37 protein-coding genes and 1 pseudogene (1 of these 38 running past the window's edge) are annotated in these 55,030 nt (G+C 39.6%); 32 read left to right on the top strand and 6 right to left on the bottom strand.

The annotated features are described in order from the left end of the window. The first annotated feature begins 754 nt into the window (after positions 1-754). From RMY00_RS12510 to RMY00_RS12445, 14 genes are all read left to right on the top strand, one after another. Entirely contained in the window at positions 755-2,617 is a 1,863-nt protein-coding gene (locus tag RMY00_RS12510) for a GMC family oxidoreductase (protein WP_322647845.1), read from the top strand. 171 nt (positions 2,618-2,788) lie between these two features. Continuing rightward, a complete protein-coding gene (locus RMY00_RS12505) occupies positions 2,789-3,880 on the top strand; it encodes a ferritin-like protein (protein ID WP_322647844.1) in 1,092 nt (363 codons plus the stop codon). Positions 3,881-3,933: 53 nt separating this feature from the next. Beyond that, positions 3,934-4,410 carry a hypothetical protein gene (locus tag RMY00_RS12500; RefSeq protein WP_322647843.1) on the top strand — a complete coding sequence of 159 codons (477 nt, stop codon included), beginning with the start codon at positions 3,934-3,936 and terminating at the stop codon, positions 4,408-4,410. Positions 4,411-4,504: 94 nt separating this feature from the next. Beyond that, positions 4,505-5,173: a pentapeptide repeat-containing protein gene (locus tag RMY00_RS12495; RefSeq protein WP_322647842.1), complete on the top strand. Its 669-nt coding sequence runs from the start codon at positions 4,505-4,507 to the stop codon at positions 5,171-5,173. Positions 5,174-5,981: 808 nt separating this feature from the next. Further along, positions 5,982-7,094, top strand: coding sequence for a myo-inosose-2 dehydratase (gene iolE, locus RMY00_RS12490; protein ID WP_322647841.1), 1,113 nt, complete (start codon positions 5,982-5,984; stop codon positions 7,092-7,094). A 221-nt stretch (positions 7,095-7,315) separates the two neighbouring features. After that, positions 7,316-7,708, top strand: a complete 393-nt coding sequence (locus tag RMY00_RS12485; protein WP_322647840.1) for a YybH family protein — start codon at positions 7,316-7,318, stop codon at positions 7,706-7,708. Positions 7,709-7,742: 34 nt separating this feature from the next. Further along, positions 7,743-8,147 (top strand): DUF4904 domain-containing protein, encoded by a 405-nt coding sequence (locus RMY00_RS12480; protein ID WP_322647839.1) that lies wholly within the window; start codon positions 7,743-7,745, stop codon positions 8,145-8,147. Positions 8,148-8,243: 96 nt separating this feature from the next. After that, the gene (locus tag RMY00_RS12475; RefSeq protein WP_322647838.1) at positions 8,244-9,251 is read left to right on the top strand and encodes a sugar phosphate isomerase/epimerase family protein; all 1,008 of its coding nucleotides are present in this window, start codon (positions 8,244-8,246) and stop codon (positions 9,249-9,251) included. A 231-nt stretch (positions 9,252-9,482) separates the two neighbouring features. After that, positions 9,483-11,456: a galactose oxidase early set domain-containing protein gene (locus tag RMY00_RS12470; RefSeq protein WP_322647837.1), complete on the top strand. Its 1,974-nt coding sequence runs from the start codon at positions 9,483-9,485 to the stop codon at positions 11,454-11,456. A 117-nt stretch (positions 11,457-11,573) separates the two neighbouring features. Next, complete coding sequence (locus RMY00_RS12465) at positions 11,574-12,593, top strand: L-dopachrome tautomerase-related protein (protein ID WP_322647836.1); 1,020 nt, start codon at positions 11,574-11,576, stop codon at positions 12,591-12,593. Between the two features lie 92 nt (positions 12,594-12,685). After that, the gene (locus tag RMY00_RS12460) at positions 12,686-14,110 is read left to right on the top strand and encodes a peroxidase (RefSeq protein ID WP_322647835.1); all 1,425 of its coding nucleotides are present in this window, start codon (positions 12,686-12,688) and stop codon (positions 14,108-14,110) included. 236 nt (positions 14,111-14,346) lie between these two features. After that, positions 14,347-16,335 (top strand): amylo-alpha-1,6-glucosidase, encoded by a 1,989-nt coding sequence (locus RMY00_RS12455; RefSeq protein ID WP_322647834.1) that lies wholly within the window; start codon positions 14,347-14,349, stop codon positions 16,333-16,335. A 171-nt stretch (positions 16,336-16,506) separates the two neighbouring features. Then, positions 16,507-19,293 (top strand): MGH1-like glycoside hydrolase domain-containing protein, encoded by a 2,787-nt coding sequence (locus tag RMY00_RS12450; protein ID WP_322647833.1) that lies wholly within the window; start codon positions 16,507-16,509, stop codon positions 19,291-19,293. Positions 19,294-19,920: 627 nt separating this feature from the next. Beyond that, positions 19,921-20,781 (top strand): sulfurtransferase, encoded by an 861-nt coding sequence (locus tag RMY00_RS12445; protein ID WP_322647832.1) that lies wholly within the window; start codon positions 19,921-19,923, stop codon positions 20,779-20,781. A gap of 324 nt (positions 20,782-21,105) precedes the next feature. Here the strand turns inward: RMY00_RS12445 and RMY00_RS12440 are convergent, their stop codons facing one another. Next, positions 21,106-21,297, bottom strand: a complete 192-nt coding sequence (locus tag RMY00_RS12440) for a hypothetical protein (protein ID WP_109009697.1) — start codon at positions 21,295-21,297, stop codon at positions 21,106-21,108. Positions 21,298-21,975: 678 nt separating this feature from the next. Between RMY00_RS12440 and RMY00_RS12435 the strand changes: the two genes are divergently transcribed. The 4 genes from RMY00_RS12435 (at position 21,976) to RMY00_RS12420 (ending at position 25,596) form a co-directional block, all read left to right on the top strand. Further along, complete coding sequence (locus tag RMY00_RS12435) at positions 21,976-22,512, top strand: methanogen output domain 1-containing protein (protein ID WP_322647831.1); 537 nt, start codon at positions 21,976-21,978, stop codon at positions 22,510-22,512. Between the two features lie 252 nt (positions 22,513-22,764). Beyond that, on the top strand, positions 22,765-24,099 hold the full coding sequence (locus RMY00_RS12430; RefSeq protein WP_322647830.1) for an ATP-binding protein: 1,335 nt from the start codon (positions 22,765-22,767) through the stop codon (positions 24,097-24,099). A gap of 49 nt (positions 24,100-24,148) precedes the next feature. Next, complete coding sequence (locus tag RMY00_RS12425; RefSeq protein ID WP_322647829.1) at positions 24,149-24,319, top strand: hypothetical protein; 171 nt, start codon at positions 24,149-24,151, stop codon at positions 24,317-24,319. A 461-nt stretch (positions 24,320-24,780) separates the two neighbouring features. After that, entirely contained in the window at positions 24,781-25,596 is an 816-nt protein-coding gene (locus RMY00_RS12420; RefSeq protein ID WP_322647828.1) for a peptidoglycan-binding protein, read from the top strand. 185 nt (positions 25,597-25,781) lie between these two features. Here RMY00_RS12420 and RMY00_RS12415 read toward each other — a convergent pair whose 3' ends face one another. Next, positions 25,782-26,486 (bottom strand): mobilization protein, encoded by a 705-nt coding sequence (locus tag RMY00_RS12415; RefSeq protein WP_322647827.1) that lies wholly within the window; start codon positions 26,484-26,486, stop codon positions 25,782-25,784. Between the two features lie 11 nt (positions 26,487-26,497). After that, positions 26,498-27,043: a hypothetical protein gene (locus RMY00_RS12410; RefSeq protein WP_322647826.1), complete on the bottom strand. Its 546-nt coding sequence runs from the start codon at positions 27,041-27,043 to the stop codon at positions 26,498-26,500. 257 nt (positions 27,044-27,300) lie between these two features. On the opposite strand from RMY00_RS12410, the pseudogene RMY00_RS12405 reads away from it, so the two are divergent. The 8 genes and pseudogenes from RMY00_RS12405 to RMY00_RS12370 all read left to right on the top strand — a co-directional run. Continuing rightward, positions 27,301-27,514, top strand: a pseudogene (locus RMY00_RS12405) (IS1 family transposase); the annotation flags it as partial. A gap of 479 nt (positions 27,515-27,993) precedes the next feature. Next, the gene (locus tag RMY00_RS12400; RefSeq protein WP_322647825.1) at positions 27,994-29,784 is read left to right on the top strand and encodes a ShlB/FhaC/HecB family hemolysin secretion/activation protein; all 1,791 of its coding nucleotides are present in this window, start codon (positions 27,994-27,996) and stop codon (positions 29,782-29,784) included. A 196-nt stretch (positions 29,785-29,980) separates the two neighbouring features. Next, positions 29,981-30,154 carry a hypothetical protein gene (locus RMY00_RS12395; protein WP_322647824.1) on the top strand — a complete coding sequence of 58 codons (174 nt, stop codon included), beginning with the start codon at positions 29,981-29,983 and terminating at the stop codon, positions 30,152-30,154. Positions 30,155-30,287: 133 nt separating this feature from the next. Continuing rightward, positions 30,288-32,834, top strand: coding sequence for a CHAT domain-containing protein (locus RMY00_RS12390; RefSeq protein WP_322647823.1), 2,547 nt, complete (start codon positions 30,288-30,290; stop codon positions 32,832-32,834). 187 nt (positions 32,835-33,021) lie between these two features. Continuing rightward, entirely contained in the window at positions 33,022-33,936 is a 915-nt protein-coding gene (locus RMY00_RS12385; RefSeq protein WP_322647822.1) for a DUF928 domain-containing protein, read from the top strand. Between the two features lie 159 nt (positions 33,937-34,095). Then, positions 34,096-36,975 carry a CHASE2 domain-containing protein gene (locus RMY00_RS12380; protein ID WP_322647821.1) on the top strand — a complete coding sequence of 960 codons (2,880 nt, stop codon included), beginning with the start codon at positions 34,096-34,098 and terminating at the stop codon, positions 36,973-36,975. Further along, complete coding sequence (locus tag RMY00_RS12375) at positions 36,972-38,273, top strand: response regulator (protein WP_322647820.1); 1,302 nt, start codon at positions 36,972-36,974, stop codon at positions 38,271-38,273. Before RMY00_RS12380 ends, RMY00_RS12375 begins: the two co-directional genes overlap by 4 nt. A gap of 201 nt (positions 38,274-38,474) precedes the next feature. After that, complete coding sequence (locus RMY00_RS12370) at positions 38,475-38,777, top strand: hypothetical protein (RefSeq protein WP_322647819.1); 303 nt, start codon at positions 38,475-38,477, stop codon at positions 38,775-38,777. 94 nt (positions 38,778-38,871) lie between these two features. Here RMY00_RS12370 and RMY00_RS12365 read toward each other — a convergent pair whose 3' ends face one another. Further along, entirely contained in the window at positions 38,872-39,561 is a 690-nt protein-coding gene (locus RMY00_RS12365) for a hypothetical protein (RefSeq protein WP_322647818.1), read from the bottom strand. 1,060 nt (positions 39,562-40,621) lie between these two features. Between RMY00_RS12365 and RMY00_RS12360 the strand changes: the two genes are divergently transcribed. From RMY00_RS12360 to RMY00_RS12335, 6 genes are all read left to right on the top strand, one after another. Continuing rightward, the gene (locus RMY00_RS12360; RefSeq protein WP_322647817.1) at positions 40,622-41,269 is read left to right on the top strand and encodes a sigma-70 family RNA polymerase sigma factor; all 648 of its coding nucleotides are present in this window, start codon (positions 40,622-40,624) and stop codon (positions 41,267-41,269) included. 55 nt (positions 41,270-41,324) lie between these two features. Further along, the gene (locus tag RMY00_RS12355) at positions 41,325-42,242 is read left to right on the top strand and encodes a DUF1822 family protein (RefSeq protein ID WP_322647816.1); all 918 of its coding nucleotides are present in this window, start codon (positions 41,325-41,327) and stop codon (positions 42,240-42,242) included. 22 nt (positions 42,243-42,264) lie between these two features. After that, positions 42,265-44,637, top strand: coding sequence for a CHASE2 domain-containing protein (locus RMY00_RS12350; protein WP_322647815.1), 2,373 nt, complete (start codon positions 42,265-42,267; stop codon positions 44,635-44,637). A 389-nt stretch (positions 44,638-45,026) separates the two neighbouring features. Beyond that, positions 45,027-45,263 carry a hypothetical protein gene (locus RMY00_RS12345; RefSeq protein ID WP_322647814.1) on the top strand — a complete coding sequence of 79 codons (237 nt, stop codon included), beginning with the start codon at positions 45,027-45,029 and terminating at the stop codon, positions 45,261-45,263. Positions 45,264-45,930: 667 nt separating this feature from the next. Continuing rightward, entirely contained in the window at positions 45,931-46,728 is a 798-nt protein-coding gene (locus tag RMY00_RS12340) for a DUF928 domain-containing protein (protein WP_322647813.1), read from the top strand. 10 nt (positions 46,729-46,738) lie between these two features. Further along, positions 46,739-49,444, top strand: coding sequence for a CHAT domain-containing protein (locus RMY00_RS12335; RefSeq protein WP_322647812.1), 2,706 nt, complete (start codon positions 46,739-46,741; stop codon positions 49,442-49,444). A gap of 19 nt (positions 49,445-49,463) precedes the next feature. Here the strand turns inward: RMY00_RS12335 and RMY00_RS12330 are convergent, their stop codons facing one another. Further along, entirely contained in the window at positions 49,464-53,762 is a 4,299-nt protein-coding gene (locus RMY00_RS12330; protein ID WP_322647811.1) for a filamentous hemagglutinin N-terminal domain-containing protein, read from the bottom strand. A gap of 176 nt (positions 53,763-53,938) precedes the next feature. After that, positions 53,939-55,030 carry the final stretch of an eIF2A-related protein gene (locus RMY00_RS12325; RefSeq protein ID WP_322647810.1) on the bottom strand. Its footprint extends 5,019 nt past the window's final position, so 1,092 of the gene's 6,111 nt are visible here — the last part of the coding sequence; its start codon lies off the right edge, out of view — the gene reads right to left on this strand; the stop codon is at positions 53,939-53,941.

Here is a 55,030-nt window from a genome sequence, read left to right as displayed (position 1 = left end):
TTAAGCTTTCAAAGATTTACCCAACCCAGCAGAATTAATGCGACAGACCACTAGTTCTATCATGTCCGCCTAATTAGTTATAATTCCGGCATCTATGCAAAAACTAGAAAAACTTCTTTCACCCTGCTCCCAGCACGAACTGCTCCCTTGCGGTCTTAATGATAAGTCTTTCACCGAACATGATATTCGCTGTTAGTTCGCTAATATATAAAACTCCTATTTTATTTCTGAAAAAACTCCTTATAACTGGAAAAGGCTGATTCCCAGCTATCTACTCCCTTAAATACTACAAGACTATAACAATAAACGAATTGAGTTAATGAGGCAGCTTGAACTTGTGAATGTAGTTACGTAATATTACTGATTGACACCGCGTATTTGCGGTGATCATAATATGATGTTGTTTCCAATACATAACTGATAAAGTCTATAAATTAAACACAAAATTCATCAATAAATTTAGAGGTTGACAGATTGAACCGTCTTCATTCTGGCAAAGTGCGTTTGCCTTTCTATTTAGTGGAATTAGAGTTCGCAAACAAGTATGTTACTAAACTTTATAACAAGTATACAATACGTAATTTTGTTGAGGAAGTTGATGACAGTCCAAAAAGAAATCCGTCAGTGTTGACTCCCTTAAATCAGTAATGGAACCTTCAATAAAAATATTACTGAAGCAAAACTCATCTCATTAAATATCTAGAGATATTGCCGAATAGATTCATGTCAAAGAGTAACTTTTAAGGAGTAACCGATGAGCCTAGATCAGACAATTACAAATGTCGATTCTGAGACTGTCTTTAACACGTTGTATGATGTCGTCATCGTAGGAACGGGGGTAGCTGGAGCCATTGTTGCGAAAGAATTGAGTCAACAGGGCAAGAGGGTTTTAATCCTGGAAGCTACAGTAGAAAAGGATTTCACCCTTGCAGGCTTTCAAAGTTACGTCGAGACTTTCTACAAAGCGGTGGAGAAAAATCCTAACTCTCCCTATCCTGCTAATGCCAATGTTCAAAGCCCCACTGATTACAAAGACTATTTTATAGAACAAGGCCCCATGCCCCTTTCGGGTTCCTATACACGGGTTCTGGGTGGGACAACAATGCACTGGGAAGCAAAAACCCCACGCATGTTACCGGAAGATTTTAAGTTATACAGTAACTACGGCCAAGGTCTTGACTGGCCGATTAAGTATCAAGACCTTGAGCCGTACTACCGCAAAGCCGAGTACGAAATGGGGGTTTGTGGGGACGTAGATGAGCAAAAACAACTAGGCATCGAATTTCCAGATGGCTATGTTTTCCCTATGGAAAAGCTTCCCCCCTCTTACTTGGATCAAAAAGTTATTGAGAAAGTTAATGGGACTAAAGTTGAACTGTATGGCACAACCCATACATTAAGCTTTTCTACTTTTCCTCAAGCTCGCAATGGAGTACCCAATCCTAAATACGATGCAGGTAACCGCTTTGTTCCTAACGGCATAACCAGTTTCCCTCCTGTTCAGTATGGGGAACGTTGCCAAGGAAATGCTAACTGTGTTCCTATCTGTCCGGTTCAAGCGAAATATGATGCTCGCAGAACCTTAGGTAAAGCCTTTGAAACCGGTCGAGTTCATGTACTCTACCAAGCGGTAGCTTATCGGGTAGAATATAACCGCGAAAACGGTCACATCAGTGCCATTCACTATAAACATTATGAGAATTCCAATTCTAGTGAGTACACTACAGGAATCGCTAGAGGAACATTATTTGTCTTAGCGACTAATGCGGTCGAAAACGCTCGCCTATTGCTCGGCTCTGAGTTGCCTAATACTAGTGGAATGATTGGGCGGCATTTAATGGATCACCCTTTCACTTTAGCTTGGGCTTTGATGCCTGAAGTAACCGGCACGATGCGAGGGCCTCTTGTTACATCAGGAATTGGAACATTTCGTAAAGGGGAGTTTCGTAAATTACAATCTGCCTTCGCAGTAGATATTCACAATGATGGTTGGGGATGGGCAACAGGATCGCCCAAAGGTGAAGTCGAAGATGCGATCGACAACAAAAACAAATATGGCCAAGAACTGCGCCAGACATTGATTAGTAGGATTTCACGCCAACTGCTGCTGGCTTTCATGTGTGAATTACTCCCCGAGTACGGTAATCGAGTAACCATCGATCCAAGGCATAAGGATAAACTGGGTAATTATCGTCCCGTTATTAACTTCAACCTACCTGACTACAGTCGCAGAACCCTTGCCTACACTAGAAAAGTCTCTCGTGTAATCTTCGGGCGTTTAGGAGCAGAAGATTTTACCAACTACGATCCTAAAGACCCCGCATATTTTGAGTTTGAGGGTGAAGGTTACGTATACAAAGGCGGAAACCACTTTTCGGGAACTCATATCATGGGAACGGCGGCATCCAATTCAGTTGTTGATAGTCATCTGCGTTCTTGGGATCATCAAAATCTTTACCTAGTCGGCGCAGGAAGTATGCCAACCATTGGTAGTTCAAATACAACATTGACTGTTGCCGCGCTGAGTTTTAGAGCTGCCGAGCAGATGCTTAAAGAATTAAATTCTTATAATTTGCAAACCAGTAATTTGCAAACAAGTAATTTGCAAGCTATCTAAGGGCGTGTTATCAATTAAAATTACGCTCATTAAAGAAAGAAAGGCTTTGGGCGCGGTTTTAATGCAAAATTTATGAGGGCTGAATTTCAGCCCTAAATAGTGTTTTACGGCTATTTGATGATACGCCCTAGTACCCCTTACACAGTTTAAAAAACATTGCGAGTAGACATTATGACTACAGTCTCCGATAGCTTAAAGTTGATTACAACGGTCGATCAATTAAAGTACTATCTCATACAGGCAATGAAGATAGAACATGCAACCATTCCCCCTTATATGACAGCGCTTTATTCCATTAAACCCGGAACGAATTTAGAAGCTTTCCATATTATCCGGGCGGTTGCTGTAGAAGAAATGCTACACCTAACTCTTGTTGCTAATGTTTATAATGCAGTGGGAGGAACGTTTGATTCAGGAGTCCTGACGGCATCTGATTTTGTTCCAAGATATCCTAGCTATCTACCTACAGGCTCTACAGATTTTAAAGTAGGTTTAAGCAAGTTTTCCGAAGAAACGATAAAGACCTTTCGTCAAATTGAACGGTCTCAACACGTTCCAGAAAGTCAAGCATTAGTTGCATCTCGAAGCTTAGAAGAATATTTGTTGGAAGTTATAGGCTTCGATCCGACTAAGGCTTTCTACAGCATTGGCTTATTTTATGCAGAGATAATTCGTGGTCTGAATGCACTCTATAGAGATAATCCCAATCTATTTTGTGGTGATCCTAAGCGACAAATTACCCCCGAATACTACTACAACGGTGGTGGAGACATCATCCCAGTAACCGATCTGCGTTCAGCCATACGAGCCTTAAAAGTGATTCAAGATCAGGGTGAGGGGTCAAGAAGCGAAACGATCTATGATGCAGAGCGAGAACTAGCCCATGACTATCGTTTTCAGCAAATACTATTAAAGCAATATTATGTAATAGACAAGGAAGATCCTACAAAATCTGATCTGCCCGATAAGCCTACAGGTAAAGACTTTACCGTAGATTGGGGCGAAGTTTATCCAATTAAGGATAATGCCAAACTGAGTGATTATCCAGAAGGATCGGAAGTGCGTGCAGCAGCCTTAGAGTTTCACTCTGCTTATAGTGACTTCTTAGCCAAGATTCAATACGCTTTTGACGGACATCCCGAGCATTTAATTCCCGCAGTTGGGGGAATGTTCCGCCTTAAAGAACAGGCTAATAGTTTAATGCGTAACCCCATTCCAGGCAAACCAGGGGTCAATGCAGCTCCTCTTTTTCGGTTGGACTAGCCTTAGTTAACTTTAGCTTAAGGATCTAAACTTTTTGTGGAGGTAAATAATTAATGGATATTAATGCACCTGAGTTTTTGGACTATTTCCTCAATTTCTCAGTGGTTCTTACAGGTTTTTCTAAGTTTCATTTGCAGGGAACAGGTCTGGCTACTCTTTATTTTGAAACCATTCGAGACATCATTGGTGGAGATATATTTGCAGAACTATTAACAAGTTTTCATCAGTTGGAGCTTGAAAAACAAGAAAACAACCACGAATCAATCACACAGATTTTAGCGTCTCAAAAATTTGGCCCGATCGCCCGTAATATCATCAAGGTTTGGTATGTAGCTACTTGGTATACACTGCCACAATCCTGGCGGGATGTTTATGGAACCAAAGAGAAAGATGGAACCTTTATTATCAGTCCACATGCCTATCCAGAAGGACTTTTATGGGTTGCGATCGGTGTTAACCCACCTGGCGCGAAAGGTCAGGGATACGGGACTTGGAGCGAACCCCCTTTAGTCAGTCTGGCTAAAAGCTAACATCTCTTCTGGGTATCACCTTACTCAATCTCTAAAATAAGATTCATCTTTTAGCCTGACAAAATTGCAATAATTCCTAGTTTTAAGACCAAACATGAGTATTACATCTTGGTTTCGTAGGCTCTCTACTATTGCCTTCTCTATCTTCCTTAGTTTAGCCATCTTTACTTTACCCGCTAACGCTTTCGTTACGACGGATTACCAAAAGTTGCTTTTGACAAACGCCTGTGTTAATTGCGATCTATCAAAAGCCGATTTATCAGGTAAAGATTTGTATGCCAGCGCACTCGATGGAGCAAATCTATCAGAAGCCAATCTCTCTGGTTCCCTACTTAATGACGCAAAACTCAAAGGAGCTAATCTAAAAAAAGCCAATTTATCGGGAGCCATCCTCATGGGGGTAACCTTGTCAGATGCCGATCTAACGGAGGCCAATCTTTCTCAGGCAGATTTATATAATGCGCTTCTGAGTAATACAAAATTGTTAAACGCAGATTTAACCGGTGCAGATTTCACAGAGGCCATTATCTCTGATGCAGATTTGTCTAATGCTGTGGGGAAAAATGCCAAATTAAAGGGAGCAATTTTCTCTCGAGCTATTCTATCGGGAGCAGATTTGTCCAATACCTTCATGAGAAATACAAGATTATCAGCAGCCACGCTTAAGGGAACTAAGCTATCTGGGGCAGATTTGTCTAATTCTGTGATGCCTGACGGGACTACCTATAATGGAGATGTCACTAAGTTTGGTGCTTTGCAGTAAGACCTGAGTCCTGCTTCAGCATGACTTGAAAAGCTGAAAATCAAAAAAATGTAGAGTGGGTTATTACAATTTTATAACCCACCATCCCCTAAAATTGCTGTAAAGCATTGGCAAAATTTCTTCTTATAGGCAGATTTGAGGAAATTTGACTCAAAAAAACGAATTCTCGTCATTCCAAAGAGAATCTTGATAAGGGATTAAAAATAGGAAGACAATCATAAAGTAAAAAAGCGCAGCGATCGCCAAAATCCTTCTGCAATTTTTTCCAAAATAAAATTTTGTTAATCCTCAGTATTGCTAGGCAAGAATTATCCCAATTTATTCATCTTTTTGAGCCAATGCGATTATTCATGTCTATATGGTTAATAAATATATCTTTGGATTTATGAAAAATTAAGATCAAATCTATAATGTGAATCTCAATTAAAGATATGTTTTTATTACCAAGAAGTTTAGTTAAGAAATACTAATTCTCAGCTATATATATTCTTTTTTGGTAATTAAATATGGGGAAATAGTAATCAGTTTTATAACAATTATAAAAAATTTCTTAAGCTATTAGCTGATTACTAAAGTATTAATTAAAATGATTTAAAATATCTAGATAATTTTAGTATTTTCAGCAGTAGTAGTTAAATGTACTCGTTGGATTTTTTCTAAAATTAAGAGCTAGTTAATACTTTCCTTCACTTTAAAGAATGATAATCAGTCTTTCTCTTTTTTAGTTGATTACTGCTTTTTAAAAGCACACTATTGACTAATTTGGCAAAATTTGAACAAAGTTACATATATTTGGGATAACCAAACTATGTTAAAACAACAAGGTAAGTATAAGATGAATAACTCTAGAGGTTGTAACCAATTCAAATCTATTGGTCGCTTATTGATTGTGTTAGTGGCATTAATATTTTTCGGGATAACTTATTTTAATTATCCCGCCACTGCCGCTACAAATAACGACAAAAACTCATATTTAGTGTCTCTGATTCCGCCTTCAAAGACAACACCTATATTCGATCCAGCAAAAGTTTCTTTGGGCATTACACCCACAGGTTGGAGCAATGGTGACGATCCTAGTATTGATCTCTATCCTCGTATCTCTTATCAGCAGATTCTGAGTGAAATGGCACTAGCTGGCTTCAAAGGCTCGCAAACCTCAGGTAAGTATCCGGAAGATATCGGAGTTTTGAAAAGAGAGTTAAAACTTCGTAATTTGACTATTTCTGAACCTTGGGTGGGGACTGAATTCACAGTAGGAAAGACAGATGAAACCTGGGCTGAATTCAAGAAACAGGTGCAATTTATGAAACAAATTGGTGGCAGCAAAAGTATTGTGGTAGCGGAATTGGGTAACGCAGTTCATCAACAGCCAGTTGCACCTTTGCCTAATAGACCAAAGTTTACTGACGAGCAATGGAATGCTCTGACTCAAGGGTTGAATCAACTTGGTAAAAAAGCAAAGGAGGAAGGTATGCAGATATCGTACCATCCCCATATTGGTACAGGAGTGGAAAACTTGGCTGATATAGATCGCTTGATGGCAAATACTAATCCCGAATATGTTAATTTGCTACTCGATACTGGTCATTTATACTACGCAGGAGTCGATCCTCTGGAAGTGACCAAGAAATATGGCGATCGCATCAAGCACGTTCACTTAAAAAATATTCGTAAGCCTGTTTTAGATGAGTCCATCAAAAAAGGTTGGAGCTTTTTAGGTTCGATTAAAAATGGTATATTTACTGTTCCAGGAGACACCAAAGAAGGTGCAATTGAATTTAAACCGATTTTAAATGAGCTTGCTAATGCCAACTATGAAGGATGGCTCATAGTGGAAGCAGAACAAGATCCTAACAAAACAAATCCTTTGAAAAACGCGCTAATAGCTCGTAGTTATCTACGTGATGTGACTGGTTTATAAGCTATTTCAGCAACTGTCAGTAGGTCAATTCAAAATTCATAATCTTTATCTTTTGAATTTTGAATTGATTTACCACATCCTTAGGGCTTTTATAGTTATTTCATCAGCAAATTCGTTTTGCAGTGTCATATTCTTTATTTTGAAGAGCGAAATATGATGTAATTTGCCCAATTGTTAGATGCAAATAAGATAATTAAACATTATTTCAATGGAGAATAGCAATGAAATCGAGTGATAAAGAAAAGATCAGAACCGTTTTTGAAGAAGTATATGCCGCTAATGTTAAATCTGAAGATTTGTGTGGTTACGGGGAGATGTATACAGAAGATGCTCTTTGGATGGCGCCGAATGTCCCCGATCGCGTCGGCATTAATGACATTGTTGAAGGCTTTAGCGAGCAGATTGCTAGCAACAAGATCGATCCAATTTTCACTGCCGAAGAAATCGAAGTCATTGGCGATTTTGGTTATGTCTTAGGAATTTCTCTTGCTACAATTTACCCAAAAGATGGTAGTCCATCAAAACTGGTTAAATTTCGCGCATTATGGTTAATGAAAAAACAGGATAACAACTGGAAAATTAGTCGTCAAATTTGGAATAATAAACCCTTGTAATACTTCGATTTTACAACTTTTGGAGAATTGTAAAATGAACAAATGTAAAAAGGGCAAAGAAGAATATCGTGAGATTATTGACTATTATTTCCGCTCCTTTGGAACAGGCGATTTTTTAAAGGTACAGTTTTCTTCTGAGATTCAATTTCTTAGCCCGATTAGTGAAAGGACTATCAATGGGCGTGAAGAAGTTGTGCGTTTTGTTAGCGGTGTTGCAAGTCGTGTTTCTGAGGTGAACGTATTATCTATTACTATTCAATATCCGAGAGCAAGCGGTGTATGGCAGATGAAGACAACAAAAGGAACTTTATATACTCTGCACAACTTCTTCCGTCTTGATGAGGAAGGGATTGTGTATATATGGCCTATGTTCGATCCTAAAGCTATCATAGATAATCCTCAGGGTTTGCTTCAGTGGCTTACAGGCAATGGATACTAACTTTGACGAGAGTTAATAGGTAGATAAATTGGTTGAAATTATCAATTTAAAGTTCATAATTTTTGGATTTAGCCAGCAATCAACGCAAATTTTAATATGAGCAACTTCTCATCTTTACCTGATATTTACCTGAGCTTCTTCCTGTTTACCGTCAATTTGAATCCTGGTGATTCAGAATATCGGCAAACAATTCTAACGCATATAAAAGAGCTTCAAAAGTTTGGTTACACTGGCTTTGAATTTCCTATTGCGCTTAACGAAGATAAAAATTACGAAAAAGACATTGAAGATTATGCTAGTTTGCGATATAGTCTGGACTCAGAAGGGTTAGAAGATGTAAAAATTGCTACTAATGTCGGGGCTACCCGTTCCCTCGATCTAAGTTCTCCCTACTATGAACAAAGACAAGCAGCACTAGAGTACCTTAAGTCAAGAATTGACATAACAGCTGCACTTAGGGGTGAAATTATGATGGGGCCGATTGTCATCCCTTATGGTGTATTTCCAACTACTGACTTTAATGTTCCAATTTGGAGCGATCAACTTCAAGAGCATTTAGCAATTCGCTATCGCAATGCTCAGACAATCTTTGATGAATTAGGTCAATACGCAGAGCAACAAAATGTTAAATTAGCAATCGAACCAATTACTCATTGGGAAACCCCTGGCCCTAACAAATTATCGCAACTAATTGATTTTTTGGATGGAGTTGATAGTAAACAAGTAGGAGTAGTGATTGATAGCGCTCACGAAACTCTTGATGGCGATGGGCCTGAGATATTCAAAGCACAAGTAGCGTATCTTGCCGAACAGCAAAGACTTCATTACGTACAAGTCTCTCCTCCCGATCGCGGCGCACTTCATACAAGCTGGATTCCTTGGCAATCATTTTTAGAACCAATTTTACAAGTCTATGATGGCCCGATCGCAGTGGAGATTTTCAATGCCATTCCTGCTTTTATTAACTCACTTCGTTTGACTCGACGTAAGTTTTGGATTCCTGGAGAAGATCCTGAAAATAAATATCCAAGTGCCTATGATATTGCCAACGAAGCCATCAAAGTTACTCGAACAGAATTGGATAAAGTCAAGTATTCATGTTAAGAAATTATCCTATTCTAAATTATTGAAGGCATTTATCTTGACTGAGCAATCGTCAAATATTTAGATACTGACTTTCATAACTTGTGAATCCGATTGTTTCTCTTTTCCTTACCATCATAGGGAATACAAGGGGTTAAATGATAAATAAAATATTTTTCATTTAAATATCATTTAACCTCTTTTATCTTGAGCAATTCATTTTGCATAGGTACTTAAGATTTCTCGATTATTATGCTATTTAATAAAAATCGGATCGTCTCAGTTTTTCTGGCTTCTATTCTAGCTGTAGCTATTACTATCTCTGGCTGGGAACAGGCGATCGCCCAGCCAATAGCCGATTTAAAAAAAGAAGAAATGGGTGCATGGGAAACCATTCCTATGCCTCCTAAAGAAAATTTGATGCAATCTGTCCATACTTTACTACTTCCCAATGGCAAGGTATTGAGCGTTAATGGTAGTAGTTTTCGCAACACTGTAGTTATTAACAATGGAGAACCCAATCCTAGCTTTATAGAAGGAGTTAATGTCACAGATTATGATGTCATCAACAATACTGCCCTTTTAGATCCTGAAACTGGAAAATTTGAACGCATTGCTTCACCACCATTCCAGCAATATGGAGAAATCAATGATTTATTTTGCTCCGGTCATTTGCAACTAGCCGATGGTAATGTTCTTTTTGTCGGCGGTACTGGACGATACTACCCTGGAGGAGCTTTTACAGGCTCTAGACAGGTCAATCTTTATGATTGGAAAACAAATAAGTGGTCTGCTGTTGGACAACTTAAAGAAGGACGTTGGTATCCTAGTTTAATTTCACTAGCTGATGGGAAAATAGTTATTTTTTCCGGTTTAAAATACGAGTCTCCCAATCAAGTTAATCCGAGTCTAGAAATTTACGATCCTAAAACCCAAAAACTCCACTATATTGACCTAACAACCGTAGAGAACAGTCCCTTCAATACCAAACTCACAGATGTTGGTGCCTACGATACTATAGACCTGTATCCTCGCGTTTTCCCAACTGCTGACGGCAAACTTTTGATAACTGGAGATGACGCTGGAATTGGTGGGGTTTTGGTCACCCAGTCCAGCAAAAAAAGCTATTTAATGTCTGTCCATGAGAACGCAGAGGGTAAATTATCCGTCAGTTTTGAAGTAGTAGCCGATCGGGGAGAGCCGTCTAAAGCTTATGGAACTGCTGTGCAAGTTCCTAATTCTGAAGATGTTTTATTACTCGGAGGTATTATCGGCACCAACGACATCAATTATGGCCGAGGAGGTAATACAACAGGTTTTCCAAACTGGTCAAGGGTTTCTACTAGCCTACAGCATTGGACATCCCCTCGTAAGAGTGGAGAAAAGAATGGCAAGTGGGAAATTGTCAACAACTTTCTTGATAAGCCAAGAGCTAACCTCCAAACAGTGATTCTACCCAATCAGGAACTCTTGGTAGTTAATGGCGGTGAATATCCAGAATACAAGCCAGTCTATGAACCTTTGCTAATGACTCCCGATTCCAGAGCTATAGGGGGTTACATTACCAAATCTATGAATCCGGCTAAATTGCCCAGGCTTTATCATAATGGGGCAATTTTGTTACCGGATGCTCGTGTTTTGATTATTGGGGGAAATGCCAATCGAACAGCACGGGAAAAAGATGGCACACTTCACGTTAATATCCAGCGAGATCCCCTGAAATATTATTATAAGTTTCCCAAACTGACAGATAAATCAGGTAAGAATGAAAAGACATTCAATCTTGAAGAATATTACCAATCTCCTCAAAGTTATTTTATTAAGGAAGACCTTGATAAGGGAGATAAAGAACCCTTCGTCCCTTCTGAAATTTGGCAAGCAGAAATCTTCAGTCCGCCCTATTTGTTTAAGCCGGGTACTCGTCCTGAAATAGCTAAAGCTCCTGAAATACTCAACTATGGAAAATCTAGCAGTATCTCAGTCAAGGATGCCACAAAAACAGGTTCTGTGGTTCTGGTTAAGTTGGGTTCAGTTACTCATTCTTTCGATTATGGGCAACGATTAGCAGATTTGCCAGTCGAAAATGTTGTTTTAGGAAGCGAGTCTGCTATCAAATTTAGAGCGCCGAAAAATGCTAATCTTTACCCACCAGGTTACTACATGATGTTCTACCTCAATGAATTAGGTAAGCCGTCCCACGCCAAGATGGTAAAGCTTGAAGTTTAAGGAGACTCAATCAAATATTAAAAAAGAAGGTTTTTTTACTATGAAAAAATCGATTTTGTAACTACTTCTAACAAATCACATTCTCTCAACCATTGGCGAAATCAATAAAATTTTACTATGAAAAATTTACGCGATCGCCTAGAAGTCATAGCAGAATTACCGATTGCCCCCGGTAACATCACTGTCACACCAGAAGGTCGAATTATTCTTAGCCTTCACCAGTTTTATAACCCTGAAATCAAAGTAGCGGAACTGACCAAAGACGATATAATACCATTTCCTAAATCGTCAAAAGTAAAAAATATTACTTTTGATACCGTGTTAGGAATTAAGTCTGATGCCAATGGAACTATTTGGATGTTAGACAACGGCAATCAAAGTAAGTCAGTTCCTAAACTGGTGGCATGGGACACTCATAAAAATGAACTGGCAAGAGTGATTTATCTACCACCGCCCATAACATTAGATAGTTCCTTTGTTAATGATTTGGCAGTGGATTTGACCCGTAATGTTGTCTATATTTCTGATCCAGCAGATGGAAATAAGGCGGCTTTGATTAGGGTTGATTTGAAAACAGGATTAGCTTGTCGCATTTTACAAGGACACCAAAGCGTAGTGCCAGACGATATTGATTTGGTGGTTGACGGGATACCAGTGCAGATTAAGCAGCCTAATGGGACTTTAATTCGTCCTCACTTAGGTGTGAATGGGATTGTCTTAGATACATGCAATGAATGGCTGTATTTCTGTCCGATGCATGGTACTAGTATGTACCGCGTGCAGAGTGCAGACTTGAGCAATCCTGATTTGAGTGAAGCTGAATTGGGCAGCAAAATTGAACGATACAGCCAAAAACCAATTTGTGATGGCATTACCATTGACCAAGAAAACAATATCTACTTGGGAGACTTAGCAAATAACGCGATTGGAGTGATTACACCAGATCGCTGCTATCAAATTCTAGTTACTGATCAGAAGTTGTCTTGGATAGATTCGCTGACTTTGGGTTCAGATGGCTGTATATATTTAGATTGCAATCAATTACACCGTTCGGCTCCTCTCAATGCAGGAGAAAATACTTCTATGCCACCCTATTATATTTTTCGTTTGAAATCTTTTACTTCAGAAGTTGCATAGTGTTAAACCAAATGTCTTAACTAAGACGATCTAAAATTCTTGATTTTAATCTGCAACGGTTCAATTGTAACTTTAACAACAAGAGTTAAACAATGGCACTAACAGAAGAAGATTTAAAAACCATACTAGAAGATGGCATCGATCCAGAAAACCCTGGTAAATACCAGACTTTGCTAAATGATTTACAGGGAAACATTTTAAATGGGCATGGACGAGATCATATCGTACATCTGTTTTTACAATTTAAACCTGGTCAAGTAAATGCAGTCAAACGATGGATTCAAAACTTTGCCCAGAAATATGTCAAATCTGCCGAGCAGCAGTCAAATGAGGCCTGCGAGTACCGAACTAAAAAGATATCAGGTGGTATATTTGCTAGTTTATATTTGTCTTGTCAAGGTTATGAATATCTACAAATAAAACCGTCGAAAATACCTGGGGATCAGCCATTTCGATTAGGTATGCAGAATGTTGATATCAAGAACTCATTAAACGATCCAGCACCGATAGATTGGGAACCAGGATTTCAACAGAAACCAGATGCCTTGCTACTTATAGCAGATGATAATTTGACAGACTTATCCAAAGCAATTAACGATATCTGTTCAGAATTGTCTCAACTGTCCAAAATACTTCACAGAGAAGATGGTTTTATCCTCAGAAATGCTCAAAATCAAATTATAGAACACTTCGGTTATGTTGATGGTGTTAGTCAACCTCTATTTCTGAAACGAAATATTGCTAGCGCCAAAGCTAATAACTCTGACTTCAGCAAATGGGACCCTCGCGCTCCGCTAAGTGCGATCTTGGTTAAAGATCCTAACGGTAAGACTGAAGATAGTTATGGCAGTTACTTAGTTTGTCGGAAACTTGAACAAAATGTCCAAAAATTCCGTGAAGAGGTGCGGAATTTAGCTAAACAATTAGGTATCAATGAAACTTTAGCCGGAGCTTTGGTTGTGGGACGGTTTGAAGATGGAACTCCAGTAACTCTTTCAGATTTACCGAGCCAAAGTGCGACAACCAATTACAATTACTTTAATAATTTTAATTACGACTTGGATACGGAGGCAACAAAGTGTCCATTCCATACTCATATCCGCAAAGTTAATCCTAGAGGCGATACAGGTAGAGTAGAGTCTTCACCAGGTTTTGATGAGGCTTTAAAGGTGGAGAGAAGGCATCGAATTGCTCGTCGTTCTGTCAGTTTTGGAGAGCAAGATTGCAGTAAAGAGCCGACAACAGGCTCAGGATTGCTGTTTCTTTGCTTTCAAGCAGATATTGAAAATCAGTTTAATTTTATACAATCTAGATGGGCAAATCCTAAGAATTTTGTTCAAGTAAATGCTGGCCCAGATCCGCTAATTGGTCAACCAGAGGGAATTCAGAAATGGCCAAAAGAATGGGGCGGATTAAAAACTGAAGAATATGGGTTTAAATTGCCGGTAAAAATGAAGGGAGGGGAATATTTTTTTGCACCTAGCATAAGTTTTTTAAAAAATTTGGCAAGAACTTAATCTTAGCTTATAAATGAGTTTAGTTAAGCTCTGTTGCTTGAGTAGGCACTATAGCAATCCTGTTTAAGTTATCAAATTAGTCATGTAGATAGGCAATAGATAACAGATTTTTTTCAAATGATTTAGGATTGCTATGTATTCAAAAACTTTTACCAGCTATATAGACTTGGAGTTAATAAAAGTTATTGATGTGGAAACCAAAACTGAGAATATTGGTGACATAATTAGGTCTATTTATGAGCATCAACTTTGGACGGGAAATTTGTGGGAATCTTGATGCAGCAGAGTCGCGTGAGTGGTTAGTAACCAATGGTAGCGGCAGCTATGCTTCAGGTACAGTAGCAGGTTTATCAACACGAGGTTATCACGGTTTACTTGTGGCTGCATTGCAACCACCGTTGCAGCGAACCGTACTACTAGCAAAGCTGGATGAAACAGCAGACTATGAAGGCAGATCTTATCCCCTGTTTGCTAATCGTTGGTCAAATGGCACAATTTCTCCTCAAGGTTACCGCCATATCGAAAGCTTTTCTTTAGAAGGAACAGTACCTGTATGGAGCTTTGCTTGTGGAGGTGCGTTATTAGAGAAACGCATCTGGATGCAGCCTGGAGCTGATACTACATATATTCATTACTACTTGCGACGAGCAAAGCGATCGCTTAAATTATCAATCAAAGCATTTGTTAATTACCGCGATTATCACAGCAGAACCCATGCTCAAGAATGGCCTGCTAAGGATTGGCGCATGAATGTAAAAGCGATCGATCATGGAGTCGGTGTCACAGTATTTCAGGGAGCGCAACCTTTATACTTGTTGACAGATAGCGGTAATGCCTCACTTAATAACGAGTGGTACTACGGATTTGAACTCGCAGCCGAAAAGGAACGCGGACTCAACGATATAGACGATCATCTTCACCCAGCAACTTTTGAAGCCACACTTGAGCCTGGAAGCTCATTTACTTTTGTCGCGAGTAGAGAGCAAAATCCTAATTTAAAGGGTGCAGTGGCTTTAGACTTACGTCACCAGTACGAGCAAAAGCTGATAACAGACTGGCAAGCTAAACGATCGCCACAAGCACCTCCACCTCCTGATTGGGTGCAGCAACTTGTACTCGCTGCCGATCAGTTTATTGTTGACCGACAAGACGGAAAAACCATCATCGCCGGTTATCACTGGTTTACTGATTGGGGTCGGGATACCATGATTAGTCTACCCGGTCTGACGCTTGCCACTAATCGTCCGCAAATTGCAGAGTCCATTCTTCGCACCTTTGGCAAATATATCAACAAAGGAATGTTGCCGAATCGTTTCCCTGACGATAATAAGCCACCCACAGAAGATTACTACAATACAGTTGATGCAACACTATGGTATTTTGAAGCCATCCGCCTTTACCTTGCTACCACTGGTGATGACAAGCTATTAGCAGATTTATTTCCTAAACTGGCAGAAATTATCGAATTTCACCGTCAAGGAACACGCTACAATATTCGCCTCGATCCCAATGATGGGTTGCTTTATGCAGGGCAACCAGGAATGCAGCTTACCTGGATGGATGCCAAGGTCGGTGATTGGGTGGTTACTCCTCGCATTGGCAAGCCTATAGAAGTGAATGCCCTTTGGTATAACGCTTTGCGAACAATGTCTCAGTTCGCCCAAAAGTTAGGAAAACCTGAGAAAGACTACGATGCAATGGCTGATGCCACTCAAAAAGGTTTTAGTCGTTTCTGGAATGATGCCAAAGGATACTGTTTTGATGTTTTAGACGGTCCAAATGGTAACGATGCCTCTTTGCGACCAAATCAAATCTTCGCCGTATCCTTGCCAGAAAGTCCGCTCACTCTTGAACAACAACGGCAAGTAGTAGAAGCGTGCGAGCGATCGCTTCTAACTTCTCACGGTTTACGCAGTCTTGCACCTGATGATCCGCAGTATATCGGTCACTACGGTGGAGATCAATTTCATCGTGACGGCGCTTATCACCAAGGAACAGTTTGGGAATGGTTAATTGGCCCGTTTGTCTTAGCTCACTTGCGTGTGTTTAACAACCCATCCATTGCTCGCCAATTTCTAGAACCGATGCAACATCACCTCTGTACTGCTGGAGTTGGAACTATCAGTGAAATATCTAATGGCGATCCACCAATGGAACCTAAAGGTTGTATTGCTCAAGCTTGGTCAGTTGGAGAAGTACTCCGCGCTTGGTTAGCTACGGAGTAATGAGCAGGGGGCAGGGGAGGCAGGGGAGGAAATTTTATCAAGTTGTTATTATCCCTCGATTCAGCAACGGCACGAATAATATTTAGGTTCGTTTGAAAGTTAATAGCTCATGAATGCTATTAACTATTGCAAATTATTAATCATCGCAAACATTATAAAAGGAAACGAACAATGAACAAGATTCAAGAGACAGCAGAAGGAAAAAGATTAATAGAAGACCGCGATCGCAGCCAAAATAAATATTGGAAGCGGTGGGGTTCTTATTTGAGCGATCGTCAGTGGGGAACAGTACGAGAAGATTATAGTGCTGATGGCGCTGCCTGGGATTATTTTTCTCACGATCAAGCTCGTTCCCGCACCTATCGTTGGGGCGAAGATGGAATTGCTGGGATTAGCGATAATTACCAACGAGTTTGTTTTGCGATCGCCCTTTGGAATGAAAAAGACCCGATTCTGAAAGAAAGGCTATTTGGTTTAACCAACAGTGAGGGCAATCATGGGGAAGATGTCAAAGAATATTATTTTTATCTTGACAACACTCCCACGCACTCATATATGAAATATCTTTACAAATATCCACAAAAAGCTTTTCCTTACACCCAGCTAATTGAGGAGAACAGACATCGAAAATCAACCAATCCCGCAGCTTTAGAATATGAACTAATAGATACAGGGGTTTTTGATGATAATCGTTACTTTGATGTTTTTGTAGAGTACGCTAAAAATTCTCCAGAAGATATTCACATCAAGATTAGTGTTACTAATCGAGGCTCAGAAACCGCCAAACTGCATCTTTTACCAACTATATGGCTTCGTAATACTTGGTCTTGGGGGTATAAAAATCAAACAAAAGAATTTAAATACTTGCAAGCTATCAAAACTGACTCGAACCTAAGCGTCATAGAAACTGTTTATCAAGATAATGAAGAAGTTAAAACTTTACGCAGAGGATGGCTTTATAGCGAAGCTCCTAAAGAACTTCTGTTTACAGAAAACGAAACAAACAAGAAACGATTTGGATGGGGTGAGAATTCCGGCCCCGTCAAAGATGGCATAAATGATTACATTGTTTCTTTCGGAAAGAATAAAACAGTAAATTCTACTCAAAAAGGGACAAAAGCCGCAGCTCATTACGACTTGACAATTAATCCAGGAGAAACCAAAGTAGTTAGATTGCGGTTGAGCGATCAAAATTTAGATTCTCCTTTTGGTAATGATTTTGAAACTGTACTTCAAACTCGCCAGAAAGAAGCCGACGAATTTTATCAAGCTGTTTGTCCTTCTGATATTTCCAAGGATATGCGAAATGTGCAAAGACAAAGCTTTGCTGGTATGTTATGGAGCAAACAATATTATCACTATGTAGTTTATGATTGGCTCAATGGCGACCCCAATCCACCAAAGCCACCAGAACAACGTAAATGGGGCAGAAACCGTGAGTGGGATCATTTATTTAATGAAGATATTATTTCCATGCCAGACGCATGGGAATATCCTTGGTTTGCTGCTTGGGATTTAGCTTTTCATACCGTTACCTTGGCACTAATCGATCCAGAATTTGCCAAAAAGCAATTGTATATATTTACGCGCGAATGGTATATGCACCCCAACGGTCAACTACCAGCTTATGAGTGGGCATTTGGTGATGTAAATCCACCTGTTCATGCTTGGGCTGCATGGCGTGTTTACAACATAGAAAAGGACATGTATGGCACTGCTGATAGAAAGTTTTTGGAAGAAATCTTTCAAAAGTTATCTATTTATTTTACTTGGTGGGTGAATCGTAAGGATGCTGAAGGCAACAACCTTTTTCAAGGTGGATTTTTAGGATTAGACAATATTGGAGTTTTGGATAGAAGCAATATTCAGATTCCTAATGCAACCATAGAGCAGTCTGATGGTACTAGCTGGATGGCAATGTACTGTCTAAATTTACTAAAAATAGCCACGGAACTCGCTAAAGAAGATTCTAATAGTAAGTCTAGTATTAAGTCTAGTAAAAACTATAGAAGCGAGTATGAAGATATGGCTTCTAAATTTTTCCAACACTTTCTACTCATTGCTGATGCAATGAATAAAGTCGGTGGTACAGGCGTAGATATATGGGATAAAGAAGATAAGTTTTACTATGATATTCTTAAAGCTCCTCCAGGTGTAGTACAGGGTGCAAACAATGAAGGTGTACTGTTAATGAAAGTGCGGTCAATGGTTGGGTTAATTCCGCTTTTTGCTGTAGAAACAATTGAACAAGAGATTGTTGATAAATATTTAGCCTCAGATTTCAAAAAACGGGTTTATTGGTTTATTAACAATCGCCCTCAACTTACTCAACACGAGAATGTTTCTGTCCTCCCCAATCAAAAAGGACTCTATTATTTGTCGCTGGTAAATAAAGAACGACTCAAATCTATTTTGGAGCGTCTGCTGAATGAAGCAGAATTTTTGAGCGATTATGGTATCCGAGCTTTGTCAAAATATCATAAGGATAATCCTTATGTATTGCGGGCAAATGGGCAAGAGTATCGAGTAGAATACGAACCAGCAGAATCAAAATATGGAATGTTTGGTGGAAATTCTAATTGGCGCGGCCCTATTTGGTTTCCTGTGAATTATCTTATCATAGAATCTTTATTGAAGTTTCATGATTTTTGGGGAGATCAAATCAAAGTTATGTGCGCCACTTCTTCTGGTGAAAAGAAAGAGATGAATCTGCAAGAAGTGGCAAATGAATTAAGCCAAAGGCTAATCAAAATTTTCCTGAAAAACCCAACATCTGGTAAGCGGCCTGTTTATGGCAGTTCAGAAAAGTTTCAAAACGACCCACATTGGCGTGATTTGATTCTGTTCTATGAATATTTTCATGGCGATATTGGTGCAGGCATTGGTGCTAGCCATCAAACCGGTTGGACAGGTTTAGTAGCTGAATTAATTCAAAAATCAGCACAAGACATTACATAATACAAAAAATAAGAACCCCTCCCTGCTCTTCGCTATGCATTACCCACATCTTTCTTTACAATCTCGAAACGCTTGTTTTGTAGGCATCTTAAACACTGAGGTGTGAGTCATACTTGACAAATTGGCTCTTAATATTCTCACTAAAATTAGGTTTTTATTGAGAATTAACGACAGACGTATCAGGGTTGTAAGAAACGTGAGTGAATACTCTCGCAATTGTTGAGAAAGATCCGGGTAATGGATAGCTGCTCTTCGGGAGGGGTTGGTGATCATGGACGAAATCCTGGTAGCAGCGATCGCTCCATACCTATGAGATTTTGAAGTCACTTGTTCTTGTAATTTGATAACGACAAATTAAGCGTTGAGCAAACGATAAGCTTACCTTGAAGCGCTCGGCTAGTTGTCGTTGCGACCTTTAATACTAGACGAGAAAATAATTCTTTGCTTCTTTATTCTCGATAAATAAACTTTATTCAAAATTCTGGATTAGGAATATTACTTTCAAATAACACATACCAAAAGTTATCTCGTAACATTTAACATTCATGATTCTGTAATATGCATTTCAAAATGCAAATGTACCAAGGGCGATAATGCTTACTGGTACAATAACAGAAGCATGAAGTCGTGACTACAAAACTCCTCATTTTTCCTAAAGAACTCACGTCACTTTTAGTAGAAAATCCATCACAGACTGTTATTATCGATACGCGAAGTCAAGAAGATTATTTTATTTCTCATATCCCTCAATCTATAAATATTAGAGATTTCTTTACCTATCTTTTAGATAATTCCTCCCCAACAGGATTGAAGGAACTGCAAGAGTATTTTGCAGAAATTATGAGCAAAGTAGGAATATCTGGTACAGAACAGTTAATTGTTTATGAAGATGCTTTAAATAAAGGTTATGGTCAATCTTGTCGAGCAGCTTTCTTGCTGAAGTATTTGGGTTGCGCTCAGGTATCTATTTTACACGGAGGATATAGAGCATGGCTCCAAGCAGAATTACCTATTACCGATGAAGTACCAAAGCATGAAAGCAGCATATTTAGATTGCATCCCAATGCTGACATAATAGTGACTACCACCGAGATGTTGCAAGCAATTGCTAATCCAGCAATTATTAAATTAGATGTGCGCGACAGTTCAGAATGGCTTGGATTGAGTTCTTCTCCCTATAATCCTGATTTTTGTCCTCGCAAAGGTAGAATACCTAATGCAGTATGGTTAGAATGGCATCGTCTGATGAATTCTGAATTAGAAATCCCTACGTTTCGTTCGCCAGAAGAAATCCGAGAAATTTGTCAATCAATAGGTATTACTTCAGAGTCCATTGTATACATTTACTGCTTTAAGGGTTCAAGGGCTGCTAATACATTAATAGCCCTTGAACAGGCAGGAATTTCTGCTAAAAATTATTTTGGCTCTTGGAATGAATGGTCTCGTGACTTTTCATTACCCATTGATAGCACAGTAATTAGCGTGTAAGGTTGCTGATAGTTAGCGATGTCTACGGCAGGCTACACCTACTCACATCTTGTTCCAATACAGTTCAGTTAAGCATTTCTTTCTTCTCTGTGCGTCCTTGGCGTCCTTGGCGGTTCGTTAAAAAAATTGAGTTTGACAAAGAGTTTTAGCCTTAACTGAACCGTATTGCATCTTGTTCATGTTTTCAAGTACATTTGCCCTGCGCTAGCGCGGACTCGGTTTCGATTATTTTTTATAAAAAAAGATTAGGCACATAATTCATGCATTAAAAATACTGTAAATTTAGTAACTAATCTCTTTTATTTACTGAGCTTTATTGTTTAATCAAACATCAACATTTATTTGTTCTATCTGTCTAGCAGCTTTATCCCAAAGCTTTGCTGAAGTCTCATCTTGCCAATGAGTTCTCAGATTTTCCGCTTTTTTGTGACATATTCGCTCTAACATTTCTAATATTGCGGATAATGTCAATTTATTAATTAATGTTTCTAAAATCTCCATATATTCTTTTTGCATTAGATTTTCCTCCTTAATGTCATCTAATATCTTCTGATAAAACTCGTCTACATGTGTTTTGTATTATCAAACTAGAGATTAAGATTGATTGCAGATTCCTATATTTTACCAGCTTGTACATCCAGTTTAGCCTATTTTAAATACTTAATGTTAATAATTAGTTTTTAACAGATTAAAAAACTGTCTTAAAATTTATATTCAATTTTTCGTAAGTATCTGGTAGCTTATAAATCAAGTACTTATAAATATTTTAGTCAATGACATTGATGGATATCTTTACTATTAAATATGTTGATAAAGAAACAGGTTATGATTGGCGATCGCTTGTCAAATTGTCGTTGACAAACATAGCGAGGTGATAGCTGTAGAGTCAATTTGAAGATGAGACACAGCGTTGATCCTTTGCAAGTAATACATTTCACGAAAAATCTGATACATATGTAACCCCTGAAAGCTTTGCTGCATCTAAGTTTTTTAATTATGAATCTGCGAAAAGGCGAATTGTAAATTGGTATAAGTACATCCTCCTAAATTTAAGTTAGTTTTGTAGCCAATTAGGGAAAACTATTCTTAGTAAACATGGTACTTAATTAAAAAACTTTGGTGTCTCACTGACTTTTGCTTAACTAAGTATCATTCATGCTTGCCCTATATAAAAATTTAGGAAATAACAGCATCATGATTCAGATATCTTCGCTCGACGAACAAATAAAATCCTTAGAATTACCGATAGAGCGCGATCAATTTCTACGTACAATGATTAGAGAATTAGCTGGAACCCTACAAGATGTCGTTGGGATTGAACAGGCAGAAGGCTTCTTGAATGTGGTCGGCTATCGAACAGGTCAACATGTCAATCAGATATACCAGAACGCTTTGCAACTATCAAATCTTTCTCGTAGCCAGGTAACTGCCGTCCTCATAGATTGGAAACGCCGGATTCAAGGCGACTTTTACGTGATTGAAGAAACTGATGAGAAGATCGTTTTAGGCAATCGTAAATGCCCCTTTGCAGAACAAGTAGAAGGACGCGAAGCCATGTGTGTCATGACATCTAATATTTTTGGCGCAATCACAGCCGATAACCTCGGCTACGCTAGAATCGAGTTACAAGAAACGATTGCTAGAGGCGCACAAGAATGCAAAATCGTCATTCATCTCAAACCTAGCGAAGTATTAGACGAGTTTGTAGCACAAGAATACTTCAAAGTATAGTAGCAGCCTCAAACGGGACATTTGCAGACTATCACCCTCTCCCTATAATATGTCCCGACTGAAGTTGATGCCCCAAAGCCTAGCTTAATACCAGATTAGGATAGAATGTATAATTTAAGATTTCTGAAGCAGCTTTGTGGTTAAAGCTTTTTATCTAAAATCTAAAATCCGAAATTAGTATTAGTCTCTTTACTTTTACCCCGTCAGTGCTATGAACAACGGTAAATATCCCTGGTTCAGTACCTCCAGATCATGATACGCGATCAATTTTTAAAGTTTGCCCAGCTTTTACCAGAACCTCTGCTTCTTGTGACTAGCGCAGGTGAAATTTTAGCAGTTAATCAGCCTGCTGCCAGACTCTTTAACAAGACCAATAAAGCACTGATTGGTCAATGTCTTACCGAGTTTGTTACTGATTCTTCAGAGAAAGTCATCGACTATCTTCGAGCTTGCTCCCAAAGTCGTCAAATGATTTTGGGAGCTTTAACTATCCACCAAGCCCAAGGAGAGGGAATTGCTTGTCGTAGTCAAGGATCTTTGATCGAGCCGCGATCGCCAGAAAGCCCAGCCATTAATTTACTGCGCTTAGAAAAGCGAACGAGCGATCAATTCGTTATGCTTAACCAAAAAAATCATGCACTGAGTAAAGAAATTCAACAACGCCAACGGATTCAGGCAGAACTTGCACAATCGAATGAAACCTTAAGACAAACTTTGCTCAAACTGCAAAATGCCCTTGAAGTTGTCCAAACGGAAAAGATGTCTGGGCTAGGGCATTTGGTAGCAGGAATTGCCCATGAAATTAACAATCCAATTAGCTTTATTCATGGAAATTTGACTTATGCTAGCGAATATTATGATGATTTACTAAAACTGATTCAACTCTATCAGCAAGAATATCCTAATCCAAGCCTAGTGATTCAGCAAGAAATTGAAACCCTGGAACTTGACTTTATTCAACAGGATATCAAACAATTACTCCAGTCAATGCGAACAGGTTCCGAGCGGATTAGCGAGATTGTGAAATCTTTGCGAAACTTCTCTCGATTAGACGAAGCAACATTCAAGGAGGTCGATATTCATGAGGGTTTAGAGTCTGCATTGATGATTTTACAAAGTCGTCTCAACCCTAGTAAACGGCATTCTGGTATTGAAGTGATTAGAGAATATGGAGAATTGCCTTTGGTTTGCTGTTCTCCTGGACAACTCAATCAGGTGTTTATGAATCTCCTGAATAATGCGATCGATGCTTTAGAAGAAGCTGAACGAGTGCGATCTTCTACGACCGACCGTAAGTCATCGCCAGAAATAATGCACAATGATCCTAGTCGGATTTGGATTCGCACCCAGAAACTAAACGATCGCTACATTGCAATTTTCATTAAGGATAACGGTAACGGAATCCCTACCCAGATTCATAATCAGATATTTAATCCCTTCTTCACCACTAAGCCAGTAGGTAAAGGCACAGGATTAGGATTATCGATTTGTTACCAAATCATCGACAGCCATGATGGCCGAATTAATGTGATATCTGATCCAGCTTGGGGAACTGAATTTAGTATAGAGTTGCCCATTAATTGCTGATCAACTAATAGCATTACTATATTCATCTTGTATTTTACAGTACCCATAATTGATTTTTAAAAACACCTTTATCATTTGCGATCGCGCTCAAACGCGACGCTGGCAATTTGAGTACCAAAGTCAGCTAGTTCGTATTCCCAATCGGTTGGTAGCCGCGCTTCATCAGCCTTTGCTCAAAGTCAGACGGAAAGCTTGGAGTAATAAAGCGGACAAAGGTTAGTCGTTGAGCATCAGTTTAGCAGTATGGCTTGAATCGCCTCTGCATCGAGTGGGTTATCTTCGAGCAAGAGAAACCGGATTTTTATCATTAAGCGCCCCAGAAAGCTACTGATTATTACTTTTTACAAAGTGTTAAGAAAACGCATGAGCAAATGCCGAGTGATAGTATCGAAGGATGTCGGGTATAGTAAGTAATTGTACAGAAAAATTTACACATGAGTTCTTGACTAGATAAGAATTTCAGGTCAAAATTATGTAATTAATTTTGTCTTACATAGGGTTGAATGTATAGCCTCTTACTACTATCTTTTGGCATCTCGGTAAGTTTGATTAGCTATACCCTTATGCCCCGTCTTTGTAATTTTAGCTGGATTTCTGGAAAAGACATGATGCCAGATGTAGAAAACTTCAGATAATATTACTTGAAGCTAAAAAAGCTCAAGAGGGAGCGAAAATATAATTATGGTATTAGTTAAAGAGATAACAGAAGGTAGTACAATCGCAGTTCGTGGATTAGATTTGCAGTTATTTTGGCAATTAAATCAATTACTTCCTAATTCATTAGTCAGTATTTCCGACTTAAATATTAACAGAGGTGAAGGACTTTTCCCTTACTGCCAGCTTCCAGCACGGAATGCCTTAAAAGCAGCATTGATAGCTTACGCACAACCTTTGACTATTAATAGTGCCTATCGTTCTGTCATTGCCCAAGCAATGCTTTATAGCCAAAAGCAGAGGGGATTAATTAATAATCTGGTAGGATATCCAGGAAAATCAGACCACCAAAAGGGTGCATCTTTAGATATAGAAGAGTGGGCAAAAGTGAAATCTCTAATGACCAGTCATGGATGGAGATGGACTTATGGCGATAAAGATCCAATGCATTTTGATTGCACATCTAATCAAATTAGAGATATCCGCCCCAATTCAATCAAAGCTTTCCAAAAGCTGTGGAACAAGGCAAATCCAAATAAACAGATTGCTGAAGATGGAGATTTAGGTAACAAAACCTTAGATTGTATTTATAATTCTCCTGCTGAAGGATTCTCAAACGTCGGGTATCCCAGAGTTTTAAAGCTGACAAGCCCATTACAACAAGGAAAAGATGTAGGCGAATTGCAATTAGCTATTAGAAAAGCTAATATTCAATTACAACAAGCAAATCAGGTATTTGACCAAGCAACAGAACAAGCTGTAAAGGCTTTTCAACAGTCAAAAGGTTTGTCCCCTGATGGTGTAGTAGGCGAAGAAACTAGGAACCTTTTACAGTTAAAGTAGTCTCTCAATAAAGAATTAAGGCTAGTAAACTTTCAACCAACTGTGCGATGGGTATCCATTAAAACGTCTAGCTATCTACCTCTCTTAATTGAAAAGTAGATTAAGCTAATCGTCATTCATTTTTCCAGCCAGAATGATTCCCTAGAATGCAATAGCCCTAGCTATCTAGTACCTCCAAAGATTTATTATTTAACTTCTTCATCCCAGATACCTACCTTCTCAAATTCTGCATAAGCAAGCTTCAAAAAGTTTACTACTCTCTGTCTTCCTATAATTCCAAATTCTTTATTCTCTCTTGCCTCAGCAAAGGTCATTCTGTTTTGGTCTATTATGTTTCTTTCTTTATATGCTAGTTTGGGGAAATCTATAACAATAATTTTATATTTTTTGATTAGTTTCTGTATATTCACATCTGAATCTACATGCTCCCAATCATCACACAGTCCTAAATTGCGTACCAAAATATGAGGTATTTTCTCTCCATAGCTATTTACCGATTGTGCAAACAGATTAAGACTATCATATCCTCCTGTAGAGACAAACCATTTGCAAAAAGTCACTCCCTCAGAATTCCCTAGTTCAATTAACTGATTTCTTTCTATCCAGTCAAAGACTGCTCTATGTGATTGTGCTGCCAAATTCACAACTACTGGCTTATTTGTCGCCATCTCAAATATTCTATCTGCCTTATCAGCCTGCCGCTCATTCTCGCTAAACACTGCATAGTGACATATTCCCTTATAAACTCCTGCCACATCTGGATTTGATCTATCTGTTTCTATTGGTACAAACGGAATTTTCTTATCCAGAAAGTACTGAATCATTGTCCTAGTTACTAAAGACTTTCCTACTCCACCCTTTTCACCATCTACCAAATGAATCGTCGGCATAATACCCACCTTTAATACTGATTAAACTCACTTAATATATCTGAACTAGGCTTAGAAGTTTTTGGCGTTTGTCGCCTAGTAGTTTTAACAGTTTTCTGAGAATTCTTACCGCCTTTTGACAATAATTGCTTCTCTTGTGACTCGTCCGTTAATTGACCTACACATACATCTTTCGGAGTGTTTTGAGAGTCCTTAGTTACTCCTATAACTGCTGGTGTTATCGATGATTCTGTTGGAGTCTGAGTCGAATCTTCAAAAGATAAAACTTGTTTTGGTTTAGCCTTTCGCTGACGAGAACGCTTTTCTTTTTCAATCTCGGTTAAGTATTGCTTAAGTGTTGCTGCTGAAACTTTTATTTCTTGCTTCTCCAGTAGCTGTGATAGGTCTTGATAACTATAGCCTTTCTTCAGTGCCGATTGAAGTTGTTCACGCAGAAAGTAAATACTCTCTCGAAGGGATAATTCCTCTTTAGCCTTCTCTTCTAGCTTCTCTAATTCTCCCAGTGTGGTTTGCAGTTTATCAATTGGAATTTTCTGCCCTGGAGTTGTGCGTACCATTTTTGATATTGACTGAACTGAAAATTTCATTAATCCTATCACCACATGTTCTTGTGTGGGTGATAACCACATACACATTAATGAAATCAAGCTCTCTAGGGACTTCCAATTAAAAAAATAATCAATCGCTGTGTAGGCAGGGAAGCAGGGGGACTTGGGGCCCTTACGGAGTGAGGATTGGGGGAGAGGAGGAAAAGAAAAATATCATCTAAATAAATTAGGTAATTTATTCTCTGGAGTCCCCTACCTCAGGGCGATCGCATCTATCTAATCCGGTAAGGAATTTTGGCTTGGGAGATCATAGTGTAGAAATATTTAAATCATTGTGGGAGGAAAGTTTACTATTGGCAGTGCTATTTTCACGTCATAGATGGATGGAAGGTTTACTCCAGTTTTATTTAACCAGAAGATCATATTATGAGCAAAACCTATATGACCAGAGTAGAAGGAGAAAATACCCGTTTACGTCATTAAGCTAATTACAAGCAAATCAACCTGTAAAAATGAATGGCGATTAGCTTACTTAACACGCCTATATTGTAAAATTTTATGCTATTTTGTTCCATTATTAATATTTAAGTAACTAAATTTATAGTTATCAATTATACAAGCGCAAGCAAATATCAGTGTTTACATGATTCGTCCTGCATTTATGCAACGCCAAACTTTTTATACCAATTTAATGCGAATCTAGGTTATTAAGGCTACTTACACGAAGTGAAACCCAACATGAACAAAGATCAAGTTTTGGGATACTTCTTTAGAAAAAACAGTATTTACCCTGACGGCAATTGTAAAACATACAGCGAATATTTATATAAAAATGATGTAACAGTCGTTACATTCAAGTATCGGAGCTTAATTAGATAACCAGTCATGCCAAATAAATTATCTAGTTGGGCAAGGGAAATATTAATAATGAAATCGCGTTAAAAAATGGCTAAGTATTTATGCGTATGTATTTAAATGCGAAGAAAGAATCGATAATTAACTATACGCAAAAACAGCAACTGATTCGTAAACTTCGCATAACAACACTAAAACCTCTAATATTCGGCTTTGTTATAGCAGCAGTATTGTGCAACTATGATCGGGTAATGTCTACAAAAGGCTGCGCCTACGCCCAAACTTCTAATCTTCAAATGTTACCGCCTGACCGGATAGATGTACTACCGCAGCCATCAGATCAGAATCAATTACTTCCTTCGCCACAACTACCCGATCAGCCCACTTTAGGAGAGGATGATCCTAATGCTAAATTCCGGGTTGATCGCTTTGAAGTTGTTGGGAGTACAGTTTTCAAACCAGAAGATTTTGCCACTATTACGGCTCCCTTTGTGGGACGAGAAGTATCATTTGCAGAATTGTTGCAAGTCAAAGATGCCATTAGCAAGCTCTACACTGATAAGGGTTATGTAACTACGGGTGCTTTAATTACACCGCAGACAATAGAAGCTGGAGTCATTAAAATTCAGGTAGTCGAAGGCAGTTTGCAAGAAATTAAAATCGTTGGTAATCGGCGATTGCGTAGCCAATATATTCGCGATCGCATCCAACTCGGTGCTGGCCAACCCCTGAATGTACCGCGCTTAATAGAAAGACTGCAACTGCTTCGCCTTGATCCGCGTATTCAAAACCTATCGGCTGAGTTGCAGATGGGTGTACGTCCCGGAACCAATATATTGCAAGTCGAGGTTAAAGAAGCCGATACTTTTTCGCTGACAACAACTTTAGATAATGGGCGATCGCCCAGTGTTGGCAGTTTTCGCCGGGGTGTGAATCTGCAAGAAGCCAATCTACTGGGCTTTGGTGATACTCTCAGTGTCGGATACGCCAATACCGATGGTAGTAATACAATCAATCTGAATTACACATTGCCAATTAATGCTCACAATGGCACGGTATTCTTCGGTTTTAACCAAGGCTGGAACCACGTAATTGAAAAACCATTTACCGTCCTTGATATTCAGTCAAACACTACGTCTTACGAATTTGGTTATCGGCAACCATTAGTGCAAAAGCCAACTCAGGAATTAGCAGTGGGGTTATCGTTCTCACGCCAAGAAAGCCAAACAGAGTTAGGTCTTGATAATATTGGCGGGTTTCCTTTATCACCCGGTGCAGATGCCAAGGGAAAAACCAAGATTTCCGCCCTGCGTTTTATCCAAGAATATACCCAACGCAGCAATAAACAAGTTTTTGCAGCGCGATCGCAATTTAGCGTCGGGGTAGATTGGTTCGATGCCAATGTCAATAAAGATGCCCCAGATAGCCGATTTTTTGCTTGGCGGGGACAGGCGCAGTGGGTGCGGCAATTCGCACCAGATACTCTGTTTTTAGTTAGAGGTGATTTACAACTAGCAGCAGATTCCCTCGTACCTTTAGAGCAATTTGGTCTTGGTGGACAGCTAAGTGTCCGGGGTTATCGCCAGGATGCACTACTAACAGACAATGGTATGTTGTTTTCGGCTGAATTCCGGTTGCCCATTGTGCGTGCCTCCAAGCTTGGAGGAGTGTTACAACTAACACCATTCATTGATGTGGGCAAAGGCTGGAATAGCAAGGGCGACAATCCATCATCCAGTACGTTGGTGGGTGCTGGACTAGGACTTTTGTGGCAACAGAGCGATAAATTCTCAGCTAGGCTGGATTGGGGCATTCCCCTGATATCGGTAGACGGTGAAAAGCGATCGCTCCAAGAGAATGGGCTGTATTTCTCACTCAGCTATTCGCCATTTTAATCGAGGCGATCGCACTTAGTCTGATGTCCGTGATCTGACTCAGGACTTACGCAAAAATTGCCGAAAAGCTTAATTTATCGAACCGCCTTCGCGTAGCGTCTCGTAGAGAAGACGCCAAGAACGCCTTCTCTGCGAGAGGCTTCCGCCAACGCGCAGCGTCTCGTAGAGAAGAATTCGTAGAGTGTGCGTAAGTCCTATGACTGCATACCGCAAAATCGGCGGTGTCACTGCCCAAACACCCCCATCTTCAGAAACTCAAATTCAAGCTACTGATTGGCATCGTAACGCTCAGGGCATTGAGTTAGTTGGAGATAAATATAAAGCTCAGGTACGGCAACCATTAACATGTGCTGCTCTTAAGAGAAGTTAATTTTTCTAGTATGTGAATCCCTCTTCAACTGATAGCTGGCATTACAAGTTGGGCATTATACATACAGTCATTTTCTAAACACTTATGCTGTGACTAATTTTCAAACAAACTGCTCAATAATAAATAATTATTTATGGCTTTCCGAATTAAACAAACTCGTTGGTTATATACCAGCCTCAGCATTTTAAGTTTGTGTTTAGCATTTACCATTACACCTGTAAAAGCATCTCCACCAATAACAACTTCTGTTCTCGCTTCTGCCCAACCAGCCAACAGCCTAGAGCAAGGACGGAAATTCTACCAATCGGGAAATTTTGCAGAAGCTATCAAGGTTTGGCAAACGGCAGCACAACAGTATTATAATCAAGGCGATCGCACCAACGAAGCCCTAAGCTTAAGTTACCTCTCATTGGCACAACAAGAACTAAACCAGTGGGAAGCAGCTAAACAATCTATCGAAGAAAGTATAAAAATTTTGCAATCGGTTAAACCCTCTGTCGATGCGATTATCTGGGCGCAAATACTGAATACTCAAGCAAATTTACAACTACATATAGACAAAACTGAAGCCGCCCTAGAAACTTGGCAACAAGCTCAAAAATATTATGAGCAAGCAGGCGATAAAATGGGCAGCATAGGCAGTCAAATTAACCAGGCACAAGCCTTACAAAGTTTGGGATTTTATCGCCGCTCGAAACAACAATTGGAGGCGTTAACGCAAAACCTGGCAGCAATGCCAGATTCGGAAATCAAAGTTAGTGGGTTGCGATCGCTAGGTTTAGCTTTGCACGCGATCGGTGATGATAAAAGCCAACAAGTTTTAGAACAAAGTTTAGCCATAGCGAATAAAATTGCCGCTAAAACTCAGTTAAGTTCTATTCTTTCGAGTCTAGGGAAAGTTGCCTCTGACTTTCAAGATCCAGAAGCAGCATTAAATTACTTTGAAGATGCCCAAACAGCAGCTACGAATCCGAATGAAGCTTTACAAGCGCGTTTAGCTCGTTTCAAATTATTGGTAGATTATAACAAACTAGAATATGCAATTCCCCTCGCGCCTCAATTACGACAACAGTTGTCAGAATTAGCACCCAGTCATACTTCCCTTAATGCAGCGATTAATTTTGTAGCAACCTTGAATCGCTTAGAAAACCCCGATCAAGTTTTACCAAGCAAAGATTTGGCACAACTCATGGCAGACACAGTTAAGTCTGCCCAAAAAATTCAGGATGCAACCGCCCAAGCCTATGCGCTACATCAGTGGGCACAACTCTACAGTCGTAAAAAACAGTGGTCTGAGGCAAAGGAATTAGCCGAGAAATCCCTCAATATTGCCCGTCAACTCCAAGCTGACGATCTCATTGCTCAATCAGCATGGCAGGTAGGAAAGTTGTATAAACAACAGGGCGATCGCTCCAAAGCAATTACAACCTATACAGAAGCAGTTAAGTCATTAAAGGCATTGCGAGGCGATATGGTTGCTGTCAACCCCGATCTGCAATTTTCTTTCCGCGAAAGTGTAGAGCCTGTGTATCGAGAACTAGTGAGTTTACTTCTCGATGAGCAACCAACTCAGGCTGCATTGATGCAAGCGCGTGAATTGATTGAGTCACTCCAAATCGCCGAACTTGATAACTTTTTCCGCGAAGCTTGTTTAGATAAAGCCCAGCAGATTGATGAAGTTGACCCCACAGCAACGGTTATTTATCCGATTATTTTAAGCGATCGCTTAGGAATAATTCTCGCTCACGCTGGACAACCACTGCGTTATTATGTCACTCAAAAATCTCAAGCCGAAATTGAGCAAACTTTAGATAAATTTCTAGTTGCTCTCAACCCAGTCTCAGACTCAAAAGTTCGGGATCAATTGTCTCAGCAAATTTATAACTGGCTGATTCAAAAAGCAGAAGTAGATCGAGCATTCATTGATACTAAGACACTAGTATTTGTTTTGGATGGTCGGTTACGGAACATTCCAATGGCAGCCTTGTATGACGGTAAGCAATATCTGATTGAGAAGTATGCTGTGGCACTCTCACCAGGATTGCAACTAATGGCAGCGCGATCGCTCCAAAAAAACCACATTGATGCAATTATCGGTGGTATTAGCCAATCTCGTGCTGGTTTTAGTGCCTTGCCATCTGTGGAATCAGAAGTAAAAGAAATTTCTCAGACAGTGCCATCTTCGATGTTACTGAACGAAAAATTTACAAGTCTTGCCCTGGCGGCTCATGTCAAATCAAGTAAGGCCAATGTTGTTCATCTAGCAACTCACGGGCAATTTAGCTCCCGTCTCGAAAACACCTTTTTACTTACGTGGGATGGACAACTTAATGTGAAGGAGTTATCCGAACTTCTCAAAAATCGTAGTGGTGATTCATCAAAAGCGATCGAATTATTAGTATTGAGTGCCTGCGATACTGCAACAGGAGACGATCGCGCCGTTCTTGGACTAGCAGGCTTGGCTGTTAAATCCGGTGCGCGTTCTACCATTGCCACACTTTGGCCAGTCAAAGATAAGGCAGCCCAAATGCTCATGACTCGCTTTTATAACCAACTACGGCTACCCAGAATCACCAAAGCTGAAGCACTACGGCAAGCACAAATTAACCTGATTCGCCAAACTGATTTCCATGATCCGTTCTTTTGGTCTGCCTTTGTTTTGGTTGGAAACTGGCTGTAATTACGTAATATTCCTAACTGAATATACACAAAATAAACATCTCCTTTATGGAAGTTCAGGCTACATTCGGATATAAATGCTAGTAAGCTTCCTTACTCTGGCTAGTGTTTAGAAGTATTCCATAAGTTTTTAGCACAGTGATTTCATGTATTTTCTATCACTATTTAATTAAATGAGGTCAAACACCATGAAACGTCGAGATTTAACTAGTGCATTGAGCATCATTGCTCTGATAGCTAACAGTACATGGGCTAGTGCCTCTGCTGTAACATTTACCCCACCTGTCAAAAATGGCGCTCCAAGCCAAGCAACGGGAGGAGCATCTCGCGGCAACCTGTTTACCCCATCCAAAGGTAACAGCACCCCTAGACAAGCAACAGGAGGAGCATCTCGCGGCAACCTGTTTACCCCAACCAAAGGTAACAGCGCCCCTAGACAAGCAACAGGAGGAGCGTCTCGTGGCGACCTCTTTACCCCAACTAAAGGTAATAGCACTCCAAACCAAGCATCTGGAGGCGCTTCCCGCGTTGGTACTTATTACTTGAATCCTTCGACTGTAGCAGCAGAAGGGCCCGCAGCGCTAATCGCACTTCTGCCCCAAAGCTTCTATGGCACAACGGTGTCTGAACGCCCCACAATTTTGGTATATTTGCCTGCTTCTAATGCAGAAGAAGCTGTGTTTAGCCTCAAGGATGAAGCTGGCAATATACATTATCAAATGACCATTCCCGTTGCTCTTAAAGCTGGGGTGATCGCAGTCAAATTACCAGCCAATGCACCTGCTTTAGCCGTTGGTAAAAACTATCAATGGTTTTTGGCCCTGAAAGTGAATGGAACACTCGGCCCAAGTACACCTTACGTTGATGGTTGGATTCAGCGTATCCAGCCTACTGCTGAACTGGCGACAGCGATGCAGCAAAAAGATGCTTTAAAGCAAGCAGCAGCTTTCGGTAAAAATGGGGTGTGGTATGACTGTGTAGCAACAATGGCTGGGCTGCATACCGCCCAACCCAAAAATGCAGCTATTATCAAGCAATGGGAAGAACTTCTTTCCTCAGTTAGCTTAAAGGATATTGCAACAGTTCCCTTAGTAGCAGAATAGGCAGGAGGCAGGGGGAGCAGGGGGAGCAGGGGAAGAAAAACTTTGTATGATATTGACCAATGCCCAATGTCCCATGCCTCATGCCCAATCTCAGAGAAATGTTAGTGGAGTCAAAACTGACGAATACTAATCAATATTATTTAAGCCTCTGGCGAAATTATGTGGCGTAAATTCCAAGCTTTCATCCAACGCTCTCGCAGTGTTTTAATTATTAGTCCCAGCGTTGCTCTGACAGTTATAGTTGGGCAGTCTTTGGGACTTTTTAATTTGCCTGAGTGGAAACTTCGTGATGAATGGATACGACAGCGATGCCTTCCGGCAAGCTGCTTCTCTACGAGACGCTTTGCGAACGCGTCTACGCAAAATACAATAGCTGACAAAATCATAATTGTCACAATTGATGAACAAGATATCCAATCAGTTGGTAAGTGGCCAATTCCAGACTGGTCACTAACACAATTACTAGAAAAAATCCAGGCGCAACAACCCCGCGCCATCGGTTTGGATCTCTATCGAGATTTACCCGAAGGCAGTGGATACGATCAACTTGTAAATGTCTTCCGCAACAGTGCCAATTTGATAGGCGTTGAGAAAATTACCGGAGAGCATGTCAATCCGCCACCAGAATTGAAAAAACTCGATCGAGTCGGATTAGCAGATTTGGTGTTGGATGGCGATCGCCATGTGCGTCGTGCCTTACTTACAGCAGTAGATGCCAAGGAAGAGGGAAAAATTAAAGCAGGACTGGGAACTCTTGTAGCCCTCAAGTACCTTGAAGCCGAAAAAATAACTTTAGAATCCGTTGACGAAAAGCAGCAGAGGTTTCGATTAGGCAATCAAATCTACCTACCATTACATAGTCAAGAAGCGGGTTATTCTGATGCCGATGTTGGGGGCTATCAAATTTTGCTCAACTGGTACGGTTCGGAAGCGGCGTTTCGCACAGTTGCCATGCGAGATGTGTTGGCAGAAAAAATTCCTGCAAATCTGATGCGCGATCGCATGGTGTTTATTGGATCAACTGCTGCTAGTACCAATGATTTCTTTAGCACACCCTTCAGTTCTTCCTTGGTTTCTGCCCAAAAACCTACACCAGGTGTTGTTATTCATGCCAATATTGCCCATCAATTAGTAGAAGGAGCAAAAACAGGGAAAGCAAACCTGCATGGTATTTCTGGAATGGCTTTGTCACTCTGGATTCTTTTATGCTCTTTTATTGGTTCTGGTGGTAGTTGGTATTTAGCTAGTGCGCGTACCCGGCGACAGATTCCAGGCGGCAAAATTCTTTGGGCAACCGTAGGCATCAGTGGCGCATTCATGGGTGGTGGTTACGGGATGTTTTTGCACGGTGTTCTAATTCCCGTAACACCCGCCTTAGCTGCGTTCATTAGCAGCGTAGTTGGCACAACTAATGCCTATAAACAACAGAAGTTAGAAGAAGCGAATCGGCAACTAGAAATTGCTAATAGTCAACTATTAGATTATTCCAAAACCTTAGAGTTCAAAGTTGAAGAACGAACTCATCAACTGCTGGAGGCAAAGCAAGCTGCTGATGCTGCTAACGAAGCAAAGAGCGAGTTTCTGGCCAATATGAGCCACGAGCTACGTACACCGCTTAATGGCATCCTTGGTTTTGCTCAGGTGCTTGAAGCATCGCCAAACATGACAGAGAAAAACCTAGAAGGAGTCAGCATTATCTACCAGTGTGGGACACACCTTTTAATGCTCATCAATGACATTCTCGACCTTTCAAAAATTGAAGCTCGTAAATTAGAATTGGTTGCGACTAATGTACATCTGCCCACTTTCTTACATGGTGTCACCGAGATTTGCAGTATTCGAGCCGATCAGAAAGGGATTGCATTTAACGTTTTGATGGGCGATCGCCTACCACTTGTTATTCAAGTAGATGAAAAGCGGCTACGACAAGTGTTGATCAACTTATTAGGCAACGCTATCAAGTTTACAGACAATGGGAGCGTGACATTCAAAGTAGATGTACTGGAGACTGGAGACAACGACAATAAGCAATCCCCAATCCCCAATCCCCAATCCCCAATCACTAAGATTCGCTTCCAAATTGAAGATACAGGTATTGGGATGTCATCAGACCAACTAGAGAAAATATTTTTAGCCTTTGAGCAAGTAGGTGAGGCTGGACGAAAATCTGAAGGTACTGGCTTGGGATTAGCAATCAGTCAAAGAATTGCGGCATTGATGGACAGCCAAATTCAAGTGCAGAGTTGCCAAGGTGAAGGTAGTCTATTTTGGTTGGATTTGACAGTATCAGTACCAGTTTCCCATGACTGGCATCCAGTAAACATCGCCTCAACCCAGCAGAAAATCGTCGGTATTCGGGGTACTGTCCCTCAAATTTTGATTATCGATGACGATCGCAACCATCGTTCTATGTTGAGCAGTATGCTACAAGAAATCGGTTGTCGAACCTTGGAAGCAAGCGACGGCAAACATGGGCTACAGATGGTAACTGAACATCAGCCAGATGTGATTGTGCTTGATTTAGCCATGCCTAATATGGATGGCTTTGAGCTAATGTTTCACTTACAAGAAAATCCCCAAACTCGGATTATTCCAGTTATTGTCTCTAGTGCCAGCGTATTTGAAGAAAATCGGCAACACAGTTTACAGGCAGGAGCTACAGCTTTCTTGCCTAAACCTCTGCAAATTGATGAACTATTCAATGCCCTGCATTCTGCCTTTGAAGCAGTAGCAAAGCGATCGCCACTAGAATTTGACTGGATCTATGCCCAATCTAAACCTCAGCAGTTATCTACCAAGAATGAGCAAATAGATAATAGTGAATTGATTTTGCCATCTCAGGATATTTTGCAACAACTCTATCATCTAGCAATGATGGGAGATATTTCAGCGATTGAGGGAATTATAGAAGAGCTAATCAAGCAAGACACTCAGTTAACTGCCTTTACAACTGAGTTGAGCAAACTCACTGCCAACTTTCAAACCACAAAAATTCGTAAGTTCCTAAAATCATTTGTAGCAACGGAGTCACATCCATGATGACCGAATCTTTTTTGCAGCCAATGCGTATCCTGTTGGTGGATGATAATCCAAATAATCTTAAGGTTCTCTCTGAAGCGATTCAGGGATGTGGTTGGAAAGCACTCATGGCAACCGATGGAGAGTCAGCGATCGAACAAACAGAATATGCCCATCCCGATCTGATTCTCCTGGATGTAATGATGCCAGGGATGGATGGATTTGAAACTTGCCGCAGGCTGAAAGCGAATGCTATCACTCAGAATATTCCGGTCATTTTTATGACTGCCTTGACCGATGCTACAGATAAAGTGAAAGGATTAGAAATTGGTGCAGTTGACTACATTACCAAACCCTTTCAACATGAAGAAGTTATTGCTCGATTAAAATTACATCTAAAAATCTCCCAGCTCACTCGTACCTTAGAAGAAAGAGTACAAGAACGTACCGCAGAATTATCCCAGTCTCTACAACAGTTACAACAAACCCAACTACAACTAATCCAGAGTGAGAAAATGTCCACCCTTGGACAACTTGTTGCAGGCATAGGTCATGAGATTAATAACCCAATTGGTTTTATTAGTGGAAATTGCTTTCATATTGAGGAATATGTCAAGGATCTCTTTCGTTTGGTAAATCTGCAACAGCAAAAGCTAGCACATCCAGATTTAGATATTGAAGAACTTATTGAAGAAATTGACTTAGAATACATCACTGAAGATTTACCAAAAATTCTCTTATCAATGCACCAGGGAATTGGTCGTCTTAAAGATATAAGCCTTTCTTTAAGAACCTTTGCTCGATCTGATATTTCATCTAAGGTAGAGTTTCAGATTCACGAAGGAATCAATAGTACCTTAATGCTATTAAAACACCGACTAAAAGAGCAAGTAGACCGTCCTAAAATCGAGGTTTTCACACAATACGGTGAGTTACCTCCAATTGTTTGCTATCCCGGACAAATAAACCAGGTACTGATGAATATTATCGCCAATGCTATTGATGCATTTGATGAATATCATCAAATGTGTTCAGATCAGAAGATAGCCGCTTGCCATAACACCATTACGATTACTACATCGGTCGATCATCAGCAAAAAACTGTGACAATTTGTATTGAGGATAATGCTCTTGGTATGGCTCCTGAGGTGCAAGATAGAATTTTTGAGCCATCTTTTACAACTAAACCTGTGGGTAAAGGAACTGGGCTAGGATTAGCTATCAGCCACCAAATTATTGTCGATAAACACAATGGACAAATCAACTGCTCATCAACCTCTGGTCAGGGAACAAAGTTTATTATTACTCTGCCAATTTAGTTTTTATGTGAGTTCGACTTGAAAAAGGAATAAAAAAAGGCTGTGACTTTTAGTAGGCAAGCAGTATAAAATCAAAAATGATAAGTTTTCAGAAATGATTTAGGATTACTATAGTTAGTTAGTAATATTAATTCTCTCCAATTACAAAATACTATTTTTCTTCCTAATATAATTCACCACCAATAATTTGAAACACTCCCAATGCTAGAGATTTTTCATCAGCAGTTTCCAGTAACTAGAGGTAAAACTCTAATTTTGTTTCTTGGTCGTATTGACCTTAAAAAATGTCTAGATTCATTAGCTCTTGCTTTTGCCAAAGTCCATAATCACTTTCCTGACACACATCTAGTTGTGGTAGACTACGATAATATCGGATTTATTGATAAAGCTCAGAACTCCTTTTTGCAAGCAAGTTGTCTAGATGCTGTTACCTTCATCGACATGGTGAGTGGAACATTAAAATATGCTGCTTCAAATATGCATAGGCAAGATGCAAACCTCTAATAGTTATGACAAATATGTAACACAAACTTGAGGCGAAAGCAGCACGATCTAATTTTTGGAGAGAGGAAGCGATCGCCTCCTCTTTTTCGCATATTTAATCGATTATGGTAGATAAAGAACTTTTTTTATAGCGTCGGCTAATGACTAAGCTTACTCCAATTAAACCCACAACAATTAAACTTGTAGTCGCCTTTGGTTCTGGAACTTCTTGAGGAGTTTGCAAGGTGAAATTCAGTTTAGCTAAACCTTGAGAAGGGGTTCCAGGGGGATTAAGTTTGTCTTGTTCAGTAAAAGTGATTGTGCCTGTAGCATTTTGGAATAAACCTGTTCCTCCAGAGATAGTAATAGTACCACCACCTTTAATAATGCCTTCCGCAAAATTTATTTCAGCACTGTCACTTGCTTTACCAAATAATTCACTAGCACCGCCATAATATCTGTCAGAGAATGCAAGTTCTCCTTCTAAACCAAACACGCTTGGATCTGAGTTAAAGGTATATTTATTAATCGATGGGTTTTCAATAGGCTCAAGTTTACCATAGGTATTACTAAGAAATAAATCTAACCCATAAGGAGCCGATTTGGTACTTTCACCTTTGATAGTTGCTCTAACAATTCCTAAGTCTGGTCTGAAGGTTGGGTCAATAGTGACAAATGTATTATAATCAGCAGTAAACGTGTAATTATTATAATTACTTTGTGCTTTCGCACTTTGCATATTTAAGCCTAAACTAATTATAGTTAAGGTCGCAGGAATCAGCCAGCCTATAGGTGAAGCAAACATAGTTGTCCTTTTTGAATTAAAATAATAAAATTACCTAACCGAATTGCTGCATTAGGTTGAACTTAAAAAAATGTAAGTATCTTTACAGTGGGTTATTCCCACCATAAGATCAAGTTGTAAAATAGATATTTTCTTAATAAATAATTACTAATATTAACTAAATGTTTTTTGATTTAGTTAACACGAGTTTTTTAAAATTCCATGTATTATTGTAAAATTATTTATTTCTAATTTCAATGATTTATTTGTTGATATTAAATGAATTATTTTTAGATCCAGTTACACAAAATACAACAAAATTCAGAATTCATATCAAGTCCGGTTAATCACTTATGATTAGCGCATTTGTGCAAAAATCGGATAAGCCTCTTTCGCTGTGTGGTCTAAATGATAAGTTTTTAGCCGGACACGAGATCAGGAGTCAATGAAGAGGACAAGGGGCAGGGGGAGAACCTCATACATAAATGTATGGCTGCTGGAACAAGGACGTATTATTTCTCGCGTTTGCGCGTCTCGAAATAAATGTTTCTATCCTATCGAGACTTCAACATTTTTAAGAGAGAAACAAGCCTCAAAACTATGCAGGATAAGGTAAATACACCTCTTGCAAAAGTGCTTTTTGCAAGAAAGGGAAAAGGGTTCATGTTAAAGGGGAAAAGGACGATACAGAACTTTTTCCCCTTCCCCCCGCCCCTTATCCCCAGAGGGGGCCCCACCTTCCCCTTTTCCCGACTTATGCAAGAAGTCTAATACACCAAATTTTCAAAAATAGCTTAAACCTAGATATATCAAAAAACTAAGTAAATCGGTGTCAACATCCTTCTATATATGGATTTAAGGCTCTTTTTTGGTTAATTTTGTCTAAGTCCCGCGATGGAATACTAGTCAGAAAATTTTTTGTGAATTTTTGCGAAAAACTTGAACTTGAGTTTGATAACTAGATAATAAGCTCTAATAATCTAGGTATTAAACATCAAGTTATGAATTTAGGTATCAGAAATTTAAACAGTCAGAGGCATCTCTAGACTACTTCTGCAAGTATTTCACCAGGGGATTTTCTATGACAAATGTCCACACGGTAAGCAATCTCAACCTAAAACTCCAGCATCTCGTTGCCAAAGCTTGTTCGCATCCAGCAAAAAGTTTGATGCGGCGGCAAAAACTTAGTGAGATAGTTAGAGTTGTAATGAAATCGGGCAAACTCTGGAAAGAGAACACACCCTATTATAATGATGCTCTGCAACAAACTTGGTTATATTTTTGCCGGAATCCAGAGCAGTATAATCCCCAGAGTTGTAGTGTGATCACCTGGCTCGACAATTGTCTTAAGTGGCGACTGCAAGATTTTCGCTCTAGAGAAGCCCAAATTCAAGCTAAGACTATTCCCCTATCTAGCTTGGAAATTGAAAATACAACCAAAACAATCGAAAACTTACCAGCAGCAGCTGATATTCCACCAATTTTGGAAGAAACTTACCAGTGGGCTTCTACAGATCCAGACAATGACTTAGCCAGCACTTATGTTAAAGGACGCCCTGATGTAACTTGTCAAATATTAATCCTGCGACGCTTACCTCCAGAAACCCCCTGGAAAAACATTGCGAAAGAATTCAATTTACCTTTATCAACTGCGCCCAACTTCTACAAACGTGAATGTTTACCTCGTTTACGAAATTTTGCTCTTAGGCAAGGGTATCACGAAATTTGAAATTAAGGCAGAGATATATATAGTAGAAAACTATCTAAAAAATGAAAGGAAACTTATGATTCATAGCACTAAAAACCTAGCAGAAAAATCTATTCCGGTATCTATTACCCAAGCAGCACTAAAGATAGCACGCTTTTTTGCTGATGAACAGGTAACACTAGAAAAGAGAAATCAGGTATATCTTAATACATTGGCTGTATGTGCGGTGAATGACTACATGGAAATGATGAACATTCCCACAGATCCAAAGGCTAGCGATAGTTGGAATTGTGCTATGCACTATTATGCAGATGTGGCAGACCTGAAGTTGAGTGGATTGGGTTACTTAGAATGTCGCCCCGTAAGCTCTGGTAATCTCTGCTATATTCCACCAGAAGTACCGGATGATAGAATCGGTGTAGTTGTAGTTGAGCTAGATATAGAACATCAACAAGCAACTTTAATCGGGTTTGCTAAAACAGTAAAAGCTGGTGAACTTTTATTTAATGAGTTACAGACTATTGAGGATTTACTTGCATATATTGATTCACTTGAAAGCAACGCCAGAGAAGTCAAGTTGAGCTACTGGTTACAAAATATAATTGATGCAGGTTGGCAGCCGATAGAAAAAATTTTAGCCTCAAAAACACCACAATTAGCTTTTCGTTATCGAAACGGAGTGACGCGGGGTAAGCTGATTGACATGGGAATAGAACTTCCGGGACAATCGCTGGCATTAGTTATTACACTTACACCAAAGAATTCTGTAGAAATCCAATTGAAGTTGCAGGTACATCCATCCGATGAGCAAGCCTACTTACCCAATAATCTCATCGTGAAAGTGTTAGATGAGAAAGGCATTAATGTTATGGAAGCCCACGCTAGAAGTGGGAGTACTTATGTAACATTAGAATTTAATGCTCAAATAGGAGAACGTTTTAGCGTTAACTTAGAACTAGGAAATACTAATATTATTGAAAATTTTGTTATTTAAGCACATTGCTTGATTCTTACTCATGCAGAAGTTGGTTGTTTTGAAACTAGATGGTGATTTAAACCAAGGGGTAAAAGTCACACTCGAAATTGGGGCAGAAGGCGATCGCGCCAGTATAGAAGTTCAAGGCTATCTTACCCCAAAACCAGAGATCATTGCAGATTATGAGCTTTGGCGAATAACCTATCGCAGTTTATCAAATTTTCGCCTTACACCAGTGAACATTCATGTCGGAAGTTCTCTTAGTGAGCATCTTAAAAAATGCCGCGAGTTAAACGAAAAGTTAAGTCAGCAAATGAATAGTTGGCTCAACTGTAACTCACTTCGCCCACTCAAAGAGAAGTTACTTAAACAGCTAACATTAGATGATACAGTTCGCGTACTAATCAAAACGAGTGATATTTGGCTACGTCGTCTCCCGTGGAATTTATGGGATTTTTTTGAGGATTACTCTCAAGCAGAAGTTGCTTTAAGCGCACCAGAGTATGAATATCTGGCAAAATCAAAGACAAGTACTATTGGAGGGAAGGTAAAAATATTAGCAATTCTAGGTAACAGTGAGGGAATCTTAATTGATAAAGATCGAAAGCTATTGGAGATGTTACCAGATGCAGAAACAACTTTTCTGGTAGAACCACAGCGCAGTCAGTTAAATGAACAAATTTGGGAGCAAGACTGGGACATTTTATTTTTTGCAGGTCATAGTGAGAGCTTTGAAGATGGTAAGAGCGGTAATATTTATATTAATAAAACAGATTGCTTGACAATTGATGAACTAAGGTATGGTCTTTTAAAAGCTGTCAGCAAAGGATTGCAGTTAGCAATTTTTAATTCTTGTGATGGATTAGGACTAGCACATCAATTAGAAGACTTGCACATTCCACAAATTATCGTTATGCGGGAGGCAGTGCAAGACTTAGTAGCACAAGAATTCTTAAAGAATTTCCTCAAAAAATTTTCCAGTGGTGAGTCTATGTACTTAGCAGTACGAGAATCAAGGGAAAAATTACATGGTATTGAAGATAAATATCCTTGTGCGGTTTCCTTACCTGTAATTTGTCAAAATCCAGCAGCAGTACCACCGACTTGGAAAGATTTTTTGAGAAATCCCCAAACAGAAATTAGCAAGCCTCAAGTAAATAAATATAGAATTCAAGCCCGGTTACGGTGGCGTAGTATTAAAGTAATACTGTTATCAAGTTTGCTTATTACTGGTTTGGTAATGGGGGTGCGATCGCTTGGGTTATTGCAACCATCAGAATTAAAAGCTTTCGACCACATGATGGGATTACGCCCAGAGGAAAAACCAGACTCGCGTTTTCTAATTGTCACTATTGATGAAGCAGATATCCAGTATCAGAACCACATGAATATGAATATGCGATGGTCACTTTCAGACCAAGCACTTGCACAATTATTAAAAAAACTAGATCAGTATCAGCCAAGCACTATTGGCTTAGACATCTATCGTGATTTCCCTGTAGACTCTAATAGTGCAGATTTAGCAACTAGACTACGACAAGATAAACGCCTTTTTGCCGTATGCAAAGTTTCTGCGCCTCTTGATGGTGCGCCAGAAGGCACTCCTCCACCGCGTGAAGTTCCAGAAGAACGCCAAAGCTTTAGTGATTTTGTTGCAGATGATAATGATATAGCCCGCCGTCAGCTTTTGCATTTAACACCTCCTTTAACATCTTCCTGTGCCGCAGAATATGCTTTTAGCCTCCAAATTGCGCTTCATTATTTAGAGGCTAAAGGTATTAAGTCAGATATCAACTCACAAGGAAATTTGCAGATAGGCGACGTCGTATTTAAGCAATTAAAATCTCATACTAGCGGCTACCAACGAATCGATGCATCGGGTTATCAAGTGCTAGCAAATTACCGTTCGCTTTCTTCTCCTCAAAACATTGCTCAACAAGTATCTCTTAGAGATGTTCTTAACAATAAAATTAATTCTGAATTAGTCGAATTATTGAAGGGGCGGATTATTTTAATTGGTGTTACTGCTCCAACAACTACTGATTACTGGAAAACTCCTTATAGTGCTAAAGCAGGGTCAAATCAAAAGCTGATACCAGGAGTATTTGTCCAAGCTCACATGAGCAGCCAGATCCTTAGTGCTGTTCTAGATCGTCGACCTTTGCTTTGGTGGTGGCCGACTTGGGTTGAAGCACTCTGGGTATGGGGATGGTCATTATTAGGAGGAATTTTAGCATGGTATATTCGACATCCTATACGTCTGGGAGCAGCCGGGATAATAATGCTATTTTCATTATTTACTATATCTTTTGGGATTTTTACTCAGGCAGGGTGGATACCACTTATCCCGCCAGCATTGGCGTTAATATCTACACAAGTAGCGGTTGTGTCTAGAGATATTCGTAATCAATAACTTTCGCAAAAAACTTTTTATATATTTACATTGATAATGTTATTATATCAGTATTAACACGCTAAAAGCCTCAGAATAACACCATGCAAAATTGTAAATAAATATATAACTTGTGATTCCCAACCTAGTAATATTATGTCTGCTTAAAGACTGATAGTTAAGACTGTAGGAGACAGAAAGCAGGTAGTAAATAGGGGTTTACGATTCTTGCACAAATATAGTAACCCTGACTTATTAAACTAACATAATATAAAGGATATTTACAATTCCTTGCTTCACTCAAAATTATACATTTGAGGGGAAATAACATCAAGGATTTCATAGTTTATATCTACCTACTAGTACATCAAGTTTAAAAAAATGATGGTTGAAGAAGGCAGAAGGAACAATTGGACGGGGATTCAGACCCCACCCAATATTGTTTGCGCCGTCTAGACGGCAAGGTTTTAGACCGCAAGTTCACTTTGATCACAGGCTTCAGCGTAGGAAGCAGTATTCCCTTCTGCCTCCTGTCCGACGCTCGCGGACTCGCTAACGCTGCGCTATCTGCCCTTCTTGATAAGCAAGTTCGTAGTGAGTTAGCGCGGTCTTCTAAGGGAGATGCCAAGGGTAATAGCGCAGCGTAAAGCCTTCTCTACGAGAGGCTGCGCCAACGCTTAGAGCGAGTCCAAGAGCGTCTGGGGGTTTCCCCCATGAGCGACTAACTTTCCCGTTGGTAAAGACTTTAGTTCTGATGTTCTAAGCACGCTTTGTGCTCACTATAAACCCTCAAAATTAACCTAGACATTGCACTACCTTTGATCAAGATGAACACTTTAGTGTCAATAAAGCTGAAAGTAATATCAATAATGTTTACTTGTTGATATTATTTTAGGCGTAATTATTTATTGTGCAGCGTGGATCTAAATGTGACAAATGTATCTTTTTATAGGGCAAGTGCTTAAGCATCGCTCTAATCATTGGGAAACAAACCAAATAAAAAACTTTAATTATTCTTATATACACAAATTATTCGTTTTGTCAAGACAAATTTAGATAAACTTACTTTCCGCAATCTTATATCTTTCTAGTGTAGTTAAGGTTAGTAAATGATTGCAATGTTTTTCATAATCCCGGTAAACGCATCTCAAGAATAAAACCCCTTTAATTCGGGCATTTTATGGTTTCGGCTAGTTTAAATCATATCCTTACACATTAAGGATATCCAAAATTACGTATGTTTGCACTGCTTTCATAGCTGTTTATTTTCTTTAAGTGACCTTTATATTACTTTTGTCAAGGAGTATATTGTTGATGAAACTTACTTACATTATGACATTAGTACTTCTGGGATTGATAAGTTACCCCACAAGAGTTTTAGCACAGGTAGATCAATTACCTAACCAATCTTTTGTTAATACACTTAGCCAGTCTAAACGTCCAAATTTTCCAGATAACGGCGCACCTATTGGACGTCGTAAAGGAGGTACAAGCCGTGATGGTTGCACTCCGTTGAACACGCCAATTACTGCTTTAGTTCCTGGTGAAGAAATTGCAGATGAATCAAAATCTTTTTTGGCATTCACAACTTATGAATATCCAACTTTTTGGGTTTTTGTACCAGAATTACCAAAGAATGCTGTTCTTGGGGAGTTTCAACTTCAAGATGAAAATGGCAAAAACATCTACAAGACATATCTATCACTACCACGAAAGGCTAGTGTTGTTGATATTAAGTTACCGCACAATCCACAGTCTGCTCTAAAAATAAACAAAAACTACCAGTGGTATTTTAAAGTTTTCTGCGGCAATCCCCAGCAAATGCCAGAGTATTTTTATGTGAATGCATGGATACAGCGTGTGCCGTTAAATTCTAATCTTGAAAGTCAATTGAAAAGGACACAATCAAGAAAGTATACTACTTATGCTCTTAACCAAATTTGGCAAGATGCTTTAACTAATTTAGCTACTCTGCGTCGTTATGATCCCAAATCACAGCTTTTTACAAAGGATTGGACACTTTTGTTAAAAGATGTTGGTTTGGCAGAATTTGCAACAGCACCGATTGTAGAACTTGAGAGTGGTCAAAAAACCATTACTCAATCAAATTAGTATAATAAATATGGCTAAATTGCCAGTATTATTGCGTATGCTACAATCCTGTTTAAGATTCTTGAAATTTTTCTTGCTGATACTAGGAACAGCCATACTGTGCATTTTTAGTTCACCTGCTTTAGCAACTTTTTCTCACATCAGCTTAAATATTCCACAAACTAAGATTCAAAACTCACCTGCCCTAGATAAAAGCTTAGTAGAACAGGGTAAAGCTTTGTATGAAGCAGGTTTATTTACTGAAGCAGTTCAAGTTTTAGAACAAGCTGCTATTGGCTTCTACAACACAGAAGACAAACTGAACCAAGCTATAGTCTTAAGCAATCTTGCCTTGATTTATCAACAGCTTGGCAAACAGACACAAGCAGAACTTGCAATTAGCCAAAGTCTGAATCTGTTAAAGAATTTAGATAGTTCAAAAGACCATGCTGCAATTACAGCCCAATCTCTAGATGTACAAGGAAAATTACAATTAGCCCAAGGACAAACTGAAATTGCATTGTCCACTTGGCAAAAAGCTGCTGATATATATGAGCAAATAGGCGATCGCGCCACACTAACTCGTAATCGAATTAACTCTGTTCAAGCTATGCAATCTTTAGGGCTTTATCGCCAAGCACAAAAAACTTTAACTGAAGTTCAACAAAACCTTACTACTCTTTCAGATTCATCGCTCAAAGTTGCTGGACTAGATAGCCTTGGCAATGTCCTACGAGTTATTGGTGATTTCAATGAATCACGAAAAATTTTAGAGCAAAGTTTAACTCTAGCAACAGCTATAAAATCTCCAACAGCTATAGGTGATACCTTCCTCAGTTTAGGTAATACAGCCTTTGCCGAAGCAAAAATTCAACATGAGGTAGGGAATACAGACCTTGTTCGACAAGGATTTCAGGCTGCTTTAAACTTTTATCAGCAAGCGGCTATAAACGCGCTAGGTACTACGCGTATTCAAGCACAGCTAAATCAACTTAACCTACTTCTAGAATTTTTCTCTAAAAAAGAAGCCGAAAATACGTTTAAACAAGCTTTATCGTTGTCTGAGCAAATTCTGGCTGAAATTAATAAATTGGTTCCTAGCCGAAACTCAGTATACGCTCGGATTCAATTCGCCTCTATTTTAATGGATTTAACACAGAAAACCAATGCACCTATTTTATCAAATTTAAATATTGCCCAACTCTTGTCTACTGCGATACAAGAGGCCCAAAGCCTAAAAGACCAGCAAGCCCAATCTTATGCTCTTGGAACTTTGGGTCGTCTGTATGAAAAGAATAAGCAGTTAGATGATGCTCTGGAACTAACAACAAAAGCTTTATTTATTGCTCAAAGTATTGATGCATCAGACATTCTTTATCAGTGGCAATGGCAGCAAGGACGTTTGCTCAAGCAACAAGGAAATCTCAACGCTGCACTCAAGGCATACAATACAGCTTATAAAACTTTAGAATCTCTTCGCGGTGATTTAGTTGCTACTAATTTAGATGTTCAGTTTTCTTTCCGAGAAAGTATAGAACCTATCTATCGAGAGTTAGTTGAATTACAGTTGCTCACAGAGAATACTCAAGGGGATCAACAGAGTAGGCAAGACAATCTTAAACAGGCACGTAAAGTTATTGAGTCACTCCAGGTTGCAGAACTGAATAACTTTTTTCGTTCACCTTGTTTAGAACCAATTGTAGAAATAGACAAAGTGGTGGAGCAGGATAAAAAGGCAGCAGTTATTTATTCAGTTATTTTGCCCGATCGCTTCGATGTTATCCTTACCTTGCCTAATCAACAATTACAGCACTATACCACTAAGATAGCTCAAGAAGAAGTAGAGAGTACTGTTACTTCATTACGGAAATCTTTAACAGATGTCGCTGGCTCTTATGAAGTGAAAGAACAGTCCCAAAAAATATATGACTGGTTAATTCGACCAGCCGAAACTGAATTATCTAAAAGTGGTATTAATACTTTAGTTTTTGTACTGGATGGGGAATTAAGAAATATTCCGATGGGGGTTCTTTACGACCCGCAGCAAAACAAATATCTCATGGAGAAATATGCGATCGCTTTAACTCCTGGTTTACAATTGTTTAATCCTAAACCTTTGCAAAAAGTACAGTTAAAAGCTTTAACTGCTGGAGTAGCAGAAGCGCGTTCTATAGAAGGTCAAAAATTTTCAGCACTGAAAAATGTAGCACGGGAACTCAAAGAAATTCAAACTGAGGTTCCTAGAAGTGAAGAACTGTTAAATCAGCAGTTTATCGATAGTAACTTGCAAAAACAATTGCTTGCAACTCCATTTTCTATAATTCATTTAGCAACTCACGGTGAGTTTAGTTCCGATCCCGAAAGAACTTTTCTTCTCACCTGGAATAAACTACTAAAAGTTAAGGAATTTGATAGTTTATTACGAGTTAGCGATAGAAATAGGTCTGGTAAGATCGAGTTACTTGTTTTAAGTGCTTGCAAAACTGCTCTTGGCGATCAGCGAGCTGCTTTAGGATTAGCTGGTATAGCTGTACGAGCAGGCGCACGCAGTACGCTAGCAAGTTTATGGTCAGTGGATGACCAATGGACTGCTAAACTTATGAGTGAGTTTTATCGAAACCTAAATACTGGAATCAGCAAAGCTCAAGCACTCCAGCGTGCCCAATTAACTGTATTTGCTAAACAAAAAAGTCCTTATTTCTGGGCACCTTATGTTCTAGTAGGAAATTGGCTTTGAGATACACAGCTAACCCTATTTACTTCTGAGCTTGATAATTACTGCAAGCTACATCCTTGTGCCACGAACTACGACCCCCAGCAGGTACATTAGCTGTAAGTATCACCTCTCCCTTTTCGTTTACCACCCATCCATTTGCTTCTGCAATACGTTCTGGTGTGGTGGTAAGTGGATTAGTAGTAACAGGTGGATTGCTGCTATTGCTGCTAGGTTTGAGTGCCACCCAACCTACTTCTACTGTGCCATTCGGGAGAACATCTTTAGTAGGATTAGGAGGTAAACCGCCTCTTCCGGTGATAGTAAAGCTGCTTTGGGCATAACCTGGGCGATCGCAGACTTGTGCTACTTGAGTTGCAACAGCTATTGCAGGTAGCTCAACTAAGCCACTGTTCGGGTCGATACCAGGTGTATTAAGTTCTACTGAACCGTTGAATTGAGAACTTGCTCCTGTAGCAGTGATGTCGCTTTCTGGTGTTGGTGTATTTCGACGCTCAATCCCAAAGATTCCTTGAGCGCTGATTTTGACTGCTCCACCACGAAAGTCAACAGAATTGGCACTAATATCACTATTTTCTTCAGGAACAGCAACGATTAAGCCATTTGCTGCATCAATATCAATGTTGCCGCCAGGAATACCAAGACCTTTGGCATTGGTGGTGATAGAACTTTGATTGCGTAGTAAGAATAAAGGCGATCGCGCAAAGATATTTCCGCCACCTCCTGTAGTATCAGCACTGATGGCAGCGTTGTTGAGATATATCGAGTTAGCGTTAAGTTTTAAATCACCCGCAGGCCCTGAGCCTGTACTATTTACAGTTATTTTCCCTTGATCTTGAACTGCCAAGTTTCCTGTTGTCAGTGTCAAGTTACCGCCTGCTCCTTGTCCTGTTGTCTCAGCCGAAATTACTGAGCCTTTACCAGTAATATTAATAGATTCAGGAGCATTGATACTCAGGGTTCCTCCCTCACCACTACCAGAGCTAGCAGCCGATACCCTTGCTCCTTCGGTAACATTTACAGCTAAGGTTTGCCCATTGTCATTGGGTTGAATTGTCAAGTTTCCGCCTGGTGCATTTCCCGTCGTGCCAGCTTCTAAACTGCTACCGTTTGTCAAGTCCAATTGTGCAGCTTTTACGGTCAGATTACCACCACTAGCTGCGGGGTTAGTAGAATTAGTAGCGGCTGAAACGCGCATTCCATTGGTGATAGTGAGTTTTTCAGTGTTAAGAAGCACATCTCCGGCTCGTCCACTAGCAGCACCTTCTGATGTCGCCGCCAAGATACCATTACCATTGAGGCTGATTGACTCAGGGGCGATAAGTGTGAGGTTTCCTCCATTACCACTACCAGAGGTAGATGCTGATATCTGCGCTTGATCAAAAAAATTAACCCTCAAGGTTTGTGCGTTCAAAGGTTGAAGCGTCAGTTTTCCAGCTGCGCCAGTACTGCTTGTCTGAGCAAAAACACCACTAGTGGAACCAGATAACTGTATTTCTGGAATATTTAGTGTGATGTCACCTGCTTGTCCACTACTAGAGGTAGATGTACGCAGTCGTCCATCATTAATAACATTCAAATTATTGGCGCTAAGAGCGATATCACCTGCATCCCCCTGCCCAGATGTACTGGCTGTCAGTGCAGCACCATCAGTGATAGTTACAGAGTTGGTGTTAACTGTTATATCGCCACCCTTTCCAGTTGAGCCTTCACCGACAGCAGTTGTCAACAGGCTTCGACCTTCAATGTCGCTGGGTTTAGGGCTTTCTAGCGAAGTTCCATTCAGTTCTATAGAAGAGGCGCGAACATTTAACTCACCCGCATTTCCGGCATTAATTGTAGAAACCGATGCTTGCGCTCCACCCTGAATTAATAACCGTCCAGTGTCAATAGTCAAGTTTTGAGCATCTCCCTTACCTGTACTCCCAGAAATTACACCACTCGGATATGGGCGATTTTCTACCAAATTAGAGACTAAGGCTCCACCAAATCCAATCAATCGTTTTATTTGAGAGTCAGATAACCCTTGTTTTGAAGTGCCAACAAGTTCTACTGAATCAGTAGCGTTAATGGTTAATTCACCTCCCTTTCCAGAGCTAGAAGTACCTGCCGAGATAATTCCTCCATTGCTGACCATCAGCTTCTTAGTATTAATAACCAATTTGCCAGCATTTCCAGACCCTTGTGTTCCAGAAGCCAAAACGCTAGGAATATTATCTAATGAGGTGCCACTAAGTTCTACTGAATCAGTGGCATTAATGAGCAATTCGCCTCCTGTTACAGGCAATTCCCCTCCTGGTTTCTCGTTACCAGTACCAGTTATCACCCATGCACCATCCCGGACAATTAACTGTTTAGTATCAATAGTTAAGTTCCCCCCAGATCCCTGACCGTCAGTATCATTACGCAATGCACTAGGAAGCTTCTTTGTGATACTGAACAGAGATAAAGGAGAATCATTTGCTGAAGTACCACTGAGTTCTACCAAGTCTGCCTTAACAGTTAAATCTCCTCCTTTTCCTCTGGTTGCTGTAGCTGCCGATACCACTGCGCCATTCGAGACAGTTAAGCGTCCAGTCTTAATAGTTAAATTTCCAGCATTTCCATTTCCAAGAAAAATACTAGGGGTAATATTACTGGGATAAAGGGAAGCGGAAAACAGCCCAATAGGTACAATAAAATCATTAGAATATCCAGAGATATTTCCAGGAATGTTAATAGGAAGTGTGGCATTTGATGAGAGATCGCCAGTTATTTCTACTGAGTCAGAAGCGTTCACAATCAGATTCCCAGCATTACCATCAGAAAAAGTAGCAGTCCCTATTACTCCATCTTGAACAATCAACTTTGCTGTATCCACAAGCAAGTTTCCACCATCACCGGAACCAAAAACGACATTGTATATCGAGCTTTTATTGAGTTCTATGTCTTTTGCTTTCACGGTCAAATTTCCAGTATTCCCTATGGTGTTACTACCGACTGATACCCCTGCCCCATTAGAGACAAGTAACCGCCCAGTTTCAATGCTCACGTTTCCGGCATTTCCACCTGCAATAGGTAAAGAGCTTACGAAAGAAGAAACATTAGGAAGATTCCGGGCATCAAGGGAAGCAGAAAACAAGCCAATAGGAACAGGAACAGAAACAGGAATATTTAGAGTAAAAAGACCTAAAAAATTAAAAGGAACATTGATGTCAATGTCAATCGTACCGTTTGATGAGGAACTGCCAGTTAATTCTATTGAGTCAGAGGCTTTTACAACCAGACCCCCAGCTTTCCCACTAGAAATAGTAGCAGTGGCTAGTACTCCATCTTGAATAATTAATTTACCTGTATCCACAAGTAAAGAACCACCTTTTCCAGAACCAAAAACGGCGTTGTAGATAGAGCTATTTTTGATTGTCAGTGTTCCTTTGGCGCTGAGGGTGACATCTCCAGCTTGGGCGTCATCGGCTCCTGCAAGTGGGCTAATACCCGCACGTAGGCTACTATTTCCTAAAACGTCTATATTCTGGGCATTGATGGCAATACTACCGCCACCACCAGAAGCAACATTAATTTCAGCGCCATTGGTAAGCGACACATTTGCTCGTGCTATATTCTTTGGAAAATTTAAGCTAAAATTGTTGCTATTGGCATTAAGGTCAACTGTCCCCTCTGCTGCTAAACCTCCTAACTCCACTCGTCCACCAGGGGCATTGAATGAGCCACCATCGACGTTGACATCGCCTCCAACTGCCAGCAAACTACGATTATTATTAACACTTAAAACTGAGTTGTTTTGAATTGGCGCAGCAGCAATTTGATTGAATAGAAGAGCCGAAGGATTGACTACGAGTAGTTCAGGATTATTCGGAGTAGAAGCACTAAAAAAACCTTGCTTGTCAAAGCCAATTGCATTAGCTGTAGTTGCTACAAAAGAACCACCTATATCCAGTGAAGCGTTGCGTCCAAAAATAATCCCGTTGGGATTGATTAGAAATAGGTTAGCTATACCATTAGCTTTTATTAACCCATCAATGTTAGACCTTGAACTACCTGTTACTCTGGTAATAATGTTCTGAATATCAGTACCATTGTTGAAGAAAGCAGTATTCCCAGTAGGGACAGAGAATTCCTTAAAGCTGTGGAATAAGTTAGTGCCTGCTTGTGTGCCGCCAGTGATGTTGAGAGTGCTACCGTCTGATGATACGTTGGAATTAATCGGTAGAGTGCTATCCGGGGTTATTTGAGCGATCGCACATTTTCCAGACAAAGCGCTGACACTCATCGCAATACCCAGCACTCCACCCCAATAACCTAAATGCCAACTCACAGACATTACAAGCCTCCACAGATATTACCAACACTAATGTTTAGTTAAGCACGTATCAAGTTAATCGATGTCTATTATTTAACAATAAGACATAGCCGAACCATGCTGTTTAGGGCTGTTAAAGTTTGAGTAAGCAGTGTCTGGATGAAAAATTGCTTTATTCCCCAATTGTTAGGCATACTTTATTGGGTTTCTTTAGTAATACTATCGCACAGATGGCGATCGCTCTCTTCTACCTGTTGGCTATTATGTAAATAATCTTTAGCCGAATTGCAAGCACTTACCATCAAACTATCTAAAAGCGCATCCATATTTAAATGGTTAATATCCCATAGAATAATCTTATTATCTGCGCTACCAGAGGCAAGAGTGTAGCCGTCAGGGCTAAAAGCTATACTCTTAACCCCGGCTTCATGCCCTATTAGAGTTCTGAGTAGATGACCCTGTGAATCCCAAAGTTTGATAGTCTTATCTTCACTGGCCAAGGCAAAAGTTTTCTTGTTGGGACTAAAAACTATATTTGTAAGCTCATCATCCGCTTTGAAGCTGTACAGTTGATTGCCCTTTAAATCCCACAGAATTCCTATATAATCTGCATTTCTAGAAATCAGATTGGGAGCATCATCGGCAAAAAATATATCTAGAATCTGTGTTGTATCCCTTTTGAAACTTTCGAGAAGTTTCCCGTTAAAATCCCATATTTTAATAGTATTGTCTTCACTTACAGTGGCAAAAATTTTTCCATCGGGACTAAGAGCTATATTTTTAACCTTATGTTCATGCCCGTTGAAGGTATCCATTTGATTGCTCTGTAAATCCCACTTGATGACGATATCATCTGCATTCACAGAAATCAGATTTTTCCCATCCGGGCTAAAAACTATACTTTTAATCTCTTTATTCTGCTTTTTGAGACTTGTTAGCAGATTACCTTTTAAATCCCAAATATTGATAACACTGTCTTCACTGACAGAAGCCAAAGTTTGACTATTAGGACTAAACAATATATTTTTAATCGTAGACTTATTTCCTTTAATAGTTGTTGGTAGACTATCTTTTAAATCATGTTTTAAATTCCAAATTTTGATAGTATTGTCTGCACTTACAAAAGCCAAAGTTTGCTTATCAGGGCTTAAAGTTGTATCTGTTGGCAAGGTTATGAGAACAGGATGAGGATGGTTGAAATCCCAGAGTTTGATAGTACTATCTTCACTGGTATAGACCAAAGTTTTACTATCGGCGCTAAAAACTATATCTTTAACCGCAGTCTCATT

Source organism: Nostoc sp. ChiVER01 (assembly GCF_034531155.1).
Classification (GTDB): Bacteria; Cyanobacteriota; Cyanobacteriia; order Cyanobacteriales; family Nostocaceae; genus Nostoc.
Note: the sequence above shows the minus strand (reverse complement) of the source record. Positions and strands in the feature narration are given on the sequence as shown.

Excerpts from the sequence above, each read along its gene's own strand:
- RMY00_RS12510 (WP_322647845.1), top strand. The coding sequence starts at position 755 with ATGAGCCTAGATCAGACAATTACAAATGTCGATTCTGAGACTGTCTTT.
- RMY00_RS12505 (WP_322647844.1), top strand. The coding sequence starts at position 2,789 with ATGACTACAGTCTCCGATAGCTTAAAGTTGATTACAACGGTCGATCAA.
- RMY00_RS12500 (WP_322647843.1), top strand. The coding sequence starts at position 3,934 with ATGGATATTAATGCACCTGAGTTTTTGGACTATTTCCTCAATTTCTCA.
- RMY00_RS12495 (WP_322647842.1), top strand. The coding sequence starts at position 4,505 with ATGAGTATTACATCTTGGTTTCGTAGGCTCTCTACTATTGCCTTCTCT.
- iolE (WP_322647841.1), top strand. The coding sequence starts at position 5,982 with ATGTTAAAACAACAAGGTAAGTATAAGATGAATAACTCTAGAGGTTGT.
- RMY00_RS12485 (WP_322647840.1), top strand. The coding sequence starts at position 7,316 with ATGAAATCGAGTGATAAAGAAAAGATCAGAACCGTTTTTGAAGAAGTA.
- RMY00_RS12480 (WP_322647839.1), top strand. The coding sequence starts at position 7,743 with ATGAACAAATGTAAAAAGGGCAAAGAAGAATATCGTGAGATTATTGAC.
- RMY00_RS12475 (WP_322647838.1), top strand. The coding sequence starts at position 8,244 with ATGAGCAACTTCTCATCTTTACCTGATATTTACCTGAGCTTCTTCCTG.
- RMY00_RS12470 (WP_322647837.1), top strand. The coding sequence starts at position 9,483 with ATGCTATTTAATAAAAATCGGATCGTCTCAGTTTTTCTGGCTTCTATT.
- RMY00_RS12465 (WP_322647836.1), top strand. The coding sequence starts at position 11,574 with ATGAAAAATTTACGCGATCGCCTAGAAGTCATAGCAGAATTACCGATT.
- RMY00_RS12460 (WP_322647835.1), top strand. The coding sequence starts at position 12,686 with ATGGCACTAACAGAAGAAGATTTAAAAACCATACTAGAAGATGGCATC.
- RMY00_RS12455 (WP_322647834.1), top strand. The coding sequence starts at position 14,347 with ATGAGCATCAACTTTGGACGGGAAATTTGTGGGAATCTTGATGCAGCA.
- RMY00_RS12450 (WP_322647833.1), top strand. The coding sequence starts at position 16,507 with ATGAACAAGATTCAAGAGACAGCAGAAGGAAAAAGATTAATAGAAGAC.
- RMY00_RS12440 (WP_109009697.1), bottom strand. The coding sequence starts at position 21,297 with ATGCAAAAAGAATATATGGAGATTTTAGAAACATTAATTAATAAATTG.
- RMY00_RS12435 (WP_322647831.1), top strand. The coding sequence starts at position 21,976 with ATGATTCAGATATCTTCGCTCGACGAACAAATAAAATCCTTAGAATTA.
- RMY00_RS12430 (WP_322647830.1), top strand. The coding sequence starts at position 22,765 with ATGATACGCGATCAATTTTTAAAGTTTGCCCAGCTTTTACCAGAACCT.
- RMY00_RS12420 (WP_322647828.1), top strand. The coding sequence starts at position 24,781 with ATGGTATTAGTTAAAGAGATAACAGAAGGTAGTACAATCGCAGTTCGT.
- RMY00_RS12415 (WP_322647827.1), bottom strand. The coding sequence starts at position 26,486 with ATGCCGACGATTCATTTGGTAGATGGTGAAAAGGGTGGAGTAGGAAAG.
- RMY00_RS12410 (WP_322647826.1), bottom strand. The coding sequence starts at position 27,043 with ATGGTACGCACAACTCCAGGGCAGAAAATTCCAATTGATAAACTGCAA.
- RMY00_RS12400 (WP_322647825.1), top strand. The coding sequence starts at position 27,994 with ATGCGTATGTATTTAAATGCGAAGAAAGAATCGATAATTAACTATACG.
- RMY00_RS12395 (WP_322647824.1), top strand. The coding sequence starts at position 29,981 with ATGACTGCATACCGCAAAATCGGCGGTGTCACTGCCCAAACACCCCCA.
- RMY00_RS12390 (WP_322647823.1), top strand. The coding sequence starts at position 30,288 with ATGGCTTTCCGAATTAAACAAACTCGTTGGTTATATACCAGCCTCAGC.
- RMY00_RS12385 (WP_322647822.1), top strand. The coding sequence starts at position 33,022 with ATGAAACGTCGAGATTTAACTAGTGCATTGAGCATCATTGCTCTGATA.
- RMY00_RS12380 (WP_322647821.1), top strand. The coding sequence starts at position 34,096 with ATGTGGCGTAAATTCCAAGCTTTCATCCAACGCTCTCGCAGTGTTTTA.
- RMY00_RS12375 (WP_322647820.1), top strand. The coding sequence starts at position 36,972 with ATGATGACCGAATCTTTTTTGCAGCCAATGCGTATCCTGTTGGTGGAT.
- RMY00_RS12370 (WP_322647819.1), top strand. The coding sequence starts at position 38,475 with ATGCTAGAGATTTTTCATCAGCAGTTTCCAGTAACTAGAGGTAAAACT.
- RMY00_RS12365 (WP_322647818.1), bottom strand. The coding sequence starts at position 39,561 with ATGTTTGCTTCACCTATAGGCTGGCTGATTCCTGCGACCTTAACTATA.
- RMY00_RS12360 (WP_322647817.1), top strand. The coding sequence starts at position 40,622 with ATGACAAATGTCCACACGGTAAGCAATCTCAACCTAAAACTCCAGCAT.
- RMY00_RS12355 (WP_322647816.1), top strand. The coding sequence starts at position 41,325 with ATGATTCATAGCACTAAAAACCTAGCAGAAAAATCTATTCCGGTATCT.
- RMY00_RS12350 (WP_322647815.1), top strand. The coding sequence starts at position 42,265 with ATGCAGAAGTTGGTTGTTTTGAAACTAGATGGTGATTTAAACCAAGGG.
- RMY00_RS12340 (WP_322647813.1), top strand. The coding sequence starts at position 45,931 with ATGAAACTTACTTACATTATGACATTAGTACTTCTGGGATTGATAAGT.
- RMY00_RS12335 (WP_322647812.1), top strand. The coding sequence starts at position 46,739 with ATGGCTAAATTGCCAGTATTATTGCGTATGCTACAATCCTGTTTAAGA.
- RMY00_RS12330 (WP_322647811.1), bottom strand. The coding sequence starts at position 53,762 with ATGTCTGTGAGTTGGCATTTAGGTTATTGGGGTGGAGTGCTGGGTATT.